This is a genomic window from Streptococcus sp. HMSC078H03, from assembly GCF_001808655.1.
Lineage (GTDB): Bacteria > Bacillota > Bacilli > Lactobacillales > Streptococcaceae > Streptococcus > Streptococcus salivarius_G.
Window position 1 is genome coordinate 1 of record NZ_KV794094.1, and the last position, 51,613, is coordinate 51,613.

Annotated in this window: 53 protein-coding genes, 1 tRNA gene and 1 pseudogene; 9 read left to right on the forward strand and 46 right to left on the reverse strand. The window is 40.3% G+C overall.

Features of this window, described 5'->3' with window-relative positions; all coding sequences use genetic code 11:
• Both HMPREF2607_RS04540 and HMPREF2607_RS04545 read right to left on the reverse strand, forming a co-directional pair.
• A pseudogene (locus HMPREF2607_RS04540) lies at window positions 1-250 on the reverse strand (hypothetical protein); the annotation flags it as partial.
• A gap of 24 nt (window positions 251-274) precedes the next feature.
• Window positions 275-781 (reverse strand): hypothetical protein, encoded by a 507-nt coding sequence (locus tag HMPREF2607_RS04545; RefSeq protein WP_048790366.1) that lies wholly within the window; start codon window positions 779-781, stop codon window positions 275-277.
• Window positions 782-1,082: 301 nt separating this feature from the next.
• Between HMPREF2607_RS04545 and HMPREF2607_RS04550 the strand changes: the two genes are divergently transcribed.
• The gene (locus tag HMPREF2607_RS04550) at window positions 1,083-1,382 is read left to right on the forward strand and encodes a YbaB/EbfC family nucleoid-associated protein (protein ID WP_038676628.1); all 300 of its coding nucleotides are present in this window, start codon (window positions 1,083-1,085) and stop codon (window positions 1,380-1,382) included.
• Between the two features lie 119 nt (window positions 1,383-1,501).
• On the opposite strand, the gene HMPREF2607_RS04555 is transcribed toward HMPREF2607_RS04550, so the two are convergent.
• On the reverse strand, window positions 1,502-2,119 hold the full coding sequence (locus HMPREF2607_RS04555) for a hypothetical protein (protein ID WP_070476115.1): 618 nt from the start codon (window positions 2,117-2,119) through the stop codon (window positions 1,502-1,504).
• Window positions 2,120-3,222: 1,103 nt separating this feature from the next.
• On the opposite strand from HMPREF2607_RS04555, the gene HMPREF2607_RS04560 reads away from it, so the two are divergent.
• Window positions 3,223-3,924: an ABC transporter ATP-binding protein gene (locus tag HMPREF2607_RS04560; RefSeq protein WP_002884692.1), complete on the forward strand. Its 702-nt coding sequence runs from the start codon at window positions 3,223-3,225 to the stop codon at window positions 3,922-3,924.
• A 14-nt stretch (window positions 3,925-3,938) separates the two neighbouring features.
• Entirely contained in the window at window positions 3,939-6,581 is a 2,643-nt protein-coding gene (locus HMPREF2607_RS04565; RefSeq protein ID WP_014634928.1) for an FtsX-like permease family protein, read from the forward strand.
• Window positions 6,582-6,632: 51 nt separating this feature from the next.
• Here HMPREF2607_RS04565 and HMPREF2607_RS04570 read toward each other — a convergent pair whose 3' ends face one another.
• From HMPREF2607_RS04570 to HMPREF2607_RS04580, 3 genes are all read right to left on the reverse strand, one after another.
• A complete protein-coding gene (locus HMPREF2607_RS04570; protein ID WP_014634929.1) occupies window positions 6,633-7,361 on the reverse strand; it encodes a MerR family transcriptional regulator in 729 nt (242 codons plus the stop codon).
• Window positions 7,362-7,535: 174 nt separating this feature from the next.
• On the reverse strand, window positions 7,536-8,126 hold the full coding sequence (locus tag HMPREF2607_RS04575) for a 3'-5' exonuclease (protein ID WP_014634930.1): 591 nt from the start codon (window positions 8,124-8,126) through the stop codon (window positions 7,536-7,538).
• Between the two features lie 48 nt (window positions 8,127-8,174).
• Window positions 8,175-8,711 (reverse strand): DUF536 domain-containing protein, encoded by a 537-nt coding sequence (locus HMPREF2607_RS04580; protein WP_014634931.1) that lies wholly within the window; start codon window positions 8,709-8,711, stop codon window positions 8,175-8,177.
• Window positions 8,712-9,227: 516 nt separating this feature from the next.
• Between HMPREF2607_RS04580 and HMPREF2607_RS04585 the strand changes: the two genes are divergently transcribed.
• On the forward strand, window positions 9,228-9,587 hold the full coding sequence (locus tag HMPREF2607_RS04585; protein WP_037598415.1) for a metal-sulfur cluster assembly factor: 360 nt from the start codon (window positions 9,228-9,230) through the stop codon (window positions 9,585-9,587).
• A 158-nt stretch (window positions 9,588-9,745) separates the two neighbouring features.
• Here the strand turns inward: HMPREF2607_RS04585 and ilvD are convergent, their stop codons facing one another.
• Window positions 9,746-11,464: a dihydroxy-acid dehydratase gene (gene ilvD / locus HMPREF2607_RS04590; RefSeq protein WP_021143714.1), complete on the reverse strand. Its 1,719-nt coding sequence runs from the start codon at window positions 11,462-11,464 to the stop codon at window positions 9,746-9,748.
• A gap of 112 nt (window positions 11,465-11,576) precedes the next feature.
• Here ilvD and HMPREF2607_RS04595 point away from each other — a divergent pair, with 112 nt between their 5' ends.
• Window positions 11,577-12,758, forward strand: coding sequence for an aminoacetone oxidase (locus HMPREF2607_RS04595; RefSeq protein ID WP_048790353.1), 1,182 nt, complete (start codon window positions 11,577-11,579; stop codon window positions 12,756-12,758).
• Between the two features lie 71 nt (window positions 12,759-12,829).
• Here the strand turns inward: HMPREF2607_RS04595 and HMPREF2607_RS04600 are convergent.
• The 5 genes from HMPREF2607_RS04600 to HMPREF2607_RS04620 all read right to left on the reverse strand — a co-directional run bounded on the left by HMPREF2607_RS04600 (window position 12,830) and on the right by HMPREF2607_RS04620 (window position 16,240).
• Window positions 12,830-12,916 (reverse strand) — tRNA-Ser (locus HMPREF2607_RS04600).
• Between the two features lie 58 nt (window positions 12,917-12,974).
• Window positions 12,975-13,616: a tRNA (guanosine(46)-N7)-methyltransferase TrmB gene (trmB, locus tag HMPREF2607_RS04605; RefSeq protein ID WP_070476118.1), complete on the reverse strand. Its 642-nt coding sequence runs from the start codon at window positions 13,614-13,616 to the stop codon at window positions 12,975-12,977.
• Between the two features lie 9 nt (window positions 13,617-13,625).
• On the reverse strand, window positions 13,626-14,417 hold the full coding sequence (gene ccrZ, locus HMPREF2607_RS04610) for a cell cycle regulator CcrZ (RefSeq protein ID WP_002884270.1): 792 nt from the start codon (window positions 14,415-14,417) through the stop codon (window positions 13,626-13,628).
• A 57-nt stretch (window positions 14,418-14,474) separates the two neighbouring features.
• A complete protein-coding gene (locus HMPREF2607_RS04615; protein WP_070476121.1) occupies window positions 14,475-15,512 on the reverse strand; it encodes an ABC transporter permease in 1,038 nt (345 codons plus the stop codon).
• Entirely contained in the window at window positions 15,509-16,240 is a 732-nt protein-coding gene (locus HMPREF2607_RS04620; protein WP_002884531.1) for an ABC transporter ATP-binding protein, read from the reverse strand. Before HMPREF2607_RS04620 ends, HMPREF2607_RS04615 begins: the two co-directional genes overlap by 4 nt.
• 64 nt (window positions 16,241-16,304) lie before the next feature.
• Between HMPREF2607_RS04620 and HMPREF2607_RS04625 the strand changes: the two genes are divergently transcribed.
• Together HMPREF2607_RS04625 and HMPREF2607_RS04630 are read left to right on the forward strand one after the other, a co-directional pair.
• Window positions 16,305-16,724, forward strand: a complete 420-nt coding sequence (locus HMPREF2607_RS04625) for an HIT family protein (protein ID WP_037599159.1) — start codon at window positions 16,305-16,307, stop codon at window positions 16,722-16,724.
• Window positions 16,721-17,020, forward strand: coding sequence for a hypothetical protein (locus HMPREF2607_RS04630; protein WP_070476124.1), 300 nt, complete (start codon window positions 16,721-16,723; stop codon window positions 17,018-17,020). Before HMPREF2607_RS04625 ends, HMPREF2607_RS04630 begins: the two co-directional genes overlap by 4 nt.
• 463 nt (window positions 17,021-17,483) lie before the next feature.
• Here the strand turns inward: HMPREF2607_RS04630 and HMPREF2607_RS04635 are convergent, their stop codons facing one another.
• From HMPREF2607_RS04635 to HMPREF2607_RS04775, 30 genes are all read right to left on the reverse strand, one after another.
• Window positions 17,484-17,849 (reverse strand): hypothetical protein, encoded by a 366-nt coding sequence (locus HMPREF2607_RS04635; protein WP_261674279.1) that lies wholly within the window; start codon window positions 17,847-17,849, stop codon window positions 17,484-17,486.
• Window positions 17,850-17,942: 93 nt separating this feature from the next.
• Window positions 17,943-18,551, reverse strand: a complete 609-nt coding sequence (locus tag HMPREF2607_RS04640; RefSeq protein WP_002884297.1) for a DUF4230 domain-containing protein — start codon at window positions 18,549-18,551, stop codon at window positions 17,943-17,945.
• A gap of 17 nt (window positions 18,552-18,568) precedes the next feature.
• On the reverse strand, window positions 18,569-18,694 hold the full coding sequence (locus HMPREF2607_RS10605; RefSeq protein WP_002884447.1) for a hypothetical protein: 126 nt from the start codon (window positions 18,692-18,694) through the stop codon (window positions 18,569-18,571).
• A 437-nt stretch (window positions 18,695-19,131) separates the two neighbouring features.
• Window positions 19,132-21,237, reverse strand: coding sequence for an AAA family ATPase (locus HMPREF2607_RS04645; protein ID WP_070476131.1), 2,106 nt, complete (start codon window positions 21,235-21,237; stop codon window positions 19,132-19,134).
• A gap of 700 nt (window positions 21,238-21,937) precedes the next feature.
• Window positions 21,938-22,192, reverse strand: a complete 255-nt coding sequence (locus tag HMPREF2607_RS04650; RefSeq protein WP_070476136.1) for a Txe/YoeB family addiction module toxin — start codon at window positions 22,190-22,192, stop codon at window positions 21,938-21,940.
• Window positions 22,193-22,195: 3 nt separating this feature from the next.
• Window positions 22,196-22,450, reverse strand: coding sequence for a type II toxin-antitoxin system Phd/YefM family antitoxin (locus HMPREF2607_RS04655; protein WP_060971904.1), 255 nt, complete (start codon window positions 22,448-22,450; stop codon window positions 22,196-22,198).
• Between the two features lie 141 nt (window positions 22,451-22,591).
• Window positions 22,592-23,683 (reverse strand): nucleotidyltransferase, encoded by a 1,092-nt coding sequence (locus HMPREF2607_RS04660; RefSeq protein WP_070476138.1) that lies wholly within the window; start codon window positions 23,681-23,683, stop codon window positions 22,592-22,594.
• A gap of 6 nt (window positions 23,684-23,689) precedes the next feature.
• A complete protein-coding gene (locus HMPREF2607_RS04665) occupies window positions 23,690-24,430 on the reverse strand; it encodes a class I SAM-dependent DNA methyltransferase (RefSeq protein ID WP_070476144.1) in 741 nt (246 codons plus the stop codon).
• Window positions 24,431-24,594: 164 nt separating this feature from the next.
• The gene (rsfS, locus tag HMPREF2607_RS04670; protein ID WP_014632696.1) at window positions 24,595-24,948 is read right to left on the reverse strand and encodes a ribosome silencing factor; all 354 of its coding nucleotides are present in this window, start codon (window positions 24,946-24,948) and stop codon (window positions 24,595-24,597) included.
• 23 nt (window positions 24,949-24,971) lie between these two features.
• Complete coding sequence (gene yqeK / locus HMPREF2607_RS04675) at window positions 24,972-25,562, reverse strand: bis(5'-nucleosyl)-tetraphosphatase (symmetrical) YqeK (RefSeq protein ID WP_070476147.1); 591 nt, start codon at window positions 25,560-25,562, stop codon at window positions 24,972-24,974.
• A complete protein-coding gene (locus HMPREF2607_RS04680) occupies window positions 25,559-26,191 on the reverse strand; it encodes a nicotinate-nucleotide adenylyltransferase (protein ID WP_070476150.1) in 633 nt (210 codons plus the stop codon). The genes yqeK and HMPREF2607_RS04680 overlap by 4 nt, the downstream gene beginning before the upstream one ends.
• 105 nt (window positions 26,192-26,296) lie before the next feature.
• A complete protein-coding gene (gene yhbY, locus HMPREF2607_RS04685) occupies window positions 26,297-26,614 on the reverse strand; it encodes a ribosome assembly RNA-binding protein YhbY (RefSeq protein WP_002884193.1) in 318 nt (105 codons plus the stop codon).
• A gap of 29 nt (window positions 26,615-26,643) precedes the next feature.
• A complete protein-coding gene (gene yqeH / locus HMPREF2607_RS04690; protein WP_070476152.1) occupies window positions 26,644-27,762 on the reverse strand; it encodes a ribosome biogenesis GTPase YqeH in 1,119 nt (372 codons plus the stop codon).
• Window positions 27,762-28,289 (reverse strand): YqeG family HAD IIIA-type phosphatase, encoded by a 528-nt coding sequence (locus tag HMPREF2607_RS04695; protein WP_070476155.1) that lies wholly within the window; start codon window positions 28,287-28,289, stop codon window positions 27,762-27,764. The genes yqeH and HMPREF2607_RS04695 overlap by 1 nt, the downstream gene beginning before the upstream one ends.
• Before the next feature lie 136 nt (window positions 28,290-28,425).
• Window positions 28,426-29,343, reverse strand: coding sequence for a DMT family transporter (locus tag HMPREF2607_RS04700; protein WP_070476158.1), 918 nt, complete (start codon window positions 29,341-29,343; stop codon window positions 28,426-28,428).
• Between the two features lie 97 nt (window positions 29,344-29,440).
• The gene (locus HMPREF2607_RS04705; RefSeq protein ID WP_070476161.1) at window positions 29,441-30,484 is read right to left on the reverse strand and encodes a 2,3-butanediol dehydrogenase; all 1,044 of its coding nucleotides are present in this window, start codon (window positions 30,482-30,484) and stop codon (window positions 29,441-29,443) included.
• A gap of 137 nt (window positions 30,485-30,621) precedes the next feature.
• The gene (locus HMPREF2607_RS04710; protein WP_003013311.1) at window positions 30,622-31,005 is read right to left on the reverse strand and encodes a hypothetical protein; all 384 of its coding nucleotides are present in this window, start codon (window positions 31,003-31,005) and stop codon (window positions 30,622-30,624) included.
• Window positions 31,006-31,104: 99 nt separating this feature from the next.
• The gene (gene gatB / locus HMPREF2607_RS04715) at window positions 31,105-32,547 is read right to left on the reverse strand and encodes an Asp-tRNA(Asn)/Glu-tRNA(Gln) amidotransferase subunit GatB (protein ID WP_003018306.1); all 1,443 of its coding nucleotides are present in this window, start codon (window positions 32,545-32,547) and stop codon (window positions 31,105-31,107) included.
• A complete protein-coding gene (gatA, locus tag HMPREF2607_RS04720; protein WP_064523870.1) occupies window positions 32,547-34,013 on the reverse strand; it encodes an Asp-tRNA(Asn)/Glu-tRNA(Gln) amidotransferase subunit GatA in 1,467 nt (488 codons plus the stop codon). The genes gatB and gatA overlap by 1 nt, the downstream gene beginning before the upstream one ends.
• Window positions 34,013-34,315 (reverse strand): Asp-tRNA(Asn)/Glu-tRNA(Gln) amidotransferase subunit GatC, encoded by a 303-nt coding sequence (gatC, locus tag HMPREF2607_RS04725; protein ID WP_002884769.1) that lies wholly within the window; start codon window positions 34,313-34,315, stop codon window positions 34,013-34,015. Before gatC ends, gatA begins: the two co-directional genes overlap by 1 nt.
• Before the next feature lie 139 nt (window positions 34,316-34,454).
• Window positions 34,455-35,927, reverse strand: a complete 1,473-nt coding sequence (locus HMPREF2607_RS04730) for a glycosyltransferase (RefSeq protein WP_070476164.1) — start codon at window positions 35,925-35,927, stop codon at window positions 34,455-34,457.
• A complete protein-coding gene (locus tag HMPREF2607_RS04735) occupies window positions 35,908-37,206 on the reverse strand; it encodes a glycosyltransferase family protein (protein ID WP_048790213.1) in 1,299 nt (432 codons plus the stop codon). Before HMPREF2607_RS04735 ends, HMPREF2607_RS04730 begins: the two co-directional genes overlap by 20 nt.
• 49 nt (window positions 37,207-37,255) lie before the next feature.
• Window positions 37,256-38,137: a glycosyltransferase family 2 protein gene (locus HMPREF2607_RS04740; RefSeq protein WP_021147408.1), complete on the reverse strand. Its 882-nt coding sequence runs from the start codon at window positions 38,135-38,137 to the stop codon at window positions 37,256-37,258.
• A gap of 3 nt (window positions 38,138-38,140) precedes the next feature.
• Window positions 38,141-39,349: a glycosyltransferase gene (locus HMPREF2607_RS04745; protein ID WP_070476167.1), complete on the reverse strand. Its 1,209-nt coding sequence runs from the start codon at window positions 39,347-39,349 to the stop codon at window positions 38,141-38,143.
• Between the two features lie 194 nt (window positions 39,350-39,543).
• Window positions 39,544-40,983: a 6-phospho-beta-glucosidase gene (locus tag HMPREF2607_RS04750; protein ID WP_070476170.1), complete on the reverse strand. Its 1,440-nt coding sequence runs from the start codon at window positions 40,981-40,983 to the stop codon at window positions 39,544-39,546.
• Window positions 40,984-41,133: 150 nt separating this feature from the next.
• Window positions 41,134-41,643: a peptide-methionine (S)-S-oxide reductase MsrA gene (msrA, locus tag HMPREF2607_RS04755; protein WP_070476173.1), complete on the reverse strand. Its 510-nt coding sequence runs from the start codon at window positions 41,641-41,643 to the stop codon at window positions 41,134-41,136.
• Between the two features lie 11 nt (window positions 41,644-41,654).
• Window positions 41,655-42,503: a MetQ/NlpA family ABC transporter substrate-binding protein gene (locus tag HMPREF2607_RS04760; RefSeq protein WP_070476176.1), complete on the reverse strand. Its 849-nt coding sequence runs from the start codon at window positions 42,501-42,503 to the stop codon at window positions 41,655-41,657.
• Window positions 42,504-42,624: 121 nt separating this feature from the next.
• The gene (locus HMPREF2607_RS04765) at window positions 42,625-43,176 is read right to left on the reverse strand and encodes a cysteine hydrolase family protein (protein ID WP_070476179.1); all 552 of its coding nucleotides are present in this window, start codon (window positions 43,174-43,176) and stop codon (window positions 42,625-42,627) included.
• Between the two features lie 66 nt (window positions 43,177-43,242).
• On the reverse strand, window positions 43,243-44,028 hold the full coding sequence (codY, locus tag HMPREF2607_RS04770; protein ID WP_002884784.1) for a GTP-sensing pleiotropic transcriptional regulator CodY: 786 nt from the start codon (window positions 44,026-44,028) through the stop codon (window positions 43,243-43,245).
• A gap of 267 nt (window positions 44,029-44,295) precedes the next feature.
• Entirely contained in the window at window positions 44,296-45,510 is a 1,215-nt protein-coding gene (locus HMPREF2607_RS04775) for a pyridoxal phosphate-dependent aminotransferase (protein ID WP_002884715.1), read from the reverse strand.
• A gap of 359 nt (window positions 45,511-45,869) precedes the next feature.
• On the opposite strand from HMPREF2607_RS04775, the gene HMPREF2607_RS04780 reads away from it, so the two are divergent.
• The gene (locus HMPREF2607_RS04780) at window positions 45,870-46,322 is read left to right on the forward strand and encodes a universal stress protein (protein WP_002891687.1); all 453 of its coding nucleotides are present in this window, start codon (window positions 45,870-45,872) and stop codon (window positions 46,320-46,322) included.
• A gap of 78 nt (window positions 46,323-46,400) precedes the next feature.
• Here the strand turns inward: HMPREF2607_RS04780 and HMPREF2607_RS04785 are convergent, their stop codons facing one another.
• The 4 genes from HMPREF2607_RS04785 to HMPREF2607_RS04800 all read right to left on the reverse strand — a co-directional run bounded on the left by HMPREF2607_RS04785 (window position 46,401) and on the right by HMPREF2607_RS04800 (window position 50,635).
• Window positions 46,401-47,153: a hypothetical protein gene (locus HMPREF2607_RS04785; protein WP_014634961.1), complete on the reverse strand. Its 753-nt coding sequence runs from the start codon at window positions 47,151-47,153 to the stop codon at window positions 46,401-46,403.
• A 69-nt stretch (window positions 47,154-47,222) separates the two neighbouring features.
• Window positions 47,223-48,023: a pyruvate formate-lyase-activating protein gene (gene pflA / locus HMPREF2607_RS04790; protein ID WP_021143691.1), complete on the reverse strand. Its 801-nt coding sequence runs from the start codon at window positions 48,021-48,023 to the stop codon at window positions 47,223-47,225.
• A gap of 186 nt (window positions 48,024-48,209) precedes the next feature.
• Window positions 48,210-48,950: an LPXTG cell wall anchor domain-containing protein gene (locus HMPREF2607_RS04795; RefSeq protein ID WP_037602472.1), complete on the reverse strand. Its 741-nt coding sequence runs from the start codon at window positions 48,948-48,950 to the stop codon at window positions 48,210-48,212.
• Between the two features lie 353 nt (window positions 48,951-49,303).
• A complete protein-coding gene (locus HMPREF2607_RS04800) occupies window positions 49,304-50,635 on the reverse strand; it encodes a hemolysin family protein (protein WP_037602475.1) in 1,332 nt (443 codons plus the stop codon).
• Window positions 50,636-50,746: 111 nt separating this feature from the next.
• On the opposite strand from HMPREF2607_RS04800, the gene HMPREF2607_RS04805 reads away from it, so the two are divergent.
• The gene (locus HMPREF2607_RS04805) at window positions 50,747-51,529 is read left to right on the forward strand and encodes an ABC transporter ATP-binding protein (protein WP_014634965.1); all 783 of its coding nucleotides are present in this window, start codon (window positions 50,747-50,749) and stop codon (window positions 51,527-51,529) included.
• Window positions 51,530-51,613 lie beyond the last annotated feature (84 nt).

A 51,613-nucleotide genomic window follows, 5' to 3' on the forward strand; every position in this document is an offset into this window, starting at 1 on the left:
TATTTCTAGTTATAGCGTACATTCCATCATCATCATAGCTAATACCATCTATTTCCGGTGTATAAGCCCAACCCATATTCTCCATCAGCATAATGACGTCCGGTTCTGTCCCCTCCTTATGAGAGATGTGCTGAGCATAATAAACAGAGTTAAATTTTAAATTAATAAAGGTAAATAGGCTCATTCCTAAGACTGTAACCAGCCCTAAAAATAGTCCTACAAAAATCCCTAAAATATTGCTTTTTTGCATTGTCATCTTCTCTTTCCTTTTTCTCTAGTTAAACCTACTTTGATAAATTAAATTAAACAGCCACTGAAGATTGATCAAGGGTTTTGTTTGAACCTTCATAATTGGGGAAAAATCTTCCCTAATCTCTCGTTTAATTTGTGATTCATTAACTTTAGTTCTTTTTGCTTCTTCTGAAAAATAACTGACGTGGTCAAATCTAAACGTACTGTCAAAACCGATAGCCATATTATCCTTATCATATAAAAAGCTTCCTAAGCTTTTTGTTAAAAAAGTTTTGCTTTTAGTATTTATAATAGCATTTGTTCCATCATCGTCGTATCGAATACCATCAATCTCCGGCGTATAAATCCATCCCATATTCTCTACCAACATAACGAGATCTGGCTCTGTCCCCACCTTATGAGGGATGTGCTGAGCATAATAAACAGAGTGGTATTTTAAATTAAAAAAAGTAAATAGGCTCATTCCTAAGACTGTATACAGCCCTATAATTAGTCCTACAAAAATCGCCAAAATATTTCTTTTTTGCATCCTTATCTTCTCTTTCTTTTTTATCTCCAATCGAATTTTGACTGGATTAACAATAAACCATTGTACCGTATTTATCATAAGTCTTACAATTTAATGATTTGCAAGTGCTCTAACATTTGTTATGAATAAGAAAAATCAAGTCTTTACAAATTTCTTCAATACTTCTCCTCACTTTGTCAATCAAGCTAAACATGGTATAATAGTTGAGGTTTTGACTGCCTATTCTACAAGGCTAATTAAGGCATCAAAAAGTAAATAACAAGGGCTGAACCCTTGATATGAAAGGAATCTAGAAAATATTATGATGAACATGCAGAACATGATGAAGCAAGCTCAAAAGCTTCAGAAACAAATGGAAAAAAGCCAAGCTGAATTGGCTGCTACAACCTTCACTGGAAAATCAGCACAAGACTTAGTTGTTGCTGAATTAACTGGTGACAAAAAAGTGGTTAACATCACTTTCTCTGATGCTGTCGTGGATCCTGATGATGTGGAAACACTTCAAGATATGACTGTTCAAGCACTTAACAATGCTCTTGGACAAATTGATGAAGCGACTAAAAAATCAATGGGTGCCTTTGCCGGTAAATTGCCATTCTAAAAAAGGAAAAGGAATCTCGCGGTTCCTTTTTTCTATACACTCATTAAACAACTCAGTCATAACATACAAAAGACTTGGACAAGAAATCCAAGTCTTTTTGTGATAGTCATTTAAAAATTTTATTCTTCAACCAAAGCAAGACCTGACTGTGCGTCTTCTTCGTTGGCCAATTTATAGCGATTCTTTTGACCTAAGTAGATGCTCGCTGAATTTAATGAACTTTCTAAAGTAGGGTAATTCACATCTTCGTTCGCTGTTTGGGTAGGTACAGGTCCTGAAATTAATAGCTCATCATCATTCTTGACATAAATCTGGTATTCTCCAACTTCGCTAGTTTGAGCTAAAATCTCATTCAACAAGTCTGGGTCGAGCGTTTGAGCGACGCCATCAACCACTTGATTAGAGTCCTGCTTATGCTCCGACGAATCCACTACTTCAGTGATAACGATGTAATCAGGAGTTTCCTCATCTGAAGTCTTAGATCCTTCAGTTTCTGGCTGTTTTTGTCCAGATGTATCTTGTTTCTTCGTATCTTGAGCTTGCCCATCATGAGTCTTCAATTCCTCATCACTAACGGTTTGAACCTTAGTTTGATTGGCATCTAAATCAAGTTTTGGCGCTTCTTTAACGTCAGCTGAAGCTCCACTGGTACCCATGAATAGAGCTAGAGTCCCCAAAGTAGTAATCAAGCTGATTATTGTTTTGCCGATAAAACCATTATTTTTTTTCTTAATCATAAATCCCTCACTATTTGTTTGGTTAGCTCTAACTGGCTAACAACCGAGTCCAATTTGCTGCTGTAGAAGGTAAAAGGTTGATTGAGCTGTTTGACCAACCCTTCACCCAGATAACAATCTTAGCATGCAAAATCCTTGATTTCAAGTATTTCTTTAATTTTTAAGCATTTTAAATAAATGACAACTTCATGTCTTAAAATTGATGACAATCTATTATCAGATTAGCTTTTTTAAGCTATGCAAATGGTAATTTCTTTAAGTAGTACTTAGGGAAACAATACTTGTTTTTTAGACAGATTCTTCAAAAACCACTTTTGCTGACTCATCTCCCCCAAAATTTTATCGGATAGCAAAATTCTGTCCAAACACTTTAAATGTAACTATAAAATAGAATTCTTGAGTAAGAATGTCGAACTCTCAATACCCTAAAATAAGATTAGAAACTAAAGTCCCTCGATTAGTTCAAAGAAAGTTACAACAAAAGGATTTATAAACAACTTTATAAACCACCTCCCAATAAACAACTCATTCTAAAAATGTACATCCCTCATTTAGATATCACATTTTAAGGTAATCGCAACTTCTTTAAAAATAACTAACACACAAAAAATGATTACCAAAAGGCCCCTATTTCCCAATGAATAAACTAACCCTTATAGAAAATGTATCCTCCAAATTCAAAAAAATGGCGGTATTCTGGATAGATCCGTGCTCGAAACTATGAAAAACTCTTTATTCATCATCGACTCTGACGCAAAAGCAGATTCCCTATGACAACCCTATTATGAAACATTTACCGACCTAAACTCTCCGACAATGATGTAAATTTTGAAAAACAGTAAATCTACTCAGTAAAAGACTAAAAATAACCTAACTTTATAACTATTTCACCAAATTTTCACCTCACTCAAAGCTCATCTAGAATAGTTTTTTCTCATGTGTAAACGCTTCGCTCAAATTTCTGTCACATGTAAGAAAATCTTATCGTCTTTTAAACCTTTTTTTGCTTCAAAACCTAGATATTCCAAGGAAAATCCGTTACAATAGAGTACGGAAAGATAGGTAATTATCAGCATCATTATTTTCGTATGAAAGGGAAATTCATGGCTTATATTCAAATGAAGCATAGCTATAAACGCTATAAAACCGGTGATCTGGAAATTATCGCAAACAACGACGTAAGCTTTGATATTGAAAAAGGGGAGCTTGTCGTCATTCTCGGTGCCTCTGGTGCAGGGAAATCAACCGTTCTTAACATCTTGGGTGGTATGGACACCAATGACGAAGGTCGCGTCATTATTGATGGTAAGGATATCTCTGAATACACAGCTAAAGAACTGACAACATATCGTCGTGAGGACGTTGGCTTTGTGTTCCAATTTTACAACTTAGTTTCAAACCTTACGGCCAGGGAAAACGTCGAACTAGCATCCGAAATCGTTCCAAACGCTAAAGATGCTACTCAAACACTCGTCGAAGTCGGTTTGGGAGACCGTTTAGACAACTTCCCATCACAACTATCTGGTGGGGAGCAACAGCGTGTTGCCATTGCACGCGCCGTTGCCAAAAATCCAAAGATCCTTCTTTGTGATGAACCAACAGGGGCTCTGGATTATCAAACAGGGAAACAAATCCTGACCCTCCTTCAAGAAATGGCTCGCAAACAGGGAACAACTGTTATTATCGTGACCCATAATGCTTCTCTGGCTCCAATTGCCGATCGTGTCATTCGAATGCACGATGCCAAGATTAAGAGTGTGGAACTTAATCCTAATCCACAAAAAATCGAGGACTTGGAATACTAGAAAGGAGCACCGTCATGAAAAAAACAACTTATTGGAAAGATGTTTGGCGAACCTTTGTAGCTTCTAAAGGGCGTATGCTCTCTATTGCCTTGCTTATGGCACTGGGATCCTTTGCCTTGATTGGTCTTAAAGTAACTTCTCCTAATATGAAAAAAACTGGGGAACACTTCTTCAAGACGCATCAAACAGCTGACTTGAGCTTAATCAGCACTTACAGTATCAACCAAACCGATCAGGACCTTCTCAATTCGATTAAGAAAAAGAATGTAGACATCGAGTATGGTTATTTCAAAGATGCTGTCATCAAGGGGAAGAATACGGCATTTCGTATTTTCTCTAAACCTAAGAAAATCTCTACTTACGACCTTATTGAGGGGAAACTTCCTACTAAGGACGGGGAAATCGCTCTTTCCTCAACTTATAAAGAAGAATATAGCGTCGGAGATAAGATTAACTTTTCTGAGCCAGTAGATAGCTCAGGGCAAAAACAGTTAAAGGAACAAACATATACCATTACTGGTTTTGTTAATTCCTCTGAACTTCTCTCTAGGAACCGCCTTGGTAATGCCAGTGCTGGTACGGGGAAACTGGATGGCTATGCCATTGTTCCAGAGACGGACTTCACCTCTAATGATTACATGATTGCCCGCATCCGCTACAAGGATTTAGAAAATGTTAGTCCTTTTAGTGAGGAATACGCAAATAAGATTTCTGAACGAAAGGCTGAACTCAAGGAACTCTTTAAAGACGAACCTGAGAAACGCCTCGCTGAAATCAAGTCACAGTCTCAAGCTCAAATTACTCAAGCTAAACAAGAACTTGAAACAGCACTCGCACAGACCCAGCAAATGGCTACAAGCAACCCAGCCGAAGCCGCTAGCGTCAAAGAAGCTACTACCAAAATTGAAGCCAAGCAAAAAGAACTCGAAGAAAGTCAAGCAATGGTTGATAATTTACCAGCGCCTAGCTATCAATTCTACTCTCGTCGAGAGATTCCGGGTTCTGAGGGATATGTTGCTTATGAAAGTAATATTAACATCATTCACGATGTGAGTAACATCTTCCCTGTCGCTCTCTACTTTATGGCAGCTTTGGTTACCTTTGTAACCATGGGACGCTTTGTTGAAGAGGAACGTGGTAAGGCTGGTATCTTCAACGCCCTAGGCTACAGTAATTCGCGAATTATCCATAAATTCGTCATTTATGGTTTAATAACGAGTATTACTGGTACAACCGCAGGTGTTATTACCGGTCATACACTACTACCGATTCTCATTCACAATACTTATAAGAGCGATTTGCAGCTTCCTGCTTTCGAATTGCACTTCTACCTAGGACTTACTCTTGTGGCCTTCCTTTTAGGTCTCTTATCTGCTGTGCTACCTGCCTTTGCGGTTGCCAAGAAAGAGCTCTGGGAAAAACCTTCCCAACTCCTCCTTCCAAAACCACCTCGTGCAGGAGCTAAGATTGTCCTAGAGCGCATCACACCTCTTTGGAAACGTCTCAGCTTTACGGAAAAAGTTACCATGCGTAATATTTTCCGCTATAAGCAACGGATGTTTATGACCCTCTTTGGTGTCGCAGGTTCTATCGCACTGCTCTTCGCAGGTTTAGGAATTCGATCTTCTGTATCTAACCTTAACCAGCAACAGTTTGAAGACATCATTCACTATGATATGATTGTTGCCAAGCAACCAAATACGTCAAGTGCTTTGGATGAGGAACTCACTAAACTCCTCGATAGCAAGGATGTTAAAGAATACTTGAATGTCCATTTTGAAACCTTGCAAAAAATTGCCGGTAGCAACAAGGACACTCAGGAAATCTCAACCCTTGTCTTTAACGACCGTGACGATAAACTCGTTGATAGTTACGTTAGCTTGCATGACCGAGACCGTAATAAGACTCTCAAGCTATCTAATGACGGAGCTATTATCTCTGAAAAAATGGCAAAACTCCTAAACCTCAAGGTTGGAGATACCATTACTGTGCAAAACAGTCAGGATGAATCTGTCAAGATTAAGATAGCTGGTATCACTGAAATGTACATGGGGCATTTCCTCTTTATGAATGCTAGCTACTACCAAAAAGCTTTTGGAACACCTTCAGTGAATAATGCCAACCTTGTTACTCTCGCTGAACCAACTAAGCAAAATGTTGAAAATATGGCAGCCAAATTCATCAACTTACCTAATGTTTACGGTGTTGTTCAAAACAACAACCTTAAACTGCAGATTAGCACTATGGTCAATTCATTGACACAGGTTATTGGTATCTTGATTACGGTTTCCATTCTCCTTGCTGTGGTTGTTCTCCATAATCTCACTAACATCAACGTTTCAGAACGTATCCACGAACTTTCAACCGTTAAGGTTCTTGGTTTCTACAATAACGAAGTATCCCTCTACATCTATCGTGAAACCATTTACCTTTCAATCATCGGTATCTTCGTTGGGTTCGGTCTTGGACAGGCACTCCACCAATATATGGTAAGCATCATTCCGCCAGATCGTATCATGTTTGATCCATCTATCGGACTGGCTACCTACCTTTTACCAGCTGTTCTTATCGGCATAATCCTTATTATCCTTGGCTTCGTCGTCAACAAACGTCTTGCCAAACTTAATATGCTTGAAGCCCTAAGCTCAGTTGAATAAGCTAAAAACGCCTGAGAAGTAATTCTCAAGCGTTTTTTTGTGTTCGATAACTTATTTTGTTTTAGTCTTAGCCAACTCTAGACAGTAGGACTTCACATGACAATGAGGACAAGTCAGCTTACGAGTCCTAGGTGTATGACCTGCAAGAGCAAATTCTTTAAAACTTGGATCAAAGGTCCTATGACAATTAGGACAGAGGTATTCAAACTGCTTTCTATAGTGAAACATCACTAAATTCATTACTATAATAAAAGCAGGACAGACAACAAACAAACCTCTGGGATCCTTAAAATAATAAATGACAACCAGTAGGCCCATCAGATAAAGAAGGGAGATTAGAACGACACTCCCATACATTCTCAACTGCAAATGACGCCATGATTTTTGATTTTCCATAAGACGTGAAATGTCTGACAAATCTTCCAACGAAAGTTGACGCCACTTAGCAGTTGCTTTTTGCAAGTGACGGGCACGTTTTAGTTTGACCTCTATTTCCTCCGAAGACTTTTCCAAGCTTTCAATTTGGTCTGTCAACAACAGCTCTAAAACCTGCTCCCTATTCTCTTCTTGCAAGAGTTTCTTGATTTGATTAATTGAGAAATCCAAATCTCTTAAGAAACAAATGACTTGTAGGCGTTCCAAGTCTGATTCGTGATAGATTCTCCGACCACCCTCTGTGACTTCAGATGGCGTCAAGATCCCTCGTTGATCATAGTACTGGACAGTCCTAACAGACACTTCTGCTGCTTTAGCCAACTCTCCTGTTGAAAACTGCGACATCTCAGTCACCTCCTTTTAAAATCTTCTATCAAGGGAGGTCTTTCACCACCTTTGATACCTAGATTCTACCTTATAACGCAAGGTAATATGCAAGCTATAACCCTAGAGGATTTTCTTTTCTTACAGAAAAAGTTAGCTATCACTCTTTACAACCTTTACAGCTCTTGTAAAGCTTTAGTCGAAAAGGCCGCCCAAACCTAAAGCCGCAAAAGGATTGTTACTGACTTCTTCCTGTTGCTCCAAAAGTTTGGCATTCTCATCTAATTCGAGAAACTTCTCGTAAATTTGGGCGGTCATCCGAGCATCATCCAAGCTGTTGTGACCATGTCCCTTAATTCCAAAGAAATCTGCCACACTAGTCAACTTAAGGTTAACAATACCGTTCAAATCAGAAGCACGACGGTCAAAGGCCTCATCAAAAACATCTAAAGCATATTGCTCTTCCAAGTCCAAACCATTTTCCGACAAAATAGGCAAGTCCGACTTAAGGGCATTGTAACCGATAAGTGGAGTGTCACCAACAAATGATTTAAAATCCGTCAGAACGGACTCTAGCTTTGGTGCCTTGGCAATCTTGTCCGCTGTAATCCCCGTCAAACCATTGATAAAGGACTGTAAAGGAACGTCCGAATAGACAAAAGAGTCAAACTGATCCACTTCCTCATGCTGATCCATCTTAATGGCCGATACTTGGATAATATGACTAACCCCATCCACCGTGTTAAACTCCAAATCAAAGGCAATATAAGTTTCTAAATTTTCCATTTTATCTCCTATAATAGTTAAAGCTGAGACTGAGTCCCAGCTTCTTTTTTATTTTCCAAATAGACGTCCAAAGAAACTTTTTTTTGAAGCTTCTTCTTGTTTGGTCTGGATTTCTTCCACTTGGGCCTTGGCTTCATCAACCTCAACCTTAGCCTCATCGAGTTCCAGTTTAAGCTCTTCCTTGTCCTTCATCGCAGTCAAGGTCAATTGCTGCTGTTGATCGATTTGCTTATCCTTTTCAGCGATTTGAACGTCTTTGACACGCAATTGATCATCCATGTTAGACAACTGCTCATCCTTAGCCTTCAACTGAGCATAAAGACGGGCAATCTCAGAGTTTTTCTCGTCTACAAGAATCTCTAACAACTCACGTTGTTTTGTTTCTTCATCGATTGGCTCATCGTCAAAGATGGTTTTCTTGTAGATTTCCTCCAACTTAATCAAGCCACTGCGTTTAACGACAGTAACTCCTTTAGCATTTTTTTCTAGATCTTCTTCTGGAAGTTGTTTGACACGATTATTGACTGCTTGACGACTAACGCCAAGGATTTCAGCAATCTCGCTGACTGTCTTTTCAATACTCATAATAGCCTCATTTTCTCTTGAAATGTCTTACTATGAGAATATCACAATCACTCCTTTCTGTCAATTTGACTAGTTATTCTGGATACCTGAAGGGCTCTTTTTAAGTCACTTTTTCCTTTCACTCTTCAAACAATTTACTTGATAGGAAGCTAAGCTTTTGGTAAACTAAGTGTGGGTATAAATGTATATAGAAGGAAAGTCTTTGACTTAAACAATCGGTACTTCCAAATTGGCTTTGGTCGGTATCAGATCTGTTGTATCTAGGAATGGTGGGAACAATTCCACAAGGTTTGGGATTTTCATTCTTGCTCCAATTATGGGTGGCATTCGAGCAACTTTGGTTGCAAAACTGCTTAATATTGAAGCATAAATCACATTATCTTCAACGGTTTGACTGTTGGAGTTTTTTTATTGTCAATCCACTCGCTCACTATAGTCTCATATTGCCATCCGAGATTGAAAAAAGCCCTAAATTGTGCCATAATAAACAAAAGCAAAATAGAAAGAATGAGTCCTATGAAAAACTTCCGTGATGATATTAAGGTCAATGATTTGGCCCAGCCCTTCTTAGAGCCAATCGTTGAACAAATGACCACTGTATTCGACCCTGAGATTGAGCTAGATATTTACAACCTTGGTTTGATTTATGAAATCACCGTCGATGAAAATGGCCACTGCTACTTCCTTATGACCTTTACTGATACTGGGTGTGGCTGTGAAGAGACTATGCCTTATGAAATCGCTGAAAAGCTAAAATCCATTGACGGCATTAACTCTGTCAAGGTGGAAACCACTTATTCACCAGTCTGGAAGATGACACGTATTAGTCGTTATGGACGTATTGCCCTTGGTATCTCACCTCGAGGCGGAAAATAAAAGGAAAACCGATTGGACATTTCCAACCGGTTTTTTATATTGAGCTAACAGCAGATAGACGATCACTTGTCATAATGCTGCCATCAACCGTCTCAGGACTTAACATCAAAAAATCACATCGCACATATGTCCGGTGTGATTTCTTTTATATTAGTAAATTAGGCTTTACCTGATTTATCCATGTTCCAAAAGTCGGTAACTGCACCACGAGATGCTGAAGAAACGATGTGAGCATACTTACCGAGGACACCACGGCTATAAAGTGGTGGCAACTCAGTTTTAGCTTTACGTTTCGCCAACTCTTCGTCTGAAACGTGCATAGTAATTTCTTTGGTATCTTGGTCAACTGTAACCATATCACCTGTACGGAGGTAGGCAATAGGTCCACCAACCTGAGCTTCAGGAGCAATGTGACCAACAACGAGTCCGTAAGTACCGCCTGAGAAACGTCCGTCTGTCAAGAGGGCAACCTTGTCCCCTTGCCCCTTACCAACAATCATTGATGACAATGACAACATTTCTGGCATACCAGGACCACCCTTAGGACCTACAAAACGTACAACAACTACGTCGCCATCAACGATTTCATCAGAAAGAACGGCTTCGATGGCATCTTCTTCTGAGTCAAATACTTTAGCAGGACCAGTAATGTTACGAACTTTAACCCCTGATACTTTGGCAACCGCACCTTCTGGAGCCAAGTTACCTTTCAAGATAATCAATGGACCATCAGCACGTTTAGGATTTTCAAGCGGCATGATGACTTTTTGACCTGGTGTCAAATCATCGAAGGCCTCCAAGTTTTCTGCAACAGTCTTACCAGTACATGTGATACGATCACCGTGAAGGAAACCATTCTTAAGAAGGTATTTCATAACGGCTGGCACACCACCGACGTTGTAAAGGTCTTGGAAGACATATTGACCTGAAGGTTTCAAGTCAGCCAAGTGAGGTACACGCTCTTGGAAATCGTTGAAATCTTCAAGTGTCAAATCAACATTAGCAGCGTGAGCAATAGCGAGCAAGTGAAGTGTCGCATTGGTTGAACCACCAAGTGCCATTGTGACAGTGATGGCATCTTCAAAGGCTTCACGTGTCAAGATATCTGATGGTTTAAGACCTAGTTCAAGCATCTTAACAACTGCACGACCTGCTTCTTCGATATCTGCTTTTTTCTCAGCTGATTCTGCAGGGTGAGATGATGATCCTGGAAGACTCATCCCCATTACTTCGATGGCTGTCGCCATTGTGTTGGCAGTATACATACCACCACAACCACCAGGGCCAGGGCAGGCATTACATTCAAGTTCTTTAACCTCTTCAGCGGTCATATCACCGTGGTTCCATTTACCGATACCTTCGAAAACAGAAACCAAGTCGATATCCTTACCGTTAAGATTACCTGGTGCAATGGTACCACCATAGGCAAAAATCGCTGGAATATCCATGTTAGCAATGGCAATCATAGAACCAGGCATGTTCTTATCACAACCACCGATTGCAACAAAGGCATCGACGTTGTGACCACCCATAGCTGCTTCGATTGAGTCAGCAATGATATCACGAGATGTCAATGAGAAACGCATCCCTGGTGTCCCCATGGCAATACCATCAGCAACGGTAATCGTACCAAATTGAACTGGCCAAGCACCCGCGTCTTTAACACCCTCTTTGGCAATTTGACCAAAACCGTGCAAGTGGATATTACATGGTGTGTTCTCAGCCCAAGTTGAGATAACCCCAACAATAGGCTTTTCAAAACTATCATCCGTCATCCCAGTCGCACGAAGCATAGCACGGTTAGGTGATTTAACCATGCTATCGTAGACAGATGATCGGTGTTTCATGTTATTTTCAGACACGATATTTTCCTCCATAGTTAATAACTATTCTAATTTAAACTTCTACTCCTATTCTAACATAAATTGTCTAAAAAAACTGACCATTTACCAACTATTCTCCCTTTTTAAATTATGCTAAAATAAAGGCATGAAACATTTTGATACTATCGTTATTGGTGGGGGGCCTGCTGGCATGATGGCGACCATTGCCTCAGCCTTCTATGGCCAACAAACTCTCCTAATTGAAAAAAACAAACGTCTCGGAAAGAAGCTGGCTGGTACTGGTGGTGGACGTTGTAATGTTACTAACAACGGGACTTTAGACGACCTTCTAGCAGGCATTCCTGGTAATGGACGTTTCCTCTATAGCGTCTTTTCACAATTTGATAACCACGATATCATTGATTTTTTCGAGGACAATGGTGTCAAACTCAAGGTTGAGGATCACGGACGTGTCTTCCCTAAGACAGATAAATCACGGACCATCATTCAAGCTCTGGAAAATAAAATTCAGGAACTGGGTGCTAGTATCCTTACCAATACAGAAGTTGTCTCCGTCAAAAAAGTTGATGAGCAATTCCAAGTTAAGTCTTCAGACCAGACTTTTACCAGTGATAAACTCATCGTCACAACTGGAGGAAAATCTTACCCATCGACTGGTTCAACTGGTTTTGGACACGATATTGCCCGCCATTTTAAGCTCCATGTCACTGATCTTGAAGCTGCGGAAAGTCCACTCTTAACCGACTTTCCCCACAAGGCTTTACAGGGGATTTCTCTTGACGATGTTACTCTGTCCTATGGCAAACACAAAATTACCCATGATCTTCTCTTCACCCATTTTGGCCTATCTGGACCAGCTGCCCTACGTCTTTCCAGCTTTGTTAAGGGTGGTGAGATCGCTCATCTGGACTTTCTTCCTAACCAAAGCCAAGAAAATCTCAAGACTTACTTTGAGGAAAACCGTGAGAAATCTGTCAAAAACACCCTCAAAGCGCTTGTGCCTGAGCGTGTCGCTGAATTCCTAGCAGAAGATAAGGCTGATAGCAAGGTTAAACAACTGCACCCCAAAGACTTGGAAAGCATTATTAGTCAGCTTAAGGACATGGAAATTCCAATCACAGGTAAAATGTCACTTGCCAAATCCTTTGTGACTAAAGGCGGCGTTGACCTTAAGGAAATTAATCCCAAGACCCTAGAAAGTAAAAAAGTCCCTCACCTACACTTTGCAGGAGAGGTCCTTGACATCAATGCCCATACCGGCGGTTTTAACATCACTAGCGCCCTCTGTACTGGTTGGGTCGCAGGCATTCAGAGCCCTTGGGACTAGGTAGTTTTTTCAAATAAGGACAACAAAAAGGTCCCTTCTGTCATAGAAGGGATTTTTTGTCTATTTCTCAAAGGAGAGGAGGGGATTCGAACCCCCGAGCCCCGTTAAGGACTACACGCTTTCCAAGCGTGCGCACTCGGCCTCTATGCGACCTCTCCACAACAAACGATTAGCCATTAATAGACTAATCGTTATTTTTAATCAAGTTTTCAAGAGTTAATCTTTAAACTGGGCCTCTACTCGGTAGATGACTTGACCTTTTTCCGAGAACTTACGCTCGTATTCAGTCATGACGTTGCCTTCATAATCACTGGCATGAAGGTCCAACCAAACTTTGTTGAGAACCATTCCATACTGTGAAAAGCTCGCCAAACTGTATTCGAAAAGTCCACGATTGTCTGTCTTAAAGTGAATCTCTCCATTTTCAGGCAAAATTTGCTTATAAGTATCTAGGAAAGTTTTGTAAGTCAAACGACGTTTCTCGTGGCGACTCTTAGGCCATGGATCTGAGAAATTCAAATACATCATATCCACTTCGCCATCTTCAAAATAATTGGTCAAGGCTGAACCATCCACGCGCAAGAGTTTGACATTTTCAGCACCCAAAGCTAAAACCTTATCCAAGGCGTAGCTCAATACAGACAGCTGAATATCAATACCAATGTAGTTGATGTCAGGGTTTTGTTGGGCCATACCAGTAATGAAGGCCCCTTTACCAGATCCTACCTCGATATGGATAGGATTGTCATTACCAAAAAGCTCATGCCACTTACCTTTAGCAGCCTCCGGCTCAAGGATAACGTACTGAGGATGGTTAGCTAGGTGTTCCTCTGCACCTTTACGTTTTCTAACTCGCATGTCTACTTTCTAATATCTGTGCAAGGTCTCTCTGAATTTACGAAGTTCATAAATTTCTCGGTTGGCATGTTCCATATCACGACTATCAAAGAATTTTGAAATCTGTGTCAAATATGAAAACTGCCCATACCAGTAAATCTTGTCCATCACAAGGTCATTGTTCTTATAGCCATAGTATGACAACCACTGGGGCCAATGTGCCAATGGAATGTAATGGCTGAGGATTTGTGCCACATCATACATACGATCTGTTAGACGTACAGAATCCCAATCAACCAAATAAATCAATCCTGAGGTTGTGATGACAAAGTTACTATGACGAGCATCTCCGTGAACAATTGTTGCAATCTCCGCACGAAACTCTGGAAGATGACGTTTCAAATCTCTAACAACGTCTTGAAGGAAGCCATTTTCACGCAATTGATAAGCGGCATTTTCTTCCCACTCGTGTAGAAGATCAAAAGGATTTTCAATATGATAATCCAACTGCAAAAGTTGATTAACCAAGTGTTTAGAGCGGTGCAAATTACCAAGAATTTGGATAATCTGTTTACTGTTCATGTCATGTTTGGTCAAAATACGACCATCAAGCCACTCCTGTGCACTCATCATGTCACCATTTCCCAGACGCTTAGCCCACAAGAGCTGTGGTGCAATCTGTTCCTTGGCAAGAGCTGCCAAGATTGGTGTTGTATTCATCTTCACAAAGACGCGATCTCCGTTTGGGTAAGTTCCCATATAGGCCTTACCACTATTTCCTTTGAGAGGAGTCAGGCTCAAATCTTTATCTGTTGATGTCACCTAGGCATCTCCTTTTTCTTTAGTCATTCGTTTCTATTTTAACTTATTTAATAGGTGTTAGTCAATCATCTTCTTAAGCTTGGCTGGTAGGTAAACAAGGCTCAAAACTAGCATAATTCCAACCAAAATCAGGCTAAATTTAAGGTCGAAGAGACAAATAGCCTGTACCAGAGTCAACACAAGTACAATCTGTGTAATCAAGCGCTTAAGATTGCTCACCTGCATGTCTTTTCCAACTGGCATAAGGTTAGCCATTCTCTGATAAGCAAAGTGCGATTTAAGCGCTGTGAGCTGGAAGAGCAAAAGGTAGTCAAAAACAACCACAAGCACCATAGCCAGCCATTTTTCAGGAACCAAAAAGATGACTAAAAGCGTTAGGGCAAAAAGGCGTAGGCTAAGGGCAAAGTAATCTCCAGAACGCAAGAAGGCTCTTAGGTAAAGATTATACCAGGTATTTTCCTTGTCTTTCTTTGTACGTTTGAGAATACCATCCAAATAGGCATGACGTTTAACACTCGACGTAATCCCTTTAACATTGGTAAAGAGTGAAAAGAACTTCAAGATCGATTGTTGACGCTTATTTTCTCCTGCAATAGCCTCAGTCCAATTCAGTCCAGACTGCTTATAAAAAGGTTGAGCCTTTTTCTGGAAAATAACATACTTAAGAATAGCCATAGCCACAGCTACAAGGATAACTCCCCAAACTGGCAGCCCCAAGGCTAAAAAGAGGGGAATAACCAAAATAAAAATCAGGGTTTGTACTATTAACCAAAATCTAAAAGCACGTCCTGTTGCCTTCTTAACATGGTCTAGTACCTCTTCTTCCTTAACCAAAAGGTAGTGCTTGTCCGCAGGTTCTAGATAAGTCGCAATATTCCCCCAGAAAGGTATTAACAGACAAAGCACAAGCAAGCCAAGAATGATTGCCCACGGATTTTTTGGAAAATGCTTCAGCAACTGGCTATACTGAACTAAGACAAAGCCTAGCAGAAAGAGAAGAACCAAGATAAAGTGATCATTAAAGACGTAGCGGCTATACTTAGCACAGCGGGCATTGAATCGCTTGCTACGCTCCTTAAATAGCTTAGCTATCATGACAATTCTCCCTTAGTTAGCTGCATGTAGATATCGTTAAGACTAGCACTCTCATCGCCAAAAGTCTGACGTAGCTCCTCGAGAGTCCCCTGTGCTAAGACCTGTCCATGGTGCAAAATCACAAAGCGATCACACATCTTTTCAGCTGAATCCAAAACGTGGGTAGACATGAGAATCGCCTTGCCCTTAGCTTTTTCCTCAGCTAAAAGCTCAATTAGGTCGGAGATTGCCAAGGGATCCAAACCCAAGAAGGGTTCATCAACAATGAAAAGACTGGGGTTAACAATAAAGGCACAGATAATCATAACCTTCTGCTTCATTCCCTTTGAAAACTGAGTCGGGAACCAGTCCAATTTTTCATCTAATCGAAAGAGTTTGAGGTACTTGTCCGCACGTGCCATCCCCTCAGTCACATCAAGACCATAGGCCATCAACACCGTTTCCAAATGTTCACGAAGCGTCAACTCTTCATAGAGACTTGGCGTTTCAGGAATATAGCCAATCTTCTGACGATAGCTAGCTGAATCTTGTTGAATAGTTAACCCATCAATGGCAATCTGTCCCCCATAAGGTGTTAAGAGACCAATAATCTCGTTAATTGTTGTTGATTTCCCAGCACCATTAAGACCAATGAGACCAACCAATTCACCATCAGCCACCTCAAAAGTCACATCTTTTAGGACGGGAATATTAGCGTAACCACCCGTCACCTTTTCTAATTTAAGCATTATCTTTTCTCTCTTTGGTATGATATAATCTATTATAACAAAAACTCATGGAAAGGTCGTTATTATGGATAATTGTATTTTCTGTAAAATTATATCTGGAGAAATCCCTTCATCAAAAGTCTACGAGGACGACAAGGTTCTAGCCTTCCTCGATATTTCACAAGCTACAAAAGGACATACCTTGGTTATTCCTAAAGAGCACGTTCGTAACATCTTAGAAATGTCTGCTGAGACTGCTGAGACTGTCTTTAGCCGTGTTCCAAAAATTGCTCGTGCCGTGCAAAAAGCAACTAGAGCAATCGGCATGAATATCCTTAATAACAACGAAGAAGTTGCTGGACAAACCGTCTTCCACGCTCATATTCATCTCGTTCCTCGTTACGGTGCAGACGATGGTATCCACATGGGATTTGACGAACACGAACCAGACTTCGCTGCCCTGGCTGACCTTGCTGACAGCATCGCTAAAGAGGTAACAGAATGAAAATTGGACGCTTTCTAGCTCTTGGAGCCCTCGCCTACGGTGCCTACTACGCCTATAAACGACGTGAAGACATCAAAGAGGAAATCCTAGACCTCAACCAATCACGAGAAAATATCTCTCACGATCTGGACAATATCAAACGCAACCTTGACATCATCAAGGAACAAAACCTTGTTCTCGCTGACATCAAACAAGACCTTAACTATAAAACACGCGTCTTCAAGAAAAACCTCGAACCCCGACTCAACATCATCCAAGAACGCTTGAAAAAATATCAAAGTGACGATAAAGATTAAAGGTAAGTAGTTTGTGCTACTTACCTTTTTTATCAATGATGAAAACTTATAAAAAGTTTATGGATAGTGTAATAGTCACTCAATGTTCCTTTTTTTCACAACAGAAAGTACCATTCAATAATAAAAGGCACCACTAATCAGATTAAAGAGAACACTACTAAACCCATTTTCATATAATTACTATTTCTTTTTAAAGCATTATAATAGAACGTGTTGCTGATTTCGTTAAGCCTTGATTTTTAGGATGTGTCCTTAAATAGGAATGGACTTTGGTACCAGTATCTGAACATGTGCAACCATTTGTATTAACAATCTTATTACTTAACAGTTTATCCAATAAATCCATTCTGCATCTCCTCACAATTAGTAATTAAAATTTATACTAAATGAATTCATTGTATCATAGTTACCATTCTGTATATTAGCAGTCCACCCAATATTTTCACCGCTCTTCATTTTATGCTTATAGTAGTTTGCTTTTTTTTGCTTTTTCGTCTGATTCCTCAACTTTCTGTCCTGGATTAACGGCAACAAATTCTGATATAGATACTGACTGCTTTCCTTTCGGATCAATTCTAGATTGTGACGAACTAAATAGCTTTGCTTCAATACTATTGTTAATTACAAAAGTTGATTCAATATTAATTTCTTTATCCGTTAAGTTATCAATAATAATATTTCCACCAGTTCTTATTATTTTAATATTTTTATCACTATATAGTTCTTCCGTTTTTGCCACTGTTTTTTTCGAACCCATAATACTTTGTCCTACTTTTGACGTATTACTGCCATTAGTAGAATTTTCATTCGAAGAATCTCTAATAGCCAAAAAAATTATTAACAATGTAAATATAAATCCAAAAACTGCAAATACATAAACGCTAACATTAAAAATTTACTTTAACATATCTTTTCCTTACCTTTATTTTTGAGTTTCAATTGTCACTTTTGCCTCGTGGTCCAAAGATTTAATCATTGTAGAGTAGTACTTCTCGGCTGACTCCTTTAATAATTTTTTATTGTCCTTTATAAAACCTTGTTGTTCCTTATTTGAAAAACCTTCTGCAACAGCCTCACCAGTATCTATGTCTTTAGTCGAATAACTAAGAATCCCTCCACTAGTATCGTAGAGTGTATAAGGTTTGTCTTTATCTAATTCAACACCAATAACTTCAAATTTGGGTAATGTAACTTGATAATTATGATTACCATTATCTTTAATGGTTACATCATTCTTAATACCGAATTTTGCCGTATAATTTAGAATAATGAGTGCTTTCTTTTCTGAACCAGGTATTACAAAGTTACTACCAAATAACTTTGTATTATTTTCTATTGACTTAACTTTTTGAATAGATGCATTGAGTAAAACTAACTCACTGACCTTTTCCAAAGATTTTACATTTACTATGATTTCTGTCTTTGGTTTTTGATTACCAGATGACTCACTCCCTTTATATACGCTAAGAAAAATGAATCCTACGACAATCACTAATAAAATCGCTAAAATACCATATATTATCTTTTTCATACTTTTTTCCTATTAACTCATTTCTTCAAAAACAACTGGATTAACAATCCTGCAATCACAATACCAGCTGCAATTAGGGGGTTCAACATTGCTATTCCTACAAGAAGTAGAATAGCCAAAATCCATAAAACTACTTTTAACATTATTTCTCCTTATCAAATAACAAAAGATTGTAATATTAAACCCAAGAAATCACTAACTAAAATTTAATTTTACACAAAAATTATATAGCGATATGAATGCGTTGTCAACGCTTTCTTGAAAATAGAATATATTTTTAACTATTTATCATATTATCATAATTTGAACAATTTTATCTCATTTTATATTTAAGAATAAATATAAAAGTCACAGCTATACACAAAGCTAGACTTTCCGCTGTGCTAAAAGTGATAGAAGCAATATTGCTTCTATCACTCGGAAGATTTGAGACTCAGGCTCAAATCTTAGGAATGGAATTCCGCTAGGAAGTCGCTTCCGTCCCTAGCACCCAAGGAAAGTCTAAAAAATTTATAAAAAAGAAAAGCAGAGATATCTAACATCTCTGCTTCATAAATAGGATTAGGAGGTTTTATGCTTTTTATTTAGCATCTTTTTCTTTGATAACCAAGACACCATCTTCCATATCAGCTTCTAGGTGTTTAGCATCAAGGTTATCCAAGTGGAAGTCTGTGACTTTGTCACGGATTTGTTGTTCAACCACACGACGGAGTGGACGAACACCCATGACTTCATCGTAGCCTTCTTCAGTCATGTATTCTTTAGCAGCTTCGCTAACTGCCAAGTCAATGTCTTTCTTAGAAAGAGTCTTGTTAACTTCAACCAACATAAGGTCTACAATCTTAGAAAGATCTTCTTTGCTCAAGTGTGAGAATTCGATGACAGCATTGAAACGGTTAAGGAATTCTGGACGGAAGTAAGGTTTCAAACGATCCATAAGTTCTGGTTTATCAGCATCTTCTGTCAAGTTAGCTTCATAGCCAAATCCTGCGTTTGAAGTTGCGATAATCACAGTATTCTTGAAGTTTACAGTGTTACCTTGACCATCAGTCAAACGACCATCATCCAAAACTTGGAGAAGGAGAGTGATAACTTGAGGGTCAGCCTTTTCAATTTCGTCAAGAAGGACGATTGAGTAAGGGTTACGGCGAACACGTTCTGTCAAAGTATTGCTATTGTCATCATAACCAACATAACCAGCTGTTGTACCAATCAATTTAGAAACAGCTGTGCGGTCGCTGTATTCTGACATATCCAAACGGATGATAGCATCTTTAGTTCCGAACATATCAAGAGCCAATTGTTTAGCCAACTCAGTTTTACCAACACCAGTAGGTCCTACAAAGAGGAAGCTACCAATTGGACGGTTACCTTCGTCAAATCCTGCACGGTTACGACGGATGGCACGTGCCACTGCTTCAACGGCTTTATCTTGACCGATAACCTTAGTTTGCAAACGGTGACCCATGTCTTTCAAACGTTCGATATCAGTTGCACCCATTTGTGACACTGGAATACCAGTCATACGTTCTACAGATTCAGCCACATCATTGACAGTTGCAGTGACTTTAAGGTCTGCTGTGTGGTTAGCAATTTTCTTTTCAAGTTCTTCAATACGAACTTTAGCGTTTAGAGCTGCTTCGTAGTCTTCTTTGGCAGCTGCAGCTTCTTGTTTAGCTTTTTCTTCTTCGATTTCATGTTCAACAGCATTCACATCAGTCACTGGGTGTTGAGCAGCCAAGTGAGCCGCTGTCACATCGACAAGGTCGATAGCCTTATCTGGCAAGCTACGTTGTGGAATGTATTGTACAGAGAAATCTACTGCTGCTTTCAAAACTTCATCTGGCAAGATAACATTGTGGTGTTTTTCATAAAGATCACGAATACCTTGGAGAATCTTGAAAGTATCTTCAGCAGAAGGAGCATTAACCTTAACTTCGTTGAAACGACGAGCAAGAGCAGCATTCTTCAAGATAGTGTTACGGTATTCATCCTGAGTTGTTGCACCAATCACTGTCAATTCACCACGTGAAAGAGCAGGTTTCAAGATATCAGCAAGACCTTTAGATCCTTGACCATCACCAGTGCTACCAGCACCAAGAATTTGGTGGATTTCATCGAAGAAGAGGATGATATTTCCAGCTTCTTTGACTTCATTTACCAAGTTTTGAATGTTTTCTTCAAAGCTACCACGGTATTGAGTACCAGCTTCAAGTCCAGAAATATCGATTGAGATGATTTCTTTGTTCTTGATAGCAGCTGGGACATCACCATTTACGATGGCTTGTGCCAAACCTTCAACTACGGCTGTTTTACCAACACCAGCGTCCCCGACAAGGACTGGGTTATTCTTGGTACGACGAGCCAAGATTTCGCAAGCTTCTTGGATTTCTTTGTTACGTCCGATAACAGGATCCAATTTACCTTCGCGAGCTTCTTCAGTCAAGTTACGACCAAGTTTAGCAAGAATACCATCTTGTTTAGGTCCTTTACCTTGTTGTTGAGTTGGGTTGACTGCTTCACCTTCATTACCAGGCAATTGACCTGTTTGACGGTAAATCGCAAATTCTTCAGGTGTCACTTCACGACCGTTAATCATGTAGCGACGGTTTTCTGAACGATAACCACCCATGTTACCCATCAATTGATTGAAAAGATCGTCCATATTGTTAAAGTTGTTGTTCATATAATTACCTCGTTTTGTGTTTTCTTGTGAAATTTTTTAAGTGTTATTTTTACGTTAATGTATTTTTTGACTTTTACTGACCAAAATCCTAAAAATTTTTAGTAGCTTTAACTACTCTTCTAATAATTTCAGGTTTTGCTCTTGGTAGGAGACTGAGAACTTTCACAGCCTTAAATAAATTATGATTTAGCATAAGAGCCACCTTCTTTCTGTGAATCTCTCAATATAGCTAACTTCCAAGCCTCTTTCAGAAAGAAACTTGTAGATTAAGGAAACCTTTTTCCTTATAGCTTTATCATATACCTTTCATTTGACCAGGTCAAGAATTTAGTTTTGACTTTTACTGACCTTTCAGATGAAAATTTTTGCAGACTAGCTGCAATCCTTTTTATTGGTATATGGGCTATTGACACAGCCTTCATAAGGATTTCATTTCCTTATGTTTATATTGTACAACATTGGTCAGTATTAGTCAATATCTTTTTTGACTTTTTTTGACCTTTATTGTAAATATTTTTGCAGGCAAGCTATGATTACCTTTTTACAAGGATTTAGGCTAGTCCTGCAATCTCATAAGGAAGCTATTCCTTATGAGATTATAATACACCATTAGTCAGTAAAGGTCAATAGTTTTATTTGGTCTTTTTTGACCTTTTTGAAAATAATTTACGGAAAGTAAAAAAGCCTACCAAAGGTAGACCTAATAATGATCTTTGAAAGAGAGAAAGGCGACACTCTTACCATCAATCATATAAATCAAACGATTTTCAGCATCAATTCGCCGAGACCAAGCTCCTTGAAAGTCATACTTCAAGGGTTCTGGTTTCCCAATACCTGAAAAAGGATCCCGTTGAATGTCTTTAATCAGCTTATTGATTCGCTTAAGTGTCTTCCTATCCTGACTTTGCCAATAACAATAATCCATCCATGCATCTTCAGTGAAAGTGAGTAACATTTTCTACTCCTTTAGTGCATGTTCTTGAGTCTCTCCAGCACGTACCTGAGCCATTCCTCTTAAAACCTTGTCTGATAGTTCTTTATTTTGAACAATACGCAATGTTTCTTGAATGCTATCCCACTCACTCTTTGAGACCACTACAATATCTTCATCAGGATTTTTATTGACTACAGCTAGAGGTTCAAATTCATCATTAACCTTTTTCATATAATCCTTCAAATGATTTCGAAACGTTGAATAGACGACTGCTTCCATTAGCATACCTCATTTTCCTCTTTTCTTTTATTATATACCAAAAGGATAAACTTGTCAGGAACTTGTACAAGTTTATCCTTTCTATTACATTTATTCGAAAAAGAAGCAAAAAAGCCTACCAGAGGTAGACCTTCTATAAAGCTATTTTACTCTATGTGGTATGCGTCCAAAATTTTGTTGAGAAAGCTCGGGGTTGCCTAATTGATAAACATTATCCGCTTGCTGTGTAAGCATATCCCAAGGCTCCCTTCCAATCCGAGCCACTATATCCACAGATTTTTTCACAGATTTGAGATGAGACTGCCCATTTTGAGAAAATCCAAGCACATGAATGGATTCAGGCAGAGGGTTGTCCACAGCTCCGACCAGGATATAGGTCAAAATACGACGTACACGAGCCTTTGTATAGCGTTTAGTTGCTACCTTATCCACTAGTTCCTCCACAGAAGAAATCTCACGGATAGCAGCTTTTAAACGGCTAGCAATCTCTTCATTCACCTGAAAAACACTGGTCAAATCAGGGTTTGTAAGAATCTGATAAACCAGCAATTGGAAATAATTATCCCAAGAGACCTGTGGAGATGTCTGAAAAAGTTTACTATTGGGCATGAACTTATCCACAAAATCACTATCTTGCCTGTGGAGACGTAGACTGGTCGCTGAGGCGAAAGATACTTCCTTGTCTGAGGAATGATAGCCAGCCCCTTGTCTCTGGATAGGATTCAACTTAATGCCCTTACCAGCACAAGCTTTGGCATAGGCTAATCCTAGGATATGATTGGGTGTATTGCCAGTAAAGTCCACACCAGCAAATTTCTCCCACATTTTTTGCATCTTCTGTGGATAAGATAGGTCACTTGGTAAATTTTCCACAAAGGCTTCCATGTCCTCTGACTTTTCAGCATAGACATTTGCTATTGCCTGGTAATCTAGGACTTCTTCCGTGCCAAAAGCAAGGTTATCAATTCCCAGTCGGGATAAGATATCGACGGCCCCAGCAGCAAAATAATCGGCAGACTGGACTGACGTCAAGAAAGGCAACTCAACCACGAGGTCTGCCCCATTTTCCAAAGCCATCTGAGCCCTAGTCCACTTATCCACAATAGCTGGCTCACCTCGCTGAACAAAATTCCCGGACATGGCAACGATTTTTACGCCTTTAGCCTGATCCAAGAGATACTTGTGACCGTTATGAAAAGGATTGAACTCAGCAATAATACCTGTAACTGTCATAGGCTCTTACTTTTGGGCCACAAAGAACCAACGGGCACTAGTTTCAGTTGGTTCCTTGTCCTCGAAATCGGCATAAAGTTTGAAAGATTTGAAGCCAGCCTGCTCCAGCAAGATATCATAAGTCAAGACCTCATAGGTGCGTTCCTCATGCACCTCATCATGACGGCTAAAGCTTCCATCTTCCTCTTGGACAAAGAAAGTTAATTCATGGACAATAGAATGCGGAGCCGCATCCTCATAGGTATCCCAGAGCATAGCAAACTCTTCTGCATTTTCATGGTAGGAATAGCCAGGGAAAACTTCATCCGTCTGATAGGTTGAGTGCACATCAAAGATAAAGACGCCATCTTCATTCAGTGCATTATAAACCTCCTTGAAGACGTCCCCAACCTCTACTTCATCCTGCATATAGCAGATTGAATCTGAGTAGCAAGTCACAAAGTCGTACTTACCAGCTTGCGATAAATTCAACATGTTGCCTTCAATAAAGTCAATTTTCTGTTTGGCGGAGGATGCACGCTTCTCCGCAATCTTCAACATATCAGCACTCAAATCGAGTCCAGTTACATCAAAACCAGCTTGAGAAAAACGTACAGATTGAATCCCAGTTCCACAAGCCAATTCGAGCAATTTCTTTTTGTCCTTAGTCTTTGGCAAATGACGGAGGGAGAAATCCGTCCACAAATCGTAAAGATTATCATCCATAACAGCGTCGTAGACAGCCGCAAAAGTTTCATAAGTAGCCATAAATCAAGATACAAAGAGCGTCAAAAGCAAAGAAAGTTTATCTTTTTCTCACAGCTTTTAGCTCGTGTTCAGTTGACAAACCAACCAAACACAAGGCTCTATCCTTCCTATTAAATCTTTAGTTTAAGCAACAAAACCCAGTTGTCGCCAACTGAGTTCAGATTTTATGCCAAATAAGCTGACACATCCACCATTGGTGCTTCATGCCAGAGTTTTTCGAGGTTATAGTGTGCACGTTCATCTTCTGTAAAGATGTGAACAACAACATCGTTAAGATCCAAAAGAATCCAACCACCCTTATTGTCACCTTCCATGTGACTAGCATCAAGGCCAGCTTCTTTCACTTTCTCACGGATGTTGTCGGCAATAGCTTCCAACTGACGGCTGTTCATTGCACTCAAAATAACAAAATAATCTGTTAGACTTGTAAGGCCGTACAAATCAAGGGCAACAATGTCTTCAGCTCGCTTTTCATCAGCAGCTTTGACAACCAATTCAAGTAATTCTTCTTTAGTCAATGATATTCTCCAGTAATTTGTTATTAATCTTTTAGGTAATGCACAAAAGCATTATAGGTTTCCAAGGTTTGTGGGAAAATCGGTAGAGCTTGGTGAGCCAAGTGTTCTACCGTATGGACTGTTTCAAAAGCAACGGCCTTATCCAAGGATTGCTCTGCTACTTGTCTAGCTTCCTCTACCAAGGGGAAATTACGGTTATGCTCAATATAATCAGCCACATAGACAATCTTATCTAGGGTTGACATTTCATGGCTTCCGACGGTATGGATCTTAATACTGCGTAGAATCTCAGAATCAGTCAAACCCAAATCTTCTTGGATTTTGTAAATCCCAACCATGCCATGCCAGACATTGTTCCCCCATTTTTTCAATTCAGGGTCGAGCTCATACTTATCGATTAGCTCTAAGAATTCCTGATCCGGAAGTTCCTTGGCATAATCATGAAGGAGGCCAGCCAAACCAGCTTTTTCAGTATCGTAACCATACTTTTCAGCAAGAGCAACAGCAGCTCGCTCAACACCCAAAACATGATTGAAGCGTTTAGGACTCATGACCGCTCGAACTTTTTCAAGGAGTTGTTCACGAGAATAGTCTAGATATTTTTCATAGGTCATTTATAGAGCCCCGCTTTCTTGATGTAGGCAAGTACAGACTGCGGCACCATAAAGTTAGGTGTACGATCCTTTTTAATGTAGGCTCTGACTGCACTCGAACTAATATCCATAAGGGGCACATCCACCCAGATAACGGGATATGAGGTTCCAGCCTTATACTTAGGACGCTGAACACCAACAAATTGGACCATCTCGATTAGTTCATCAATACGATGCCATTTTGGTAGGTATTCGACCATATCCGCTCCAATAATAAAGTAATAATCCGTATCAGGATTAGCCTCTGTCAAGAGCTTCATGGTGTCATAGGTATAGCTGATTCCCTTACGTTCCAACTCGATGGTTTCAATATCCAAACCTTCAATGCCGTTAATAGCCAACATGATCATATTTAGGCGATGTTGTTCATCAATAGTCTCTTTTTTATCGACATGAGGTGGCTCAAACTCAGGCATGAGAAGAACTTCGTCAAGACCTAACTGCTGACGCACCTGGTCCGCAACAACCAAGTGAGCATTGTGAACAGGGTTGAAATTTCCACCTAAAATTCCCACCTGCTTACGGCCAGTATCTTTGATTTCTTCTTCTAGTTGAACCTTTGTAAATGGGGTTACGAGATCCAGTGCCATATACGCCTCCTCTTTTTCAAGCATTATACAACTGACTTAAGGCTAGCTGATGCTTCAAAAGTGTTCCTATACCTTAGTTTATCCTTCACCAAGCAAAGTCAGCAACTATTTTTGGATAGCTTTGACCTTTGGTGACAACTTACGATTTTCTTTTTTGGCTGACTCTTTATAGAGAATCAAGATACGTCCAATCTTAAGAACTGTATCACAGCCAATTTCTTCTTCCAAGATTTCAGCAACCTCATGAATATCTTCCATAGTGTTTTGGAGTAGGGTTACTTTGATCAATTCACGGGCATCAAGGGCGTTGCGAACGCTAGTTTTGATATGGTCGTTAAGACCGTTTTTCCCGATTTGTACAATAGGTTTAAGTGTGTGTGCTTCCGATTTGAGGAAGGCACGTTGTTTTGATGTTAATGACATGTTTATTCCTTTTAACTACTTAATTAAGTTTAAATAATCGCTTTTCGTACGACAACGCCAACACCTTCTGGTGCCCAAGCAGCAACGATGGTTGGTTGGTCAGCTTTTCCTTGGACACGAATCCAACCTAATCCCGAGAAGACAATGTCTGTCTTATCTTTGACGGTAAATTCGTGACGAACAAGTTTTGGAAAATCAGCCAGATCCTTTGGTCCAGGAGGCATGAGAAGACTTCCAACATGCTTATCATAGAAGGCATCTGCGCCTTCAAGTTTAGTACGATGAAGCTTCAAGTTATTATCAAAGAAGGCTGTAAAACCTTGCTTATTCCCATCAATAAAGTCAAATCGTCCAAGACCGCCTAGGAATAGAGTTTGGCCTGCATTTAACTGGTAAGTTTTTGGCTTAATTTCCTTCTTAGGACTAACGTACTTGAGGTCCTTCGCTGACAGATAGTGTGCCATCTGGTGGCGGTGGATGATTCCTGGTGTATCAAAAATGTAAGTACCATCATCCAGAGGAATTTCAATCTTATCAAGGGTCGTTCCTGGGAAACGAGATGTCGTGATAATATCTTTATCACCTGTAATTTCCTTGATAATCGCATTAATTAAGGTTGATTTACCAACATTCGTCACACCGACAACATAAACATCACGACCCTTACGGAGTTTTTCAATACGTTGAATCAACTCTTTAATGGCGTGATGATTTTGGGCAGACGTCAACATGACATCCACAGGACGCATGCCTTCTTCATGGGCACGTTCTGTCAACCATTGAGTTACCTTACCATCTTTAACAGATTTAGGTAGGATATCCTTTTTATTTCCGACCAAGAGCACATCATTCCCAGAAACAAAGCGTGACAAGCCTGGAATGATTGATCCATTAAAATCGAAAATATCAACGACATTGACAACGAGGGCGTCACTGTCACCAACTTCATGAAGCAATTTTAAAAATTCATCATCTGTAATGTGGACGTCCACAATTTCATTGTAATGACGAAGGCGGAAACAACGTTGACAGTACAATTCACCTATTTCTTCAGCTTTTTTTATAGAGCTAGCGGGTGTGTAACCAGCCTTTTCTTTATCTTCTGTTTGAATTTGGGCTCCACAGCCAATACAAAATAATTCTTCCATTAAATTCCTTTGTTAAAGGTCATTGGACCATATGCTTTTTCAATCTTTTTCCACATGCGACGCTCACGCCAACGATTAAACTTGGTTACCCAAGCATCTGATTGCACCAAGGGCTTAACCAAAATCGAGCGAATGCCAGCTCGGTGGCTAGCTCTGATGTCAGTCATGAGCTGATCTCCTACCATAACGACCTCGTCACGGTTAAAGTGGTAACGCTCAATCGCTTCATTAATCCCTTTCGTAAAAGGTTTCATGGCACGACTCACGAAATCCACATGGAAATTGGCAACCGCACGTTCAACACGTTCATATTTATTGTTAGAGACCACAACTACCGGAATATCAGCCTCTGTCATCTCATCCAACCAAGCACGTAGCTCAGGAGTCCCATCAGGGTTGTTCCAAGCAATCAAGGTATTGTCCAAATCGACCAAGACGGCACGAATACCGTGTTCACGTAGCTGGTCAGGTTTCAAATCATAAACAGCCTCCACCATAAAATGGGGCCTGTAATCGTCTATAGTCATTTTCTCTCCAAAATGTTAGTTTACCTCTTATTCTACCATATTTTTAAGGTTTATGTGTGGGACTTAAGTCCTATTTTTTAAGAACATCCTTTACAGAACAATAAAGAAAAGAGCCACAATCACTCAGGCTCCATTCTTATCTTTGAATTTTTTCTTGTTTTTTAAGGGCAACTAAATTCTTAAGCGATATGATGATAACAGCAAGAACAATTAAAAACATTCCGACCACATCAATGGCAAAGAAGCGGTCCCCCATAATTAATACGGTCAAAATGACCGACGCTACAGGTTCTACCGAAGCCAAGAGACTCCCTTTGACAGCTCCAACCATGATTGTCCCCTTAAGGAAAACAGTGTAAGCAAAGACTGTCCCAATGAAGACCAAACCAAAAAGCGCTAAGAGATTGCCGCCAGTCAAAGGAAGCTTATACTTCCAGACTTGGATAACAATCGGAAAGATTAAACCACCGAGCAACAGGCCTAAACCAATGACAATCAAACTACCCCATTTTTCAATAGCCTTAGCAGGCAGTAAGATATAAAGTGCATAGGTCACCGCCGAAAAGAGACCCCAGAACAAGCCCAGAGGTGTAATCGCCAGCTCCCTTATCTGACCATGCGTTGCGATGGTAAAGGTTCCCACAATAGCCATGATAATCGCCACTAGCTCTGCTGCTGTTGGGAACCTACGATATTTTGCACATACAAAAGCCAGGATGATAACTGGGGTGACATACTGCAAGACCGTCGCTGTCCCAGCATTAGTGTATTGAATAGCACTAAGATAGGCGTACTGATTTAGTACCAGACCAAAGAGAGCAAATAAGGCGATACTTACTAAGGTTTTTCTATCTTTAATAGCTTGTACTAATTTGTCTCGCTGCCTAAAAAAGACCGAAGCCGTTAGTAAAATACCAGACAGAAGCAAACGTAAACTCGTCAAAAGATTGACATTAACACCATGAGCCATTAGGTATTGACCAGAAACTCCTGAAAATCCCCAGGCAATTCCTGCAGTTATGACCATCAGACTACCTTTTAGCGTCTTTGACATAGTCGCCTCCCAAATCTATTTGTTTCTGTTATTGTAACACAAAAAGGTCGAAACAAAACGGTTTCGACCTTTATCTATTCATTCGACATTTATAAACTTATTCTGGTTGAACCAAGATTTTAATTTGAGATTTATCTTGGGTTAATTCAACAAATCCTTCTTCAACGATATTCTCCAATTTAATTTTCTTAGTAACCAATTTATCAGCAGGGAAGTAGCCTTGTTCCATCAATTCCAAAACTTTAGGGAAGATGTGACGGTAGGCAATAATTCCTTTGAGAGATTTTTCTTGGATGGCGAATTCATTTGGATTGATGCTGGCTTCACGTTCCCAGATAGATACGACCATACATTCCCCAGCTTTATGAACAGCTGCAAGGGCTTGGCCTAAAACAACCGGAACCCCAGTAACTTCGTAAGAAACATCTGCTCCACCTCCTGTCAAACGATGGATAGCCTCTACGACTGTTTCCCCTTCTTCTGGGCGAACAACAATTGCTCCCAATTCTTCTGCTTTCGCTTGACGTTCAGGAGACAATTCAACCGCATAGATTTTTGATGCGCCTGCTGCACGAAGGGCTTCAACGATCAAAAGACCAATTGGACCCAAGCCAAAGATAACAGCTGTATCCCCAGCTTTCAAAGCAGATTGACGAACGGCATAAACAGCCACAGCTGCAGGTTCTGTAAGCGCTGCTTGCTCGTAGCTCAAGCTATCTGGAATCACATGCACAAGATCACCATCAAGCACACAATACTTCGCAAAACCACCATCTGCTGCTAAACCAACAAAGTTCAAGTTTGGATCAAGGTTGTAGTCACCGATTAGGTTATGTTTTGCCAAAATTGGTTCAATCGTCACACGATCCCCAACTTTGACACGAGTCACATCACTTCCGACTTCTACAATTTCACCAGAGAATTCATGTCCCAAAGTAACCGGTGCTTTTTGACCAGAATACACATGTTCTTCAGTTGGGATGAAGATCGGTCCATCCAAATATTCATGCAAGTCCGTCCCACAGATCCCTGTGAACTTAACTGCCACTTTTACTTGATGTGGTTGTACTTCAGGTACTTCCACTTCTTCGATACGAACGTCTTTTGCTGCATGCCAGCGAGCTGCTTTCATAGTAGCCATAGGATAATCTCCTTTATATTTCCATGATTTGCATTTTCCTTTTCAGGAAACTCAACAAATCTATTGTAAGCCTTTTCACAAACTTTGTCAAGAAAAAACTGAAGATGAAAAAAGAGCCGCCCTTCGCCTGCTCCTTCTTACCTCTTCTTGATTCGTGAATTCTCTATTCTCCAGCCCACAATCCAACCAAGGACAAGGAGATAATTTTCAAGCGCACCAATCCCATTGACCGGCAGATGATAGTGAAAATAACTGAAAAGATGATTGGTCCCAATTCCAAACCCACCAATGATCAAGGCCACTAGTACCGTCCGAAGATAAAACCAATCGTATTTGAGATTGACGGCAATCAAGATCACAAGGACTGCCATATTCCAAATCCCAATCTCCCGTTGCCAACCGACAGAAATACCATATCCCGAATGACTTCCCATATAGGATGGAAAGAATAGTTGGAAGATAATCGCTCCAGACATAGCGATAATGACTAGGATAAATAAAACTCTTAAAAATTTGTTCATGTGACTCCTCCTAATGCTAGTTGATATGTAATGGTCTTTCCTATTCTAACACAATTTTATGGATAGTAAAAACCAACCTCTCGGCTGGTTCTTTATCTATTACTCTTCTTTCAACTTAGCCAATTCTTGAGCAAGTAGTTTAAGAGCTACTTGTGGGTTGGCTTGGCCTTTGGTTGCTTTCATGAGGAAGCCTGTGAAGGCCTTGTCAGCGTTACGTTTACCTGACTTGAAGTCGGCTACGGCTGCTTCGTTGTCTGCAAAGACTTGGTGGATGATAGGGATCAAGACTTCAGGGTCTGAAATCTGTACCAATCCAGCTTTTTCGACGTATTCACGCGCACCGCCACCGTTTTTCGCCAAATGAACGAAGACTTTCTTGGCAATCTTAGATGAAATCGTTCCATCTTCGATGATGGCAATCATTTCGACCAAGTTTTCTGGTGTCAACTTGATTTCTTCAAGCGTTTTGCCTTCTGCGTTCAAGAATTGCGCGACTTCACCTTGGAGCCAGTTAGACACTTGTTTGGCATCTCCGCCAAGGGCTACAGCTGCTTCAAAGAAGTCAGAAGTGACTTTCGTCGCTGTCAATTGGTTGGCATCATAGTCAGACAAGCCAAGCTCTGCCACATAGCGAGCACGACGGTCTTTTGGAAACTCTGGCAACTCAGTACGCATTTCCTCAATCCACTCATCTGAAATTTCAAACAATGGAAGGTCTGGTTCTGGGAAGTAACGGTAATCCGCTGCTCCTTCTTTGACACGCATAAGGATAGTGCTCTTATTAGCTTCATCATAACGACGTGTTTCTTGACGAATGACACCACCTGAACGCAAGATTTTCGCTTGGCGTTGCACTTCGTATTCAAGACCTTTACGGACGTTTGAGAAAGAGTTCAAGTTTTTCAACTCAGTCTTGGTACCAAATTCCTCTTGACCGTATGGGCGAAGGGAAATGTTGGCATCCACACGCATAGATCCTTCTTCCATCTTGACGTCTGAAATACCAGTGTATTGGATGACTTCTTTCAAAGCTGTCAAATAGGCGTAGGCTTCTTCTGGAGAACGCATATCTGCTTCAGACACGATTTCAATCAATGGAACCCCTTGACGGTTAAGGTCTACGTAAGAGAATCCATCTGTTCCGTGCGTGTTCTTACCAGCATCTTCTTCCAAGTGGGCCCGTTCAATCCCGATTTTCTTCGTTGAGCCGTCTTCCAATTGCACTTCAATCCAACCGTTGTAACCGATTGGCTCGTCAAATTGTGAAATTTGGTAAGCCTTTGGATTATCAGGGTAAAAATAGTTCTTACGGTCAAAGTGCATGTGCTGATGGATATCCATATTCAAGGCCAAAGCAGCCTTGATCCCAGCGTCCACAACACCCTTGTTCAAGACAGGAAGCACCCCTGGGAAAGACCAGTCAATCACATTAGTGTTGGCATTTTGCTCGTTCCCAAAGTGGGCAGAGGTTGGTGAGAAAATTTTTGAGTTTGTATTCAATTCAACGTGGACTTCAAGTCCGATGACTGTTTCAAAGTTCATTAATTGTCACCTCCGAAAATAAGGGGTTGTTGCTTGTGGTAATCCGTCGTAGCTTCAAAGGCAGCTGCAGCTTGGTAGATTGTTTCTTCAGAATACTTAGGACCAATCAACTGCAAACCAACTGGAAGACCTTGCGCAAAACCTGCAGGAATCGAAATTCCTGGAAGACCTGCCAAGTTGACTGGAATGGTCAAGAGGTCAGCCAAGTACATGGCAACCGGATCATGGTTGAGCGAATCCAAATCAAAGGCTACACTTGGAGCTGTTGGACCAAGGATAAGATCGTAATCCGCAAAGACTTTTTCGAAGTCTTGGATAATGAGGGTACGGACTTGACCAGCTTTCTTGTAGTAGGCATCGTAGTAACCAGATGACAAACTAAAGGTACCAAGCATGATACGGCGTTTGACCTCATCACCAAAGCCTTGGCTACGAGTGTTCACGTAGATGTCATCCAAGTTTTTAGCATCTTCTGCACGGAAACCATAGCGAATACCGTCGAAACGTTGCAAGTTTGAAGAAGCTTCAGATGAAGCGATGATGTAATAAACGGCAACCCCGTATTTAGAATGAGGTAGGCTGACTTCTTCGACAGTTGCTCCCAATTTTTCAAAGTGTTTAGCAGCGTTAAGGATAGTTTCCTTGACTTCTGGGTCAATCCCTTCACCGAGGTATTCCTTAGGGAGGGCAATCTTCATGCCTTTGATGTCTTGACCAATCTTAGAAGTGAAGTCTGCTACACGAACAGGTGCAGAAGTTGAATCCTTGGCATCTTCACTGGCAATGACATTGAGTAATTGGGCATTTTCCTTAACCGTCGGTGAGAAAGTACCAATTTGGTCAAGTGAGCTACCAAAGGCAATAAGACCGAAACGAGAAACCGTTCCGTAAGTTGGTTTGAGACCTACGATTCCGTTGAAGGCAGCTGGTTGGCGGATAGAACCACCTGTATCTGAACCAAGTGACAAGCGGACTTGTCCTGAAGCGACAGAAGCTGCTGAACCACTAGAAGATCCACCAGGAACCTTACTGTGGTCCCAAGCGTTTTTAGTCGCACCATAGTATGAAGTTTCACCAGATCCACCCATGGCGAACTCGTCCATATTGGTCTTCCCGATGACAATCATATCCTTGGCTTTAGCATTGGCAACAGCTGTCGCATCAAAGATTGGCTCGTAGTTATAGAGCATTTTTGAAGCCGCAGTGGTCAAGATGCCATCTGTTGAGATATTGTCTTTGACAGCGAGTGGAATCCCTGACAGGAGGTTGTCTGCATCGATTCCTTTTTCATCAATGGCCTTAGCTTGCGCAAGGGCAGCTTCTTCGGCCACCGTTACAAAGGCATTGACTGCTTCTTCACGCGCCTTGATATCATCAAGCGTCGCTTGTGTCAATTCCGTTGCTGAAATTTCCTTAGAGACAAGGAGGTCGTGCAACTCTTCAATGGTTTTATTGTTGAATGACATTAGGCATCTCCTCCATCTTCTAGGATAGCTGGTACCTTGATGTAGTAGTTATCTTTTTCAGGTACATTTTTAAACAAGCGGTCACGGTCAGTCCCTTTTTCAGCAACATCCGGACGCAATACGGTCTTGCGGTCAGCCATGGTCGTTGTTGGGGCAACACCTGTTGTGTCCACTTCTTCCAACAATTCCACCATGTCGACAATTTTAGACAAGGTTGTCGCAAACTCAGCTGTCTCTTCTGGAGAGAATTTCAATTTTGAAAGATTGGCAACGTGGGTTACCTCTTCTTGCGTAATTTTCATCTTGCTTCCTTTCGTGAAATGATGATTTTTCAATACCTTCTATTTTACCATAATTTAGCCTATTTTGCTTGGAGGATAAAAAAACTGTAGTAACTTTTTTGTCACTACAGTTTACAGAGATAGAGCTTTTTTTAAACACTTATCGTATGGCTATCAAGAGCTTTCTCCAAGCCTCTAGAATTTCAAGTTTCAAATACTGTTTGGCTAACTCATATGAGGCTTGGTGCATAGACTCAAGATCACTTTCTAAGGCAAATAGAATCTTGTCAGCCATCTGAGAAACAAGCAGGTCCTCATCCATAGTCTCGCTATAAGGAACCAGATAGCCATTCTCACCATCTTTGATGAAGGTTGGATTGCCATAACGGGCATCAAAACCAACCAGGGCTAAACCTGCTCCTACCGCTTCCATCAGAGTCAAACCAAAGGTCTCCCATTGAGAGGTAGTGACATAAAGTTCGTACTGTGGGTAGACGTCACGTAAATCCGCATGTCCTCTAAGTTTGATGTAATCATTCGCCCCAAGAGTATCAATTAAATCTTGTAGATTCTCTTGTTCCCCACCTTTACCGTAGATGTCAAAACGAAGTTTTGGCTCTTTTTGATGGGCAAGGGCAACGGCTCTTATAGCCAAATCCAAGCGTTTACGTGGGTCCAATCGCGAAGCCGTCATCAAACTGAGAGGCTTTCTATGCCCCTCTGGAAAACTAAGATTCTCCAAATGTCCCACTGCTAGGGCATAAATAGCGGCGTCTGTGACACCTTGCTTTTGCAGCGTATTCTCTAAAACAGCCTTTTGTGACTCAGTAGCTGTGATAAAGAAGTCAAAGCGTTGGGCGTACTTAAAGATGTAATAATACTCATAGTAGAGGTCCCCATTTTCAAACTCATGCTCTGAATGAAAAACAAAACCTAGCTTTGCAGGTGAGTCCAGTTCATAAATCGGTCGCATAAATTCCATCAAGGAAGCCCTATCCAGCAACAAGGTATCCTCAGCTGTCAAAGGAAGCCTTGCTAGAAAACGACGCATGACCTCTGTCTTGGTCACTAAAATCTCAGTGCCTAGCCTATATAACCAGCTGGCTCCTTGCTTGAGTTCTTCAAAGGCAATGCGACCATCTTTATTGTGATAACTTCTCCTGATGATGATGCCTTTTTCAAAGTATTCTGTAACCAATTTACTTGTTCCATACCACTCACGCTTCAATAGCATGCCATTAACGTGGTAGTCTACATACCGCACACTACCTTTTTGGTAGGGATCCATCTTAAAGACTAAAGAAGTACCATCAGAACAGGTATAAACAGAGTCTGTTTCGCTTTGGCTCTTCAAATCTAGACGTGTCAACTTAAATTTTTGCTGCAAGGCCCCCACTGTCAAAGATGGGATATGACTGTCTTGATCTGTAAAGCCAAGGTAGGCATGGAGGAGTTCCTCGTAGCGATGCCCCAAAGAAAGATAGTAATCTAATTTATAGGGTTGTGGCCAGGTCGTAAAGATAAACTTAGCAGGCTCATTTAATTCACGTAGCATCAAAGCTCTAGACGCCTGAGCCACATCGACACCATTAGGTTCATAGCCCACCAATAGGTTAAAGGTGTAAATCGTCATCTTTTTCCCCCTCCAATCTAGTAAAGAAAGCTAAGATTTCTTCCCTCTCGGTGAGTTTCAAAACCTCTTTCTGACTTTCAAGAGCCTTAGGGTAAAACTCTGCTTGCTGTATGAGTTGTCGGAATCCCTGTTCTAGTTCCTCTAAGGAAGTATAAACCGTTGGTAAGTCCTTATAGTAGTGACGATGAACCGTTGATTCTAAGCCAAAAAGCAACTGTCCATTTTCAATCGCATCCAAAGTTACATCAGACACTTCGCTTCCATAATTCAAGTCTAAATAAATGAAACAATTCCTCAGTAGATCTTGATATTTCCCCTGACGAATCCCTGGGTAAAGATGGACATTTCTCTTATCTTTGAGACAAGTCAATTTTGGCCCCATACTAGTTTGGGCTCCGATATGAAAGTCAATATCCGGAAAAGCATCAACCAGATCATCTAGGCCCTCAATATTTTCAGAAGCAGTCATCACCATGGCTTGAGGCACAAAAGTCTGAGAACCGTCTTGTTCTGCACCAGCTAAATAAATCATGCCTGACTTACGTTCCTCTTGGGGATAATAATTAGTAACCAAAACATGATTCACTTGATTTTGAATAAACTCAAGACCATCCTGAGTGTCGGAGCAATAAACCAGACGATTAACATTCAAGGTCTGCAATGTCGGGATTAGATTGGAATCCATACAGATGATAGCTTCGTCTGACTTCAGGATTTGATTCAAAACAGCCTTAGTTAATTCTTCCCTACCTGAGAAAATTCTATCTCTTCCTTCAGACCCCTGATCAATCAGGTATCCATCTTGAATATAGTGAAGCAAGACTTCTTCTTGGTTACGATTAAAGTAAATATCCATAATGCCTTGCCCCTGATCATCCAGAAGACGCTGTTTGGTACGCCAGCCATAGCGATTATAATCATCAACCGCAACAACTTTTTCCCCTTGTCCAAACCATTGGACTTGTTTGACCGTACGTTCCTTTAGATTGTCACGAAAAATAACACTGGCACGGCGGTCTTGACCATCAAAAATGTAGGTCGTAATCCCCAAAGTCCACAATTCCCAGTATAGTGGAACCGACAAATCGTTAAAAAAGAGTGGTGTCCCTTGATAATCTTCCTCTGAGGAATAAATAAATGACGATGCTAAACTAATAGTGTCCTTATCAACATCCGTTTCAAAATTCGTGTAAAACACACGGGATTGGATACCAAAGGAGTCTAGTAATCTTCTCAGTTTTTCCGTTGCCTGACTAGGTTCTTGTGCAATAATAAGCATAGTTATCCTTTCTGACTAATCCAAGCAATAAATAGCTTAACCTTCACCTTTATTGCTCCAAAAATCTCAAGTTAACCTGCGCCGTCTTATAGGTCTCAGTATCTTGAAGATTAGCTTCTTCCATTTTTTCAATTGCCCGCTTCAGACGCGTCTTGTAAATATAACGGTGCCAAGTCAAATCATAGCCCAACATGCCTAGCAAAGCTAGTTTTTCATTTTTAGCTTCCATCTCATCTAAGACACGCTTCTCGGTCCAGACCTGCGACAGCGTATCCTTACGCCCCACTCGGTACCAATAGATACATTTTTCGGTATGGACAACACGATTGGCCTTTAACAAGAGTTTGTACATAAGGAAGTTATCCTCGACGTTCTTCCCAACAGGAAAACGAAGGTCCTCGAACAAAGAAATCTTATAGAGTTTCATCATGGCGCATGCCCAAGCCATATCTCTTGTCTCTTGAATGGCATCTTGGTCAATGATGTCTCTCCCCTCATAAAGGGTTTCAGAATAATCGTTCTCCGTTACCTTAATCAAAAACTTACTAGTACTCTCGTTGAATAAGTTATAGTTGGCAATAGAAACATCTGCCTCATACTTCTTAAGCTGAGTGTACAAGGTCTCCACATAATCCTCTGTTACCCAATCATCCGGGTCTACAAAAGTGATGTAATCACCTGTGGCTAGGTCAATCCCTGTATTTCGGGCTGCAGATAGGCCGCCATTAACTTGTCGCACATAGCGAATACGTGAATCTCGCTTGAAAAATTCCTTGCAAATCTCCTCTGACTTATCAGGAGAGCCATCATTGACAAGAATGATTTCAAGGTTTGGATAGGTCTGATTCACTATCGTTTCCAAACACTGCTTTAAATAAGCTTCCACATTATAAATGGGAATAACAATACTAACTACTTCTTTATTTTCCATGGTCTATCTCTCAATCGTATCTATATAATCTCGAACAGCTTTTACCATTTGGTCTACTTGGTCATTCTTGAACACTTGATTTTTCCCAGTTTGGTCGTGATTTGTTCCTTCAAAAGAGAGAATCGGAAGTCCCAACTGATGAATCGTTTCTGTGATATGATCAACCTCATCAAATGGGTTGATATCCATATAGAAATCTATTTTTTCTAAGACCTTTCGACTAGTCAATGGATCAAAGGATGGATAGAGAATAAGGTTTGGATACTGCTCCAACTTCACCAAATTAAACCCGAAATGAGAATGAGCCAAAACATGAAAAGCTACATCTGGAAGAGCCTGCAGCAAATGTTCCAATTCAAAGATGTCTGCAGTATTAGTATAAATCGCCGTATGGTAAGGAAAATCACCTACCATGTCACTAAAGCTAAGCTTTAAGGATGGCTTTCTCAATAAGATTTCTTCCCAAGACAGGGCATAATAAAACCACCAAATATCCCTGAAACGATTGAAGCGTTTGGACGTCCAAGGTTTATTGTGAGAAGTGTAATGAATAACCGCTGGTACCCCTTTGAAAGCATCATACCATTCCAAATCCCCATAACCATACTGGTCCTTATCAGAACCCACTTGGAGATTATAGGTCCATGGGAGTTGATACCAAGCATCCTTGAAATAAAGATTCAAGATTCCTTGATCCCCATAAACATTTTGATGATGCTCTTTTGTCAAGTCAAAAAGAGAGTCTGTCACCTTGTGTTGTCGCCACCAATCGGTATCAATAACCATCAAACCAGCGTTAAAACCATCTGTTGTCGTCGGACGGTCCACTACCGCTCCAATACCCAATCCGCCAAGATCCACTTCAAAAAGTGGTGACAAATCCTGCGTAAAAATCATATCGCAATCCAAATAGAGAACACGATTTTCTTGAACAAACTCAGGAATTGCATAACGGAAAAAAGTCGCATAATGTATATGCGCACTTGGAAGCGAAAATTGTTTAAAGCTTTCGGCAGACACACGACAATTGAGAATTTCAGAATCAATAGCCTCTAGGCGACGATTCATCAGCGTAAACCATTCTGTTGGTAAATTCTCATTTAGCACATAAATTTTCCACTGCCCTTTATGTGCACACAAAGATTTAAGAGCCACCTCTAACTTTTCCATGTAGGATAGCTCTGCTACAAATACAACTGATTTTTTACCCATGTTTTCTTCCTCTCAAACTCTAATAAGAATATCATTTTTTAGAAAACATTACAATTTCTATCCCTTACAAAAAAAGCCAGCCCTAAGGCTGACTTTAATTGGAGATCAATTTTCTTTTAGTGCTCGTTAAATGCGTAAAATAGAATTCAGACAAACACACAGCTCAAAACACCGAACACCTCTCAACTCATAGACTATTCTACAGAGGCACCGTTACTTGCGATAACTTCTTTATACCAGTTAAATGATTTCTTCTTAGAGCGTTTCAGGCTACCATTACCATCGTTGTCACGGTCCACATAGATAAAGCCATAACGTTTCTTCATTTCACCAGTTCCAGCAGAAACAAGGTCGATACAGCCCCAGGTTGTGTAACCCCAAAGCTCTACACCATCTTCATTGATAGCATCACGCATAGCCTTGATGTGGGCTGCCAAGTAGTCGATACGATAATCGTCTTCAACATAACCATTTTCATCTGGCGTATCCACAGCACCAAGCCCATTCTCAACGATAAACATCGGTTTTTGGTAACGATCCCAAATAGCATTGAGGGTAATACGAAGACCTAGTGGGTCAATTTGCCAACCCCACTCTGAAGCTTCCAAATAGGGATTTTTAATAGAGGCAAAGATATTGCCGGCAGTCTTTTCATTAACTTCTGGATCACCTGAAGCCACACGACTTGCATAGTAAGAGAAGGAAATAAAATCAACAGTATGTTCTTTAAGAAGGGCCAAATCTTCTTCCGTCATCTCAAGCTCAATGCCATCACGTTCCCACTGCTTCTTAGCATAATTTGGATACTCTCCACGAGCTTGAACATCAATAAAGAAATAGCTACTACGATCTTCTTGCATGGCTGCCCAGTAATCGCGTGGGTGGGCTGTATTTGGATAATATTGACCTGCTGCCAACATACAACCAACCTTATTTTCAGGATCAATCTCATGGGCCAACTTCGTCGCCATAGCTGAAGCTACCAACTCATGGTGAGCTGCTTGGTATTTAACCTGCTCCTCATTCTCACCCTCTTCAAAGCAGAGTCCTGCTCCCATAAATGGTGCATGGAGAATCATATTGATTTCATTGAATGTGAGCCAGTACTTAACCAAACCTTTATAACGTGTGAAAAGGGTACGGCAAAGATTTTCATAGAAACCAAGCATCTTACGGTTACGCCAGCCACCATACTCGGTAATCAAGTGCATGGGACAATCAAAGTGTGTGATCGTTACCAAAGGTTCAATACCATACTTGTGACATTCTTTGAAGAGGTCCTCGTAAAAGGCAAGCCCAGCTTCATTTGGCTCAGCCTCATCCCCCTTAGGAAAAATACGTGACCAAGCAATAGAAAGACGATAAGTCTTAAAGCCCATTTCACCAAAGAGAGCAATATCTTCCTTGTAACGGTGGTACATGTCGATACTTTCCTTGGCTGGATAGAAATAGCCATCCTCAAAATCAAACATCTTACGACGTCCAGTGATAATAGAAAGGCGATCCTCACCAATTGGCACCACGTCAACATTGGCTAGACCACGCCCATCAGCATCATAGGCACCCTCACATTGATTGGCCGCTGTCGCCCCACCCCACAAAAATCCATCAGGAAAAGTCATTTTTTTAGTCATTGTTCTACCTCTTTATGATTCAAGATTATTTCAGTAATAGTATATACTAATCTGGAATCGTTTTCTTATAGTAAACTACGAAAAACTGATACTATCCTATGATTTTGACAAAAAACGAGAGTAGGCCAGATTCCCACTCTCGATTATATTTTATTTCCAATTTTCTTCTAAGAATTGGTGACGAATGGCACTACTCTGTGCATAACGTTCAGGATTAGTCTTATAAAATCCCTGGTGATAGGCTTCTGCTTCATAGAAAGTCTCTGCAGGCTCAATCTTCGTCACAATAGGACGATCAAAACGTCCTGAGTTCTGAAGATTTTCCTTAGACTTTTCAGCAATTTCCTTTTGACGCTCATCAAAATAATAAATCACAGGACGATAGTTATCACCACGATCCTCAAATTGACCAAACGCATCCGTTGGATCTGTCTGAGCCCAATAAATCTCAACTAATTTAGAGAAAGAAATAATTTCTGGATCAAAAATAATTTCTACCGCCTCTGTATGACCTGTCGTTTTTCGACAAACCTCTTCATAAGATGGATTAGGTACATGTCCCCCTGTATAACCAGAACGAACAGATAAAATACCAGACTGTTCTTCAAAAGGCTGTACCATACACCAGAAACATCCTCCAGCAAAAATAGCTCTTTCCATAGCTTCCTCTCTTACCAAACCGGCTCATCTAAACCTTGAGACGATTTCTTGATGACTTCTTTCACTTCGTCAGTATGATAGGCTTTGATGACTTTCTTAATAGCATCAGCCTTGTCTGATTTTTCCCAACCTTTTTGGGCAACAAGTAGGTTGTACCATTGCTTAGTATTTTTACTTGCAGGTTCCACGTAGATAGCTGTCTTAGGATCAATTCCAGCCTCTGTTACGAAGTCATTATTAATGATAGCCGCATCTACAGAATCTAGGTTAGCAGCTGTTTGAGCCGCATCAACTTCTTTGATATTTAGATTCTTCTTATTTTCGCTGATATCAGTCAATTTAGCTTTATCGTCAGCATCGACACTAAGCTTAATCAACCCTGCAGACTGCAAAAGGTTTAGGGCACGACTTTCATTAACAGCATCATTTGGGATGGCAATCGTAGCACCATCTGGTAATTCTTTAATATCCTTGTATTTATTCTTACCACCCTGTGTTCCTGAGTAAACACGGAAGGCCGTAAAATAAGTCTCAGCAATTGGTACTAGGTCAGTTTTATGATCCGCATTCCAGTTATCAAGGAAATTGTAGTGTTGGAAAGCATTGATATCAATCTCACCATTATTTAGAGCTACGTTAGGTTGAGAATAGTCCGTAAACTCACTAAACTTCAGCGTAATGCCTTCTTTTTTCAGAATTTCTTCAACCTTATCCCAGCGTGCTTGTTCAGACTCACTCTTAGCCATGGTTCCCACTCGTACCACGTTCTTATCCTTAGCAGCATCCTTACCACAAGCTGCTAAAATCCCTACAGATGCAACAGCAAGAGCTACGATACCTAATAAACGTTTTATCTTCATAATTGTCTCCTCTCAAATAAATAAGTGGTTCTAGTCTAACACGAAAAAACTTGCTTGACTAATTCATATTCTTAATCAATTGATAGAGAGGAGCTATCAAAAAAAGAGTAAGAACTATCTCTTACTCCACAATTGTTGCTCCAAGAACATTCTTAAAATGCCCAATAGCAAAGTCATGAGCTTCAAGCGTCAAGGAAGCTGTTGCACTCGCTACAACCTCAATATCATAGCCCAAATTATAGGCATCAATGGCTGTATGTAGCACACAAATATCTGTTAAAACTCCTGTCAAGACAACTGTCGTCACACGACGTTCACGCAAACGAATATCTAAATCCGTTCCCGAAAAGGCTGAATAGTGTCGCTTATCCATCCAAAAGACACGATTATCATCCTTAATAGCATCATATACACCAGCCAACTTACCATAAAGTTCTCGCCCAGACGTCCCTACAATATTGTGAGGTGGAAAGAGCTTGGTTTCAGGATGGAAGGTATCTCCTTCATCATGTCGGTCCATAGCAACGAAGATATAGTCCCCATTATCATAGGCCTCTTGAGTTACCTGGGCAATGCGGTCTTCAATGGCTTGGGCAGGCTTTCCAGCCGTCAACTTCCCATCATCTGCCACAAAATCATAAGAGTAATCAATTGATATCAATGCCTTTGTCATATTACTTTCTCCTTTTAAAAAAAGTGGGGCAGGCTCCTCCTACCTCACTTTCTTTCAGTATTCTTCTTATTCGTATTCTTTCAATTTATCGTAGATACCTTCGTTAAGGACTTTAAGATAAGTCCCTTTCATACCGAGTGAACGGCTCTCAATAATACCAGCTGATTCCAACTTACGAAGGGCATTAACGATAACTGAACGTGTGATTCCGATACGGTCAGCGATAACAGACGCTGTCAAGCGACCTTCCAAACCGTCCAACTCATTCAAGATAGCTGAAACTGCCTTGATTTCTGAGTAAGACAAGGTATTAATAGCCATGTTAATAGCTGTCTGTTTACGAATTGTTTCTTCCAAGTTCTCTGTTTGAAGATTCAACAACTGCAACCCAACTACTGTAGAGGCAATCTCAACCAAGATAAGATCTTCATCCACAAAATCATGGTCGTTACGCCAAATGATGAAAGAACCAAGACGCATACCACCACCATAGATTGGGGCAATTGTAGTCAAACCATCTGGGAAGTCATCTTTTGATTCCACAGGGAAAATGGTCAAGTCACTGTCAATACCAATGTTTTCTTGAGTGTCATAAACACGGCTGATACCACGTGTGTATTCTTCTGGAAGTTGTTTGGCTTCAAAAAACTCTTCCACACGATCATTGTTGGTTTTGTACTTCATGGCAAAACCAAGGAGAGCACCACCACCATTAACGATAGCAGCGTTACAATCAATGATATCCGCCAATTGAGCAGCCATATTGTTGTATGGAAGATCTCCTTCCAAGCTGTCTACTGAGCGTTGCAAGATAGATGTAATTTTACGTGTTTTAGCCAGCAAATTTGCCATATTTATTGTCTTCACTTTCTATTGTAATCATAATAATATCAAGCCTTGTACTAATCTTCTGCGTCAAGACCTACTAGCCCTATCATTATAGCACACTTAACCCAGAAATTGCAAACAATTGTCTGAAAATTATTTATTATTCTACTATTCATTATATTAAGTATATTATGGCATTTTTAGGAAAAATGTTCGGATTTTACTCAAATACATCCCCTTTTTAGAGACAATAAAAACTGGACAAGCCTTTTTGTCCAGTTTTTTAAGAAATTAACGCTTGTAATATGACAAGACTCGTTCGATTTTGTTACCGAGATCAGCCAACTCTTCCACACGAGGAAGGTAGACAATACGGAAGTGATCTGGTTCATTCCAGTTAAAGCCTTTACCTGGAACTAGGAGAACCTTCTCCTTCTTCAAGAGACGAAGACAGAATTCTTCATCATCTTCAATATCATACATGTTACGGTCAATCTTAGGGAAGATGTAAAGCCCTGCGTCAGGCTTAACAGCCGAAAGCCCTGGAATAGCGTTTACGGTATTCGTGATAAACTCACGTTGTTCATAGATACGCCCACCAGGGATCAAGAGTTCATCCACGGATTGGTAACCACCAAGTGAAGTCTGAATAACGTGTTGGGAGAGCACATTAGCACAAAGACGCATGTTGGCCAACATATTAAGCCCTTCAATATAGCCTTTGACATTCTTTTTAGGTCCAGAGAGAACCATCCAACCTACACGGAAACCACAGATACGGTGAGACTTAGAAAGACCATTCATAGACACACAGAAAACATCTGGTGCAAGACTAGCAATCGCAGTATGCTTTTTACCATCCATAACCAAGCGGTCATAAATCTCATCCGCAAAGATAATCAAATCATTTTGTCGAGCAATATCCACAATCTGTTCAAGAACATCCTTAGGATAGAGCGAACCTGTAGGATTATTAGGATTGATGACTACAATTGCCTTAGTATTTGACGTAATCTTTGATTTGATATCATCAATATCTGGATACCAGTTAGATTTTTCATCACAGACATAGTGTACGGCATTACCGCCAGCTAGACTGACACAAGCTGTCCAAAGAGGATAGTCTGGCATTGGGACCAAGACCTCATCTCCATCATCAAGCAAGGCCTGCATAGACATGGAAATCATTTCTGAAACACCATTACCAATATAAATATCATCAATATCTACATTTGGGAATCCCTTTAGCTGGCAATACTGCATAATCGCCTTACGAGCTGAGAAAATCCCCTTACTATCCGAATACCCTTCACTGTTACGAACATTCATAATTAAATCACGAATGACTTCATCCGGTGCTGTAAAGCCAAATTCCGCAGGATTTCCTGTATTAAGACGAAGAATCTTTTCACCATTGGCAATCATACGGTTGGCTTCATCCAAAACTGGTCCACGAATATCATAGGCAACGTGATCCAACTTTGATGATTTATCAAATGTTTTCATAAGTTAATCCTTTCAAAAGATACTAAAAGTAGATACATCTAGCAGAAAATAAGAAAATTCAACACCTGATGGGGATTTCCACTTTTATTGACACCAACTTTAGGCTTGGCCATTTGGTATCATTTCTGAAGACTTGTCTTCCTCTTTTTTAATTATCATGTTTCTTACGAAGCTAATAACAGATTGTATTATACCTCTTTTTCAAGCAATCTTCAATTTTTAGATAATACTGAAATCTTCACATTACTAAGAGCGTCCTAAAGTAAGCAGTCAAAAAAAGATTTCAGAAAATCTATAACAACGCTTTCATTTTTTAGATTAAAGGAGTATAATAAAGCTAAAGATAGGAGGTAGAGCTTATGTCTCAACAATATGAACGTATTATGGTAGCTATCGACGGTTCTTACGAATCAGAACTGGCCTTTATTAAAGGTGTGCACGTTGCAAAACGTAATAATGCTCAGTTACTATTGGTACACGTTATCGATACACGCGCCCTTCAAAGCGTTGCGACTTTCGACTCTTACATCTATGAAAAACTAGAAGACGAAGCTAAAGCTGTTTTGGCTGACTTTGAACGCCAAGCCAGAGAAGCTGGTTTAACCAAGATTCGCAAAGTTATTGAGTTCGGTAATCCTAAGAGCCTCTTGGCTGTTGATATCCCTGATAAGGAAAATGTTGACCTTATTATGGTTGGTGCCACAGGTCTCAATACTTTTGAACGCTTGCTTATTGGTTCATCTTCTGAATACATTCTCCGTCACGCAAAAGTTGACTTGCTCATTGTTCGTGACTCTGAAAAAACACTTTAGTCACCTCTCACAAGCACCTCTGGTGCTTTTCTCATATGAAAAAGAACCGAGATCCTAAATCTCAGTTCTTTTTTTGTTCTATTTTTCAGACTTTGCTGATTCAGACATCACTTCTGACTCTGAAGTTGACTGGCTTTCTTCGGCCAAGTCTTCACTAGCAGATTGACTTGAGGCACCTGCTTGCTCCAAAGCAAGACTAGTTGAAAGGCTCTCACGCTCTGCTTCCTGACTAAGGCTAGCTTCAACAATCATGAGTTCCTTTTGACGTTCTGTTTCACGAAGATATTCACGTTCTTCAAGTTCTTCCTGACGACGTCTTTCCTGCTCACGTCTTTGGGCTTTTTGACGCTCACGCTTAGCATGACGTTTTTGCGTCTCATCAATCAAGACCTTAGTATTGTCTTTAATATGCATCCACTTAATAAGACGAACCAAGAGTCTCCATAGGAAGACAATAATTGACTCTGCAAAGAGAAGAATCTCAACCAGAATAACTCCCAACAAGCTCCAAGCCATGAAGAGTGTAATCAATAACTGTGTGAAAATCTTCTTCAAGTCACCCAAATGATTATTGTGAATATTAAGGGTCTCAAGGAAAAGATCTAAAATCCCCTGCAAGAGGTGTGATTTAACAGATTTGTCTCCCTCTAGGCTCAAGTCCGTTTGGACTTCTGCCGGAGTAACAACTGTCAAGTCCCCATCCTGATAGACATCTATACGGTCTCCTAATTTTATATCAAAATCAAAAAGCGTGCGATCTATTTTCTTAAGTCGCCCGTCAGGATGACTGAGATAAACAAAGTCATCATCAAATTTTAAAATACGAAACATAATTTACCTACTCTTTATTGCTCCCTAAATAATAGCAAAGTTAAAAAGCTCTTGTCAAGAGCTTCTTTTTCAATCCAAGGTTTTAACACCGATACGATTTTTATACTCTTGATACGTTTCAGTGTGCATGAGAGCTTTGGCATTTTTAACCCGATCTGCCGTTGGTGGTTTGACCCCTTCCAAAGGATATGGAATACCGAGCTCACGCCATTTGAACTCACCCATTGTATGATAGGGAAGAATTTCAAATTTATCGACATTTTTCAAGGTTTTTACAAACTCACCAAGCTTAACCAAGTGTTCGTCAAAGTCTGTCAAACCAGGTACCAAAACATGGCGAATCCAGACTGGAACTTGTTTATCAGACAGATATTGAGCAAATTCCAAAATATTTTTATTAGGTTGACGGGTCACAAACTTGTGTTGTTCAGGATCAATCTCTTTGATGTCAAGTAGGACCAAGTCAGTAACAGCCAAAAGTTTGTCAACAACTTCATGATACTCAGGAGTATTGCGGTAAGCAAACCCACAAGTATCAAGCGTACAATGAATCCCTAGCTTCTTAGCCTCTGTAAAGAGGGCAGTGACAAAATCAATCTGAAGCATGGCCTCACCACCTGATACAGTGATACCACCATGCTCACCCCAGAAATGACGGAAACGAAGAGCCTCATCTAAGACATCTTCAACTGTACGTTCAACAGCCTTATTTGACTCCATAGCCCAAGTATCTGGGTTATGACAATATTGGCAACGCATCTTACAGCCTTGCATGAAAACAATAAAACGGATACCAGGACCATCTACGGATCCAAAACTTTCGGTTGAATGAACAAGTCCAGTCACCTGACTGTAATCAATTTCTGCCATGGCAGCCTCCTTGAAAACGCTTTTTACATGTTTTTATTATACCTCTTTTATCAGAAACATGCTCCATATCTGCCTGAATTCAGGCAAAGGTTATACTATAATACATCTGAAATTAAGGAATATCTATACTATACCAGAAGAAAAACAAAAAAACTGGAAAAATCCAGTCTTTTATCATCTATATTACTAGGCACGTTTCTTAAGCCCCAAAAAGGCTGCAGCAGCAAGGAAGAATGTTCCTACCATTGTCAAGATTACTGTTGATGCTTCACCAGTCTTAGGAAGTGTAACTTCCTTACCTTTAGCATCTTTACCAGTCAATGTACCGTCAGCGTTCACTTTGAATCCTACTGTTTCAGGAGCAACAACACTTGTTGTACCATCAGTGTTAGCGATAACAATTTGGCTATTTTGTGTAGACACAATTGTTTGGCCAGCTGCAGTGATAACTGGAGCTGTCGGTGTTACAGTAACAACAGGTTGTCCATTAACATTCACTGCTGGAGTTTCAGGGTTTTGAGGTGCTTCGCTTGTCCCTTTATCAGTTGCTGAAGCTGGGTCTTCCGGCTTATCGGCTGGTTTCTCAGTTGGTTTATCAGCTGGTTTTGTAGATGAATCAGCTGTTGGAGCCGGTGTCGCAGGTGTTTCTGGAGTTGCTGGTGTTGTTGGTTCAGCTGGTACTTCAGGAACTGTAGGTGTTGGTGTTGTTGGCGTTGCCGCACCTGTGTTTGAATCATTGCTACGAGCCAAGTCTCCATCACTTGGGGCTGTTGAAGGACCAGTTACTGCACGATCTGTCGTTGGTTGTGTAAGAACAGCATCATTTGTCGCAATACCATCGTCCGCAAAAGAAGTTACTGGTACAAAAGCTCCTAGGGTAAGGGTGAGTAAAAGCAAGCTACTATATATAGATTTTTTAGAAGCCATCAAGATTCTCCTTTTTTCATTTATCAGTTAATTTATATTCTACCATAAAAAAGTAATAAAAGACTGTTTTAATTAAAATCTTATTTATTTTTATTCTAAATCTATCAATACGCTGAAAAATGTTAGATTATCTTCAAAATTATGGTTGTTTTCCTGACAAAGTCCGGCAGTTTTGATAGGTAAAAAAGGCTTTATGACGTGTTTTATAGACGTTTTCTAATCTTATTATTTTGATAAGCTGATATTCCAAGATAGATAAGAAAAAGCACTTTCACTCATAATGAGAGAAAGTGCCTAATTAGTAAATAGTCGCTTTTAAGTTCCAATATTTTCTAATAAAAACATGTAGAAAACTATTCTTCTGCCTCTTCTGGAGCTGCCGTGATGATTACCTTAAGTTTGGTTACACGACCATCCTTAACCTTATCATTGATAAATTCGAGGTGTTTGTCCTTGTTGATAACTGCATAGTGTTCCTTGACTTCTTGAGTTGGAATGGCTCCCACACCAGTCAAATAATAACCTGCGATAGTATCAACGTCATCACTCTCAAGTTCTGTATCAAAATGTTCATTGAAGTCGTTAAGAGTCATAGCTCCCTCGACAATATAGGTATTCTCACCAATTTCACGAACTTCCACACTAGATTTATCTGTTTCGTCGTCAATCTCACCAACGATTTCTTCCAAAAGGTCCTCGAAGGTAACAAGACCAGCAACGCCACCGTATTCATCAAGCAAGATAGCCATCTGATTATTGGTGTTACGAAAGGCTGCCAAGAGATCATCTACGAAGATAGTCTCAGGAACAAAGAGTGGTTCATTCATGATTCGACGAAGTTTGATATTTTCAAAACCAAGTTCAAAACCTGCTTTTAGAAGGTTTTTAGTATGAATGACACCGATAATCTTATCCTTGTCATCTTCGTAAACAGGAATACGAGAGAAACTTTCCTTGAGAATAGCTTGGATATTTTCTTGAGTGTTGTCTTCAATATCAATCATGAAGGCATCTGTACGAGGAACCATAACCTCACGCGCCATCAATTCATCAAGAGAGAATACCCCTTGGAGCATTTCAATTTCTTCAGCCTCAAGTGTATCCTCACTCTTTGTCAACATGTACTCAATCTCATCACGTGTCATCTGTTCATCTGCATCATCAAAGGTCGCAGGTGTCAAACGAGACAAAAGATTGGTTGACGCCGAAAGAATCCAAACAAAGGGACTAACAATCTTACCTGTAACAATAATGACAGGTGCCGAGTAGATGGCTAGATTTTCCTTGAGATTCATAGCGATACGTTTTGGATAAAGTTCCCCAAAAACGATAGAGATATAGGTCAAGACAACCAAAGAAATCATGCTACCCGCTGTCTTAGCCCAAGCCACATGACCAAACCAAGTCGCTATCACTGCACCTAGTGACGCAGAGAGACTGGCCCCCTGTAAGAGGCTAATAAAGGTAATACCAACTTGGATAGTTGATAGGAAGTTGTTTGGATTTTCAAGAACCTTGAGTAGGCGAATAAATTTCTTATCACCTTCTTCTGCCTTTTGCTCTACACGTGAGCGGTTAAGTGATACGAGAGCCATCTCAGATGCTGAGAAAAAGGCTGTAAGCAAGGTTAAAATTAGTAGTAAAATAGATTGAAATAATAAGGACTGACCACTCGAGTCTTCCATTTTTTCTTCTCCTCTAAAAAAAAATTCTGACTTTCATTATACCATAATTTCCCAATAAAGGTGTCTATTTTATGCTATAATTAGAGTAATTTATCATCAAAGGAGAGACTTATGTCACTTATACGATTAGAAAATGTCAGTTTGGCCCGCCAAGGAAAAACACTTTTGTCTGGCCTTAACTGGACAGTTGAAAAAGGTCAAACTTGGGCTATTCTGGGACTTAACGGTGCTGGAAAATCAACCCTCCTACGTTTGTTGACAGCTGAATTCTTTCCTTCTGAGGGAAAGGCTGAGATACTAGGCTACACCTTTGGGAATGGAGACATCACAGGTCTTCGTCAACATATCGGTATCGTCAGCTCCTTCATCACTGAGCGTCTTCCTCAACATATGACAGCTGAAAAAATCGTCCTTACAGGTAAATACAAGAGCTCAATCCTCTACAAAGCCTATGGAGACAAAGAGCTACAAGAAGCCAAGGATATGCTGACTTCACTTGGTGCTGGTGATTTGATTGGTCGTAAATACCGTGGTCTCTCTCAGGGAGAAAAGCAAATCTGTTTAATTGCTCGTAGTCTGATGGAAGATCCCGACATCATTATCCTGGACGAAGCAACTGTGGGCTTGGATCTCTTTGCCCGCGAAAAGCTCTTACGTCAGATTGACCGTATCACCTCGCTTCCTCACGCACCACTGGTCCTTTACGTCACCCACCATGCTGAAGAAATCACTGAAAAGATGGACCACATTCTCCTACTCCGTCAAGGAAAAATCGTGGCACAAGGACCCAAAAATGATATCATCACACCGGAAGTTTTAGCTGACTTCTACCAAAATCCTGTTCAAATTATTCCAATTGATGACCATCGTTTTTACATTAACCCTCTTCTATAAAAATCGCTCAAAGAAACAAGTCCCCCAGATAATGTTTAGGGGACTTGTTCTTTTGGCTCTTTGTCAACTGTAGTGGGTGACGAA

Excerpts from the sequence above, each read along its gene's own strand:
- HMPREF2607_RS04800 (WP_037602475.1), bottom strand. The coding sequence starts at position 50,635 with ATGGAAGACTCGAGTGGTCAGTCCTTATTATTTCAATCTATTTTACTA.
- HMPREF2607_RS10605 (WP_002884447.1), bottom strand. The coding sequence starts at position 18,694 with ATGTTAAAAGTAGTTTTATGGATTTTGGCTATTCTACTTCTTGTAGGA.
- gatC (WP_002884769.1), bottom strand. The coding sequence starts at position 34,315 with ATGAAAATTACGCAAGAAGAGGTAACCCACGTTGCCAATCTTTCAAAA.
- HMPREF2607_RS04620 (WP_002884531.1), bottom strand. The coding sequence starts at position 16,240 with ATGCTTAAATTAGAAAAGGTGACGGGTGGTTACGCTAATATTCCCGTC.
- yqeK (WP_070476147.1), bottom strand. The coding sequence starts at position 25,562 with ATGACCTATGAAAAATATCTAGACTATTCTCGTGAACAACTCCTTGAA.
- HMPREF2607_RS04655 (WP_060971904.1), bottom strand. The coding sequence starts at position 22,450 with ATGGAAGCAGTCGTCTATTCAACGTTTCGAAATCATTTGAAGGATTAT.
- gatA (WP_064523870.1), bottom strand. The coding sequence starts at position 34,013 with ATGTCATTCAACAATAAAACCATTGAAGAGTTGCACGACCTCCTTGTC.
- HMPREF2607_RS04660 (WP_070476138.1), bottom strand. The coding sequence starts at position 23,683 with ATGACAGTTACAGGTATTATTGCTGAGTTCAATCCTTTTCATAACGGT.
- HMPREF2607_RS04550 (WP_038676628.1), top strand. The coding sequence starts at position 1,083 with ATGATGAACATGCAGAACATGATGAAGCAAGCTCAAAAGCTTCAGAAA.
- HMPREF2607_RS04760 (WP_070476176.1), bottom strand. The coding sequence starts at position 42,503 with ATGAAGATAAAACGTTTATTAGGTATCGTAGCTCTTGCTGTTGCATCT.
- HMPREF2607_RS04615 (WP_070476121.1), bottom strand. The coding sequence starts at position 15,512 with ATGATAGCTAAGCTATTTAAGGAGCGTAGCAAGCGATTCAATGCCCGC.
- msrA (WP_070476173.1), bottom strand. The coding sequence starts at position 41,643 with ATGGAAAGAGCTATTTTTGCTGGAGGATGTTTCTGGTGTATGGTACAG.
- HMPREF2607_RS04665 (WP_070476144.1), bottom strand. The coding sequence starts at position 24,430 with ATGGCTACTTATGAAACTTTTGCGGCTGTCTACGACGCTGTTATGGAT.
- HMPREF2607_RS04680 (WP_070476150.1), bottom strand. The coding sequence starts at position 26,191 with ATGGCACTGGATCTCGTAACCCCATTTACAAAGGTTCAACTAGAAGAA.
- HMPREF2607_RS04735 (WP_048790213.1), bottom strand. The coding sequence starts at position 37,206 with ATGCTTATTATTGCACAAGAACCTAGTCAGGCAACGGAAAAACTGAGA.
- HMPREF2607_RS04785 (WP_014634961.1), bottom strand. The coding sequence starts at position 47,153 with ATGTTTCGTATTTTAAAATTTGATGATGACTTTGTTTATCTCAGTCAT.
- HMPREF2607_RS04625 (WP_037599159.1), top strand. The coding sequence starts at position 16,305 with ATGGATAATTGTATTTTCTGTAAAATTATATCTGGAGAAATCCCTTCA.
- HMPREF2607_RS04795 (WP_037602472.1), bottom strand. The coding sequence starts at position 48,950 with ATGGCTTCTAAAAAATCTATATATAGTAGCTTGCTTTTACTCACCCTT.
- HMPREF2607_RS04585 (WP_037598415.1), top strand. The coding sequence starts at position 9,228 with ATGAAAAACTTCCGTGATGATATTAAGGTCAATGATTTGGCCCAGCCC.
- pflA (WP_021143691.1), bottom strand. The coding sequence starts at position 48,023 with ATGGCAGAAATTGATTACAGTCAGGTGACTGGACTTGTTCATTCAACC.
- HMPREF2607_RS04695 (WP_070476155.1), bottom strand. The coding sequence starts at position 28,289 with ATGACTATAGACGATTACAGGCCCCATTTTATGGTGGAGGCTGTTTAT.
- HMPREF2607_RS04595 (WP_048790353.1), top strand. The coding sequence starts at position 11,577 with ATGAAACATTTTGATACTATCGTTATTGGTGGGGGGCCTGCTGGCATG.
- HMPREF2607_RS04645 (WP_070476131.1), bottom strand. The coding sequence starts at position 21,237 with ATGAACAACAACTTTAACAATATGGACGATCTTTTCAATCAATTGATG.
- HMPREF2607_RS04745 (WP_070476167.1), bottom strand. The coding sequence starts at position 39,349 with ATGGGTAAAAAATCAGTTGTATTTGTAGCAGAGCTATCCTACATGGAA.
- HMPREF2607_RS04575 (WP_014634930.1), bottom strand. The coding sequence starts at position 8,126 with ATGGAAAATTTAGAAACTTATATTGCCTTTGATTTGGAGTTTAACACG.
- HMPREF2607_RS04555 (WP_070476115.1), bottom strand. The coding sequence starts at position 2,119 with ATGATTAAGAAAAAAAATAATGGTTTTATCGGCAAAACAATAATCAGC.
- HMPREF2607_RS04775 (WP_002884715.1), bottom strand. The coding sequence starts at position 45,510 with ATGAAAACATTTGATAAATCATCAAAGTTGGATCACGTTGCCTATGAT.
- HMPREF2607_RS04705 (WP_070476161.1), bottom strand. The coding sequence starts at position 30,484 with ATGGCTACTATGAAAGCAGCTCGCTGGCATGCAGCAAAAGACGTTCGT.
- HMPREF2607_RS04805 (WP_014634965.1), top strand. The coding sequence starts at position 50,747 with ATGTCACTTATACGATTAGAAAATGTCAGTTTGGCCCGCCAAGGAAAA.
- HMPREF2607_RS04650 (WP_070476136.1), bottom strand. The coding sequence starts at position 22,192 with ATGTTACTCACTTTCACTGAAGATGCATGGATGGATTATTGTTATTGG.
- HMPREF2607_RS04765 (WP_070476179.1), bottom strand. The coding sequence starts at position 43,176 with ATGACAAAGGCATTGATATCAATTGATTACTCTTATGATTTTGTGGCA.
- HMPREF2607_RS04730 (WP_070476164.1), bottom strand. The coding sequence starts at position 35,927 with ATGACGATTTACACCTTTAACCTATTGGTGGGCTATGAACCTAATGGT.
- HMPREF2607_RS04570 (WP_014634929.1), bottom strand. The coding sequence starts at position 7,361 with ATGTCGCAGTTTTCAACAGGAGAGTTGGCTAAAGCAGCAGAAGTGTCT.
- gatB (WP_003018306.1), bottom strand. The coding sequence starts at position 32,547 with ATGAACTTTGAAACAGTCATCGGACTTGAAGTCCACGTTGAATTGAAT.
- ilvD (WP_021143714.1), bottom strand. The coding sequence starts at position 11,464 with ATGGAGGAAAATATCGTGTCTGAAAATAACATGAAACACCGATCATCT.
- HMPREF2607_RS04560 (WP_002884692.1), top strand. The coding sequence starts at position 3,223 with ATGGCTTATATTCAAATGAAGCATAGCTATAAACGCTATAAAACCGGT.
- HMPREF2607_RS04780 (WP_002891687.1), top strand. The coding sequence starts at position 45,870 with ATGTCTCAACAATATGAACGTATTATGGTAGCTATCGACGGTTCTTAC.
- HMPREF2607_RS04565 (WP_014634928.1), top strand. The coding sequence starts at position 3,939 with ATGAAAAAAACAACTTATTGGAAAGATGTTTGGCGAACCTTTGTAGCT.
- HMPREF2607_RS04630 (WP_070476124.1), top strand. The coding sequence starts at position 16,721 with ATGAAAATTGGACGCTTTCTAGCTCTTGGAGCCCTCGCCTACGGTGCC.
- yqeH (WP_070476152.1), bottom strand. The coding sequence starts at position 27,762 with ATGGAAGAATTATTTTGTATTGGCTGTGGAGCCCAAATTCAAACAGAA.
- HMPREF2607_RS04640 (WP_002884297.1), bottom strand. The coding sequence starts at position 18,551 with ATGAAAAAGATAATATATGGTATTTTAGCGATTTTATTAGTGATTGTC.
- HMPREF2607_RS04545 (WP_048790366.1), bottom strand. The coding sequence starts at position 781 with ATGCAAAAAAGAAATATTTTGGCGATTTTTGTAGGACTAATTATAGGG.
- HMPREF2607_RS04710 (WP_003013311.1), bottom strand. The coding sequence starts at position 31,005 with ATGAACAAATTTTTAAGAGTTTTATTTATCCTAGTCATTATCGCTATG.
- HMPREF2607_RS04740 (WP_021147408.1), bottom strand. The coding sequence starts at position 38,137 with ATGGAAAATAAAGAAGTAGTTAGTATTGTTATTCCCATTTATAATGTG.
- codY (WP_002884784.1), bottom strand. The coding sequence starts at position 44,028 with ATGGCAAATTTGCTGGCTAAAACACGTAAAATTACATCTATCTTGCAA.
- HMPREF2607_RS04750 (WP_070476170.1), bottom strand. The coding sequence starts at position 40,983 with ATGACTAAAAAAATGACTTTTCCTGATGGATTTTTGTGGGGTGGGGCG.
- HMPREF2607_RS04580 (WP_014634931.1), bottom strand. The coding sequence starts at position 8,711 with ATGAGTATTGAAAAGACAGTCAGCGAGATTGCTGAAATCCTTGGCGTT.
- HMPREF2607_RS04700 (WP_070476158.1), bottom strand. The coding sequence starts at position 29,343 with ATGTCAAAGACGCTAAAAGGTAGTCTGATGGTCATAACTGCAGGAATT.
- trmB (WP_070476118.1), bottom strand. The coding sequence starts at position 13,616 with ATGCGAGTTAGAAAACGTAAAGGTGCAGAGGAACACCTAGCTAACCAT.
- yhbY (WP_002884193.1), bottom strand. The coding sequence starts at position 26,614 with ATGTCATTAACATCAAAACAACGTGCCTTCCTCAAATCGGAAGCACAC.